Origin of the sequence: Nocardia sp. AB354 (genome assembly GCF_049538315.1) — a bacterium.
In the GTDB taxonomy this organism is placed as follows: domain Bacteria; phylum Actinomycetota; class Actinomycetes; order Mycobacteriales; family Mycobacteriaceae; genus Nocardia; species Nocardia nova.
This window is the reverse complement of the sequence record NZ_JBMVFU010000039.1, coordinates 1-50,071: the sequence shown is the minus strand read 5'-3', so window position 1 is coordinate 50,071 and position 50,071 is coordinate 1. Positions and strand designations below refer to the sequence as shown.

Here is a 50,071-nt window from a genome sequence, read left to right as displayed (position 1 = left end):
GAGCTCCCATTGCTCGAGCTTGCCCGGACCGGCGCCCCAGCAGGTAGGAAGGAGGACCGCGTCCGCGCCCCGGTCGGCCAGTTGCTGGAACAGGAGCGGAAAGCGCACGTCATAACAGATCGCCACACCCAGGACGACATCGTCCACAGTCACGGTGAGCTGTTCGGTTCCCGGCTCCACCGCGACGGATTCGCGATGGCCGAAGGCGTCATAGAGGTGGATCTTGTGATACCCCCGGTGATACCCGAGCCCGGTGACCAGCACGGTGTTGCGGATTCGATCACCCGCCGGTGTGAACATTCCCGCGACGACGAGAAGATTGTGCTCGTCGGCCATCTCAGCGACCGCGTCCGCCCAGGGGCCATCGAGCGGTTCGGCGTGGTCGGCGAGTGGACTACCGAACGAAACCATGGTCGCCTCGGGAAAAACGACCACGCGGGCACCGCGCGCGGCGGCCCGCAGCACCCACTCACGGATCTGTGCGAGGTTGTGTCGTGGATCCGCGGTGGAATTGATCTGACAGAGCGCGATGCGGAGCTTCGAACCACTCATCGCCCGACCTGGTGCTCGGCCCGGGGAATCCATCCGGGACGGCTCAGCAGGTATCGCACCATACGCGGGGGGATCGTCAAAGTGTCGGCGATCTCGGCGGGATCCGCAGGTAGCATGGTGCGAACCTGGTGCGGCACACCGGCTTTGAGTTTATCGACCCATTCCGGGTCGATCAGTGCCGCGCGACCGACCGCGATCAGGTCCGCGCCCGCGCCCATGGCCTCGGCCGCGTCGTCGGCCGTGCGAATACCGCCACTGGCGACCACGGCGCAGCGGCTGGCCACCACATCGGCTATCGCTCGGATCGGACTGCGCGATTCGACCCGTGTTCGTGTTCTGGTCCAGTCCCGATCCTCGGGCTGGGGCGAATTCGCGCGGAAGTTGTCCATCGAAATGTGCACGTAGTCGACCCGTGCCCGGGCCAGCCGGTCGACGAGGCGAACGGAATCATCCAGTGTGTAACCGCCGGGCTCGGATTCGAACGGCGTCACCCGAAAGCCCAGTGTCACATGGGGTCCTACCGCATCACGCACAGCGTCGGCGACGGCGAGGGGGAAGCGCATCCGGTCGATATCATCGCCGCCCCACCGATCTCGCCGCTGATTTGCCCGGGGTGAGAAGAACTGGTGAATGAGATAATGGTTCGCGCCATGGATTTCGATTCCGTCGAATCCCGCGCGCACCCCGAGCTCGGCGGCACGCGCGAAGCACGCCAGAAGATCGATGATCTCGTTTTCCGTCAGCTCCCGGGGGACACGAGCGTTCGGGCGGGCGGAGGCAATGGCCGATGGTCCGCGAATGCCTCTCGGTCCCGCGAGCTCCGGCAGCGCGATTCGTCCACCGTCATAGATCTGCAGAATCGCGAGTCCATCTCTTCCGCGAGCTGCCTGGGCGACTGCGCGAAGACTGTCCAGCTGATCGGGACCAGCGGCTCCGATGCCCTGCCACGAGCGGCCGTCGGCGTGGACGTAGGCACACGAGGTGATCGCGGCGCCGAATTCGGTGGCACCGCGGCGGGCAAGGTAGTTCAGTTCGGCCTCTGTCGCGGATCCTTCCGGTGTCGAGGCATCGGTGGTCATCGGCGCGAGGAGGAAGCGATTTCTCAATCTGGCACCGGATTCGAGAATAAACGGTGCCCAAGGGTCGGTAGCGTGCACGGTGGCTCCTGGTGCGGGGATCGGCGGTCAGTCGATGGGTGCAGGGGTCCGGCGCACGCCGTAGGCGAGCGCGATCGAACGCCCGATCCGGTGGTCGGTGAGTTCGACACTCCACCCGGTCCCGAACTGATCGATTCCCGCGAGCATCGGAATCGTGCCGGACAACAGGACGGTGCCCGGACGCAGCAGTTCGCGGCTTCGCAGCTCTTCGACCCAGTACATCGGCGTCAGTAACTCCGCCAGGGTGCCCTGTTGAATCACCTGTCGTCCGGATTCGGTGTGCACCGCACCCGTCAGTGCGATGTCATCGATGTGATCGGCGATATCGGTCAATCGCCATGCGCGTCGCGCCAATACGTCGGGGGCGGCCTGTTTACTCCAGGCGACCCCGTGCTGTTCGAGCCGTCGATCGGTGTGATCGCAGGCGGCGGTCAGCAGGAGGTCCTCGGGGGCCTCACCGCTCACGACAAGGGCCCATTCAGCTTCCCCGGACGTGCGTTCGTGTTGCACGCACACTTCGTCGACCTGCATGGCCAGATAGGGCGAGACGGGATAGACGCACGGAATGCGTGTCGGTGCCGGCACGCCCAGTTCAGCCAACTCGGCGACGTGTGCTGCGACGTCGGCGCTGCTGCGGCCGGCGAATCCGGCGTTGAGCAGCGTGTCTACCGTTACCGGGATCTGCGTGTCGTCGGGCAGTTCGAAGGTCAAGCGGGGCATGGTGTCCTCTGCGGTGCGAAAAATAGGGTGAATTGAAAAAGTTGTGCGGCAACAACTTCGGTTGTTCAGCTGCTGAGTTGCTGCTGCCAGCTTGCTTGCTGCGCGAGCTGGGCGATGCCTGCGGCGGCTGCGCGGACCGCGGGGGCGGCCGCGGTGGGGCGGAAGCGCTGGACCGGGCCCGAGATCGATACCGCCGCAACGACGGCACCGGTCCAGGCGCGGATCGGGGCGGCGACGCAGGTCAGGCCAGGGCGGGCTTCCTGACGGTCGTAGGCGAGGCCGGAGACCCGGATTGTGTCCAATTCCTTGGCCAGCCGGGTGGCCGAGGAGATACTCGATGACGTGGCCGGGCGGAGGTTGTCCGCGACACGCGTGAGCACATCGGTATCGGTGAACGCCAGAAGTGCTTTGCCGACAGCGGTATTCGTCGCGGGCAGGCGGGTGCCGACCTGTGCGGGGGAGTGGCCGCCCTGGTGTCCGTGGATCTTCTCGATGTAGAGGGTGTCGGTGCCGGCGAGGACGCAGAGATTGACAGTTTCGTGTGTCATTTCGTAGAGGTCCAGCAGATGCGGGAGAGCCACTTGGCGAAGGTGCCGGGTTTCGGGATGCGTGGCGAGTGCGGCCAGCTCGGCCAGCCGGTTGCCTGGTGAGTACTCCGTTCCGCGTTTGGTGACCATCTCCCAGTCGACCAGAACCGACAGCAGTCGATGTGCTGTCGACTTCGGCAGCTGCGCGCGCCGCGCTATCTCGGACACACCCATGGTGAGGTTCTGTGGTCCGAAGCTGCTCAACAATGCGAGCGCCTTCGCAACCGAACTCGGCGACTCCTGATCGGGCCGATTCCATGGTGCGATGCCGCGGGCGGCATGAGGGGCGGTTGTGCCCCGAGTGGAGGGAAAGGAGGAGATGGACATGATTGCCTCTCGGTCGCCAGTGCCGACATGGTGGCGGCGGGCTGGGGCTGTCGACAAAAAGTGCGAGGTGCCGCCGCCCCGAACTCCGGATCGGTGTGCTGACGGTTTGTTCGCACATCGAAGCGGGTGTGGCCGGGATGTCGTCTCGTGATGGCCGGCGGGTGCGCCTCGTGACCGAGGTTAGGGCGATGGTGTCCGGCGTCACATCGGGAGAACGCCCGAGGGGGCTACCTATTTGTCGGTCTCGTGGTGGCCCGGTGACCGGAAGCAGCTGTTCAACAGTGCAACCCGAGCGACCCCAAGTGTGTGAATCGAGCGGTCACGGTGGTTCCGGGTGGTACCGCGACCGCATCGGTCAAGGCGCCGGTCATGACGATCCAGCCTGCCTCGAGTGCGTGTCCGCGACGCCCGAGCGAGTTGGCGGCCAGCGCGAGTGCCTGCGCCGGGTGTCCTTGGACCGCTGCGCCGAGCCCGCTGGCGGCGGTTTCACCGTTGATGTCGAGCAGGCAACCCTCCAGCGCGAGATTCAGCGTCGTGGGATCGATTCCGATCGGTCCTGTGGAGAAATACGCCGCCGACGCGTTGTCTGCGATCACATCCGGAAGAGTGAAGCGGAAGTCCACATAACGACTGTCGATTATCTCCAGGCCGGCGTACACCCGCTCGACCGCTGCCAGGGCGGTGGCCGCGGTGACTCCGGGGCCTGCCAGGCGGCGTCCCAGCACGAAGGTGATTTCGGGTTCGATCCTGGGGTGGATGAGCCGATCGTGAGGCAGGGGCGCACCTGGAGGTAACGTCATCGCGTCGGTCAGCCAGGCAGTGAGGGGGGCGGACACCCCCATCTGGCGCTGCTTGGCCGATGACGTCAGCCCCAGCTTCACCCCGACCACCGTTTCGCCGCGTTCGATTCGCTGGCTCAGTGCCTCGTCCTGGACCAGGTAAGCCAGGTCGATATCCAATTCCGGGTGATCAGCGGTGAGCGGTGCACGCGCCGCGCGTCCCGCAGCGGCCGAGAGTAGGTCGGCCGCCATGGATTCGACCGATCTCGGCTGTTCCGTTTTGCGTACCGGTCCGCAGGGTTTCACATCCATCTTGGTGCTCCTCGCGTCGTCGAAACTCGATGCGGGGCTAACCCTGGCCGGAGACGAGAGACCGCGGAACCACTGCGGTCCGCCCCCCGGAACAGGAGGTCCGGGCGGGAGTGGCAGTGCTTGCCGCCCAGCGGAACATCGCCGTTGCCCTGCGGATGCGTGGCCGCCACGCTGCTGTCTCGACAAACAGCTCTGCAGTGGAAAGGAATTGCCGATGGCGACCATGACAATCGACGGGGTCGAGCTGTACTACGAGGATCACGGTGCGGGTGAGCCGCTGTTGCTGATTCACGGAGCCGCCGCCTCTGGCCGATGGTTCGGCGATGTGGTGGCTCAGCTGGCGCGGGTGTGCCGGGTGATCGTGCCGGATCTGCGGGGGCTCGGCCGCAGTCAACGCGTCGAGCCGTTGGCCCAGCCCCGGACCTGGGTGGCTGATCTGTGGCACTTGCTCGATGAGCTCGATCTCGACGACGTCCATCTCGCTGGAGTATCGCTGGGATCGCGCATCGCCGGTCGCCTGGTTCTCGAACAGCCGGACCGCATTCGGACCCTCACCGTCGATGCGCCGATCATCGGACTGAGCAACAGCGGAAACACGTCATTGAATACCGTGTTCACCGAGATCGATCCCGAGAGCGCGCAAGCTCGCGAGTGGCAAATGCTGCACGGCGACGACTGGCGCGACGCCGTAGATTTCTATGCCCGCACACGCGCCACCCCGCAGTTTCAGCAATACTTCACGCTGCGGCCTCACCTCGGCGAGCTCAGTGTGCCCACGCTGGTTTGCCGCGGTGACCACGACGATGCGATACATCCGGTCGACGATGCGTTCGTCTGGCATAAGCAGGCACCGGACACGCGGCTGTTCATCGCACCCGGCCTCACTCAATCGTCGGTGATGCTCGAACGCCCCGAACAGTTCGTCACGGAATTCGCCACGTTCCTGGCCCGGTTCACGTCCGCACGGCCGGCATGATCACAGCACTCGTCACGGGGTTCGGCAGTTACGCACAGGAAACCGACAATCCGAGTGGTGCGCTTGCACAGCGCGTCGACGGACAGACCTTCGATGGGATCGAGGTCGTGGGCCGAGTTCTTCCGGTCGACACCATCGCGGTCCGGGAGGTGCTGACCGCGACGATCGACGCGATCGAGCCGAAAGTCATCGTCGCCACCGGCGTGGCCCCAGGGCGCGCCGCACCGGCGCTCGAGCGCGTCGCGATCAACGTGCGCGACTTTCCGATCCCGGACAACCAAGGGCAGGAACCGATCGATGAACCCGTCGAATTGAACGGGGCCGCAGCCTATCTGAGTACATTGCCGAACAAGGCGATCCTCCGCGCCTGGCGCGAAGCGGGTATTCCGGGTTACCTGTCCAACACTGCGGGCACCTATCTGTGCAATCAAACGTTCTATCTCGCTCGCATGCTGTCCGAACACACCGATGCTCGCACCGGCTTCGTGCATATTCCCGTGACACCGAATCGCGCAGCGCAGTCCGCGATGCCGCCGACACCGTCGATGACGCTTGCTCAACTCGAACGGGCGGTGCGATTGGTCGTATCGGTCGCTGCCCGACACCGCGGTCCGGACCTACGCGTCGGTGGCGGTGCGATCAGCTGACCTACCAGTCTGAGGAACCTCGAGATGTCTTTGCTCTCAGAACAATCCAGCGAGCGAATGCTCGAAGTGGACGGCAGCGCTGTCCACTTTCACGACGTCGGATCCGGGCCGCCCGTGGTCATCCAGCAGGCGTTCGGCCCATTGCCGGGCACTACCGCTTGGCTGACGTACCATCGCATTCTCGCGGACTTGACGACAAATTACCGCTGTATTCTGCTGGACTACCCGAACTTCGGGCGCAGCGCACCGCGCGAATTTCACGAACCCGTGCACGACTTGTATGTACGCAATACGATCGCCGTCCTCGATGAACTCGGATTGGACTCCGTAACTGTGCTGGGGGTTTCCACCGGCGGCACGGTCGCACTCGATATGGCGATAACCGTGCCGGATCGTGTGGATCGTCTCGTCATCGGAGGATGCAGCGCCTCCACGGGCGGCGACCCGTACCTGCTGTCGCCGGCGCCGACCGAAGTCGGGCGTCTGTTCGAGGAATGCCAGTCCGGCGCACCGGATCAGCGGGCGATCGCACGATTGTTGCGTGCCATCGTCTATGACGGTGAATTGATCGGCGACGAACTCGTCGCCGACTACTACCGCTGGCGACTGCGCGAACCGGAACATGCGGACGCTTGGGCGCGGTCGACGATCGTCGCTCGCGACAATTTGGAGAAGCTGTCATCGATTGCGGCTCCCACCCTCATCGTGCACGGCCGCTTCGACCGCATGGTGCCGTTGGAGGGTGCGCTGCTGTTGCTCGGCCGCATTCCCGCGGCCGATCTGGTCGTTTTGAACAACTGCGGACATTGGCCCCCGTTCGAGCGACCGCGTGAATTCCTCGCAGCCGTGCAGACATTTCTGGCCTCGTGAGTAACGCCGTGTTCCAGCAGGTGGATCGCACCCGTTGTGGGGGGACCGAGCATCACCGAAGCTGCGTTCACGCCAGGGCGAAGTATCCCTCGGCGTACTAATCAGGAAGGTATCGCGATCATGACTGAAGTTGTCGGGCTGGGCTACGTCGGCCTCTACGCGACGAATCTGCAGGCCTGGCGCACCTACGGTACCGAGGTCCTCGGGCTGCAGGATGTGTCGGCAACGGAAGGCTGTGACGAAACGGTCCTGCTGCGGGCAGACGAACAAGGGTGGCGGTTCGCGATCCATCGCGGTCCCGCGGGCGGCGCGGCCTACATCGGGTGGGAGGTGACCGACCGGAACTCACTCGACACCCTCGCCGAGCGTCTCAGCGCAGCCGGTGTGGCGGTCGCCGAGGACGCCGAATGCGCCGCTGCGCGCGGGGTGGAGGGACTACTGCACTGCACCGATCCCGACGGCCACCGCCTGGAGTTCTTCTACGGTGCCCGCATCCCCAAGCAGCCGTTCCTGTCGCCGCGTGGAAATCATTTCGTCACAGGCGATCTCGGTCTCGGGCACGTGTTCTTCTTCGTCACCGACCTGGCTGCGGCGAAGCAGTTCTACCTCGAGACCTTGGGCTTCCGGCTCAGCGACACCATCGAATTCCATGGACGTCAGGTGCATTTCCTGCACGTGAATCCGCGGCACCACAGCCTGGCGTTCGTTCAGAACAACGAATTGGCGCCTGCACTGGGCCATTTCATGCTCGAAGTGACCGACATCGACGCGGTGGGCCGGACGTTGGACGAGGTCGAAAGCCGTGGCGTGCCGTTGACCGAGACTCTCGGCCGGCACACCAACGATCTGGCGATCTCCTTCTTTATGGCGAATCCCTCTGGCTCCGAAGTCGAATTCGGCTACGACGGAAGACTCGTCGACGACGCGACCTGGCGGGTATCGAGCTACGACGCGACGAGTGTGTGGGGCCATCACCGTGAAAGGACCGCCTCCACGCATATGGGAACTAGCGCTGCCGATGCGACCGAAGGTGCGAAATGACCGAAACCTATGCGGTAATCGGCGCGAGCCTGGCGGGCGCCCGAGCCGTCGAGACGCTGCGTGCAGAGGGTTTCGACGGTCGCATCGTCCTGATCGGCGCGGAACACCATCTGCCCTACGACCGCCCGCCGCTGTCCAAAGAGGTGATCACCGGCCGGAAACAGCCACACGAGACGCTGATCCATCCGGCCCGGTTCTATTCCGACAACGACATCGAACTACTTCTGGGAACCCGAGCCACGCGCATCGATACCGCCACCCGCACCGTCGAACTCGACAGCGGCGCAGCCCTCACAGTCGACAAACTCCTACTGTGCACGGGTACCGCACCGCGCCGGCCCGACATCGCGGGCCTGCAGCTGGACGGAGTGTATTTCCTTCGCACGATGGAGGATTCGATCGCGATCCGCGACCGGCTGGGTCACGGTGGGTCCCTTGTCGTAGTGGGCGGCGGGTTGATCGGTATGGAGCTGGCCGCCGCCGCGGTGACGCTGGGTACGGCGGTCACTGTGCTCGAGCGCGACAGCGGGTTGCTGCGGCGCGTGCTCGGTGCACAGGTAGGCGACCGCCTCGCCCGCTGGCACGCCGACCGCGGAGTGTGTATCCGCACCGGTGCCGAGGTCGAGCGGATCGAGGGCGATCATCGGGTGCGCCGGGTATGCACCACAGACGGATTCACCGCTGAGGCCGATGTGGTGGTGATCGGCATCGGCGTCGCACCCGCCACCGGACTTGCCGATGACTGCGGAATCGCAATCGGCAACGGAGTGATCGTGGACGAATACTGCCGAAGCTCGGTCCCCGGGATCTATGCCGCCGGCGATATCGCTGAACACCCGGATCATCTCCTGCGCGAGAGCATTCGGCTCGAACACTGGCAGAACGCACAGAACCAGGCCATCGCAGCGGCCCGATCCATGGCGGGAAACGCACGACCCTACCGCGAGGTCCCGTGGTTCTGGTCCGATCAAGGCGACACCAATATCCAAGTCGCCGGGCACCCGCGCAGTGGTGATCGAACGGTGTGGCGGGGTGACCCGGAATCCCTGGAGTTCAGCGCATTCCATCTGCGTGATGGCCAACTTGTGGGTGCCGTTTCGGTCAACCGGCGCCGCGACGTTCGTCTCGCGATGCACTTGATCAGTCAGCGGACGCGGCCCGAACCGGCACTGCTGGCAGATCCATCCGTCGACCTTCGCAGTGTCGTCGACGGCACTGCCCCGGCGCCGACCCCGTAGCGGTCAGGAGGAAAACAGATATGACAACGACAAAGAAGTCGGAAAACCTTGTTCGGGTCTGCGCGGTCGCAGAACTGAGCCCCGGCAACGTGACTCGGGTCGATACCCAGCCGCCCATCGCCGTATACAACATCGACGGCGAATTCTATGCGACGGCCGACTGGTGTTCCCACGACAAATCTTCACTGGCCGACGAGGGCTTCATCGAGGACGGCCAGATCGAATGTGGCTGGCATTTCGCGAAATTCTGTATCAAGACCGGGGCAGTGACGGCGCCACCCGCGTCGACGCCCCTGAGCACATACGCGGTCGAAGTCCACGACGATGCCATCTATGTCGCTGTACCGGACTGAAATTGTGTTCCGAGGCTCAGAACAGCACGTGGACCGCGGATCCGCTCACTGCTTAGCTTGACCGCAGACTTCCGAACCGAAATATCGTTCTCGAAATGAAGGGAGATAGTCATGTCCGTCGACGCTGATTATCTGCGTTCGCTGGTGAATTGGGAAGAGGGCAGTATCGGCCCGGACATCTTCATCAGCGATGAAATCTACAAGCTGGAACAGGAACGTATATTCGGGCGTTCCTGGCTGTTTCTGGCTCACGACAGCATGATCCCCAACCCTCACGACTTCTTCGCAACCTACATGGGCGGAGATCCGGTGCTGGTGGTGCGCCAACCCGACGGGAGTGTCAAGGCGTTCCTCAACGTCTGCCGTCATCGCGGAATGCGGGTGTGTCGAGCGGAGGAGGGAAATACGCGCTCGTTCATGTGCACCTACCATGGCTGGACCTACGACAGCGCCGGCAAGTTGGTCGGTGTCCCCAATCTCGAAGACGCCTACTTCAACAAGCTCACGCTCGACGACAACGGGCTCGTGCAGGTGGCGCAAGTTGACAGCTACAAGGGGTTGATCTTCGGGAACTTCGACCCCGCGGCCCCGCCTCTGCACGAGTATCTCGGTGATCTGAAGTACTACATCGACGGGTGGGTCGACCACGCCGAGGGCGGCATCGAAGTCCTGCCGGGGGCGATCAAATGGACGATCAACGCCAACTGGAAGCTGGCCGCCGAGCAGTTCGCCGGTGATACGTATCATGCCACGACGAGCCACCTTTCGTCGTTGCTGTCCTTCGGCCCAGGGTTCGAGGCGAAGGACGGTGCGCACGTATCACTGCGCGAAGGGCACGGCGAGAGCTTCCTGTTCGAGCGACACACACGTTTCGCCGACGACCCGCTCGGGCAATACAACGAGCGCAAACGCAGGATTGCCCGCGAACGGGTAGGCGACCGGGCCGACATGGTCGCCAATTTCAATGCCTTTCCGAACTTCGCCGGCCTGCCCGGATCGGCCAACCTACGAGTATGGCACCCCAAGGGGCCGGGCAAGTTCGAAATCTGGTCGTTCACCGTCGTAGAGAAGGACGCGCCCGAGGAAGCCAGACGCGCACAACAGATTTCGGCGTCCTTCACCGAGGGCGCAGCCGGTGTCGTGGAGACCGACGACGGCGAGAACTGGGGCATGATCGGCGGAATTCTCGAACAGGGCTACCAGGCGCGGAAGATGGCCTGGAACTACGAAATGGGTTTGGGCACCGCCACAGTCCATCCCGAGTTTCCCGGTGAGTACTTCGACTCCTTCTTCGGTGAGGCGGGACAGCGCGGTTTCTACCGGCGGTGGCTGGAGTTCATGACAACCGAGGCATGGCCGGCCATTCCGGCCGCCGAACGCGCGCGCACGTCGGCCTCGCCGGTCACCACTGCGAGCGAAGCGGGTGGTCGGTGATGACAATCGGACAGCCTGTCGCCTCGCCGGACGCACAGCTACTGGATCGGATGGTGCTGCAGTACCGGATCGAACAGTTCCTTTATCGGGAATCCCGGCTCCTGGACCGATGGCAGTGGGGGAGTTGGCTGGAACTGTGCGCCGAGGACATCCTCTACTGGATGCCGATCCGCAAGAACCGGCTGCGCCGCCAGCGAGATCAGGACGAACTGCCACACGGCATCGAAATGGCCCACTTCTACGACAATTTCGATTCGTTGCGGATGCGGGTCGATCAGATGCACTCCGGCACCCACTGGGCCGAGGATCCGCCGTCGCGTTGCCGCCATCTGATCTCGAACGTGTCGGTGACACCGCGCGACGACATTACCTCGGCTGCGGGTGGATTCGCCGAGTTCGACGTCGTATCCAACTTCGTGCTCTATCGCAACCGGTTGGAAGCCGAGACCGACATCTGGGCCGGCGAGCGACGCGACGTACTGCGCCTGGTCGATGACGATTTCAAGATCGCGAAACGCACGATCCTGCTCGACCAGAACGTGGTGCAGTCCAAGAACCTCAGCGTGCTGTTCTAGCCCGCGTCGATCACGAAGGAGACGAATTTCCATGGTAGTCACCGATATCGACAGTGCCGCCGAGGTGACGCTGCACCGGCAACTGATCGAGCGCGCTCGAGCGCTCACACCGCGCGTGCGTGAGCTGGCCCCCGTGACCGAGGAATTGCGCACGGTACCGCGAGAACTGATCGACGACATCGTCGCGGCCGGACTGGGCGGCCGCATACTGGCACCGCGCCGATTCGGCGGAGACGAACTGTCGCTCGACACCATGTACGCGGTGTCGGTGGAACTCGGCCGGGGGTGCGCCTCGACAGCCTGGTGTGCCGCCTTGCTGCCTCATGACGCGCACATGGTCGGCTTCTTCCCGCAGGAGGCACAGGAGGCCGTGTGGGCGCAGGGACCGGATGCCTGCGTTGCCGCTTCTCTGGCGCCGGCGGCCACGATCGAGAAGGTCAATGGTGGATATCGTTTGACGGGCCGACACGGCTTCGCCAGCGGGGTGGACCATGCCTCATGGGTGGTCGTGAGCGGATTGATCAAGGACGGCGGCCCCCCGGCCAATCACCACTTCCTCGTACCCCGCGGAGACTACGTCATCGACGACGACTGGTATGCCGCCGGCATGCGCGGCACCGGAAGCAAAACCATCGTGGTCGACGACATCTTCGTGCCTGACGGGTTCGTCCTGCCGGCATCGGCGCTGGTGGCCGGAGACGGCCCCGGCTCGGAGATGAACACCGGACCGCTGTATCGACAGCCGCTCGCTGTGCACGCCGGTCTCACGTTTCTCGGACCGATGATGGGCACAGCAGCCGACGCCTACGACCACTTCGTCGACTGGGCGCGCGGGCGAGCACAGACCGCGAACTCCGAGATCGTGCAGGAGGCAGTCGCGAATACAGCCGCCGACCTCGACGCAGCGGAGCTGCTCGTGCAGCGCGCCCTCACATCCGTTCGTTCCGACCAGCGCCTCGAACTGGCCGATCGCGCATCCATTCTGCGCGACTACAACCGAGCCGCGGAACTGCTAGTCAACGCCGTCGACCGGCTGTTCGCCCTCAGCGGGACATCAGGGTTCAAGGAGAGCAGCCCCATGCAGCAAAAATGGCGCGACATCCACATGATGGCCAGCCACGTCTCCTTCACGCGGGCCAATTTCCAGCACTACGGCCGCATGGTGCTCGGACTCGACCGCGATTCGAAACTGGTCGTGTACTGAACTCGCGGCACACCTCACCTCGATCCACCGGACTCGGAAAGAAGCAGATCAATGGCCGCAGTCAGCCAACTCAGTTATGTCGTGGGGACGTCCAGCGATGTCCCGGGATGGAAACAGTACGCGACCGACGTTCTCGGCCTCGAGATCTCGCGCGACAGCGATGACAACCTGCTCTACGTTCGCGCCGACGACCGCCACCATCGGATCGGGGTTCGGGCCGGGCACGACGAAGACGTGGCATATGTGGGGTGGGACGTCACCTCGAAGGACGCGCTGGAGGCGGCAGCAGCTCGGCTGGAGGCGGCCGGTATCGCGGTGATCGCGGGCACGCCGGAAGAGGCCGCAGACCGTCACGTGATGGAATTCGTGCACTTCACCTGCCCGTACTCCGAAGTCCGAATGGAGCTCGCGCTAGGACACGAGAAGGTGTTCATGCCGCGGTTTCGGCCCTCCCGTGACCTGGCCGGCTTCAACATGGGAGAAACAGGAATGGGGCACGTCGTGCTCTATGCCGCCGATATCCTCGGAGCTGCCGAATTCTACTCACGCGTATTGGGTTTCGGCGTCAGCGACTTCGCGCATATCCCCAAAGTCGGACCGTTCGCAGTCTTCCTGCACTGCAACACGCGCCACCATTCGTTGGCATTCATGAACATCCCGGGAGCCCCACGTCGAATCCAGCACGTCATGTTCGAGACGATCAGCATCGATGACGTCGGCCACAGCTACGACCTGTGCCTCGAGCGCGGCATCACCAGCACCTCGACCGGCCGGCATCAGAACGACCATGTCTTCTCGTTCTACTTCCGCAATCCCTCGGGCTGGCATTTCGAATACGGCTGGGGGCCGCGCTCCGTCGAGCCGGAAACGTGGACCGCCGAAAACTATTCTCTCGGTTCGGGTTTCGCCTGGGGCCACGACGGCCTGATGAAGATGGTGTAATCGCCATGTCCCGAAACCACCAGCTATCGATCGTCGGCCTCGGCGGCACCCTGCGCGCCGCGTCATCGACGGAATCGGCACTCCGGCATGCGCTGGACGCGGCGGCCACACACGGCGCGCACACCGAACTGTTCGACGGTTCCGTCCTTGCGCGGCTGCCGATGTACGACCCGGACGCTCCGCGAGGCGCAGACGCTCGCCGACTGGTCGCCGCACTACGCACTGCCGATGGCGTCATCATCGCCTCCCCGGGGTATCACGGCTCGGTGTCGGGTCTGGTGAAAAACGCACTCGACTACGTGGAAGACCTTCGCGAGGACAGCAACCCGTACCTGACCGGCCGGGCCGTCGGCTGCGTTACCACCGCCTACGGCTGGCAGGCGGCGGTAACGACGCTGCAGACCCTGCGCAGCATTGTGCACGCACTGCGGGGATGGCCCACGCCACTCGGCGCCGCGATCAACTCGGCAACGAGCCGAATTGCCTACGGGGACAGACTCGACGACCACATCGAGTTCCAGCTGCAAACCGTCGGCCGTGAGGTGTGCATGCTCAGCGGAATGATGGACGAAAACCGGGCGGCACTGGTGACGAACAGGCCCAGCTGACCACTCGCCTGCCGGCACTCCCGGATCGGCCCCACGCGGGGCCGATCCGGGACTTTTGCCGTTGGCGTGGCAGTTGGCGTACCTCGGCCGCAATCTCCGGCGCGTTCAGAATCCCGGTGGCCGGCGGAACCCGCCGACCACGTCGGCGAGGCATCGTACGAACCGGACCGCTGTGCGGTCGTGCAAATAGGGCGCGATCACCTGGATGCCGACCGGTAGTCCGTTCCGGGTCGCGCCGATCGGCGCCACCGCTGCGGGCAGATGGTTGAGAGCGGAAGGCGCCATCCACGTGAGCATCTCGCGATACGGCCGATCAGAGCCGTCGATGTGCAGTGTCCGGACCGACCAGCCCGGGTCGGGCCGTTGGTCGTGGGGGAAAGCCGCCGTGGGACTCACCGGGCACAGCAGGACGTCGATGTCGTGGAAGAACTCGGCCCACCGGCGCCGGGAGCGTTGCCGCCGTTCGTCGAGGGTGTGCCAGTCGCGGAAGCGGATGGTCAGATCCGAGGCGAAGCCCGCGGCGGCATCGGAGGCGGCGAGATCCACCAGCGCGGCATACGACTCATCCGGCTCGATCAGGCCGCTCTGCGCCATCAGTAACGGTTCGTAGAGGGCCATCGTCTCCTCGAGCCCGACCGGGCCGCCACTCTCGACAACCAGGGCACCCGCCGCACGCACCGCGCCTACGGCCTCCTGCATGATCGCGACGAGCTCGCTGTCGACCGGACAAAACGGATCGTCGAGCCATGCCGCAACGCGAAAACCGCGCAGAGTACTCGATCTGGGCGCAGGCAAGTCGAGCCGCCATGCCGGGGCGCGCTCGTGGTCCGGTGCTGCGAGGACGTCGAGGCCGAGATCGAGATCGTCGGTGTGCCGGCCGAGCGGGCCCAGTACCGCCATGTCGAACTCCGCCAGCGTCCCGGGCGCATGCCCGGAAACGCTGCCGTATCTCGGAATAATGCCGTACGACGGGCGGAGCCCGTAAACGCCACAGAAATGCGCCGGCACCCGAATCGAGCCCGCAGTATCGCCGCCGAGTTCGAGGCCGGTCAATCCCGCGGCGAGGGCAGCCGCCGATCCGCCGGAGGAACCACCGGGACCCCGGCTCCTGTCCCACGGATTGATGGTGGTTCCGTACACGTCGTTGTAGGTTTGCCAGTCCCGAGCGTCTTCGGGCAGATTGGACTTGCCGAAGACGATCGCGCCGGCGTTCTTGAGTCGTGTGACAGCCTCGGCGTCACTGGTCGAGACATGATGGCCCCAGCGGGCCGAACCTCCGGTCGTCCGCATGCCCGCCGCTTCGAGGCTGTCTTTCACCGTCACCGGCACGCCATGCAGAGGTCCGAGCGGTTCGCCGCGGGACACAGCGCGGTCGGCCGCACGTGCCGCAGCTGTGGCTCCTTCCTTGTCGAGCGCGACGATAGCGTTTACCTCGGGATTGAACCGCTGCACGCGTTCGAGAAAATAGTCGAGCAGCTCGACACTCGATATTTCTTTCGCTGCGACAGCGGCAGCAAGCTCGCGTGCCGAGCGAAACGCCAAGTCGGACATGAGGCCTCCAGATACTGAACTGAACGACGGTGATGCCACCGCCGGGGGAGCGGTTCAGAATTGCCGAAGCACCAGCCCACACACCATCGCGTTGTTCCGCCTGACGAGACGCTCGTAACGGCCACGTCCGTACCGTGCCGAACAGCCCGACGGCCTCTTCACGCACGGCTGTCGTCTTCCTAACCACAATCGGTTCCGGCCAACCGACGGGGAAGTTGCACGCGGATCGGAAGGTTTGGCCGACGCCGTGGGCGACGACCCACACCACGTCCATCCTGCCGGGATGGCTGATCGGCGGAGCTGGTGGGGTTTCGCGTTGCCGGCCATCCTGTCCTCGGCGACAGCCGACCTGCCGCCTGCGCAATCCGCGACGGGCAGCGCGTTCGCCAACATGAGCCGCCAAATCGGCACCGCACTCGGAGTCAGCATCCTCGGTACACTGAGCGGCTACGACATGGCTCACAACGGATTCCAACCCGCCTGGTGGTTCCTCGCCTGCGCCGCGGCGGTTGGCGTCGCCACTGCACTGGGCGTGTCCCGGGCTGCTGAACACGATGCCGCGCACCCCGGGGTGAGGATGCGCTCCGACTCCGGGTACTGATGCAGTGATTAACAGTTTCGAAGCGTTCTGGCTTGTCAGCCGCGTGAACCACATGCAGACCGAGTCCGCGAGGACCCGGCGAACACTGATACCGGAAGCAGCGCGCCGCGCCGCCGCCGCGACCAAAGATCTACTCCGGCTTCATCATTCCCTCCTGCGCAGACGTCGAATCGAATCCGGCGATCGGGAATGGCCAGTCGTACTCCGTCATCTCGAACAGGCACACGCACTGACGACGAACGCGGCATCTGCGGCCGACCCGGAGCCTGTCAGGCAACAACAAAACACTTGTGGATACCGCTGGAAGTGGGTTTCCTGGTCGAGAAGTCGGCAGATACCACGTTCTCGAGCCACAGTGGCTGTCGGTATCAGACGGGGCGGAAGTCGTCACCATGACAGCGAGGGGTGGACCGGATGCCGCAGGGAAGTCGGGCTGCCCGCTACGCAGCCGGAACCTCCACCGCCTCACCGACGACAGGCGTCGGCTTCGCGAACCCCGGCAGGAATCGGTTCACCGCGGGGATCATCACATGGATCAGCGGACCGATTCCGAAGGCGTACACCAGTGTTCCGATACCGGCGCTGCCGCCGAGAAGGAACCCCGTCAGCAACACCGTCATCTCTATCGCCGTACGCACCACCCACACCGGTCGACCGGTGCGTCGAACCAGTCCAGTCATCAGGCCATCCCGCGGGCCCGGACCCATCCCTGCGCCGATGTACAACACACTCGCCACCGCGTTCAGCACGACCGCGGCACCCATGGCGCCGACCCGCACCGCCGGCGCGTCCCACGACGGCAGCCACGCCAGCCCGGCATCGACGGACACGGCTATCACCACGACATTGCTTACCGTGCCGAGGCCGGGCAGCTGCCGCAGGGGAATCCACGCCAACAGAACCGCGATGCCCGTCAACGCCGTAACGGCGCCGAAACTGATCGGCACATGCCGCGCCACACCCTGATGGAACACATCCCACGGATCCAGCCCGAGGTCGGCCCGTACCATCACCGCCATCGAGAATCCGTACAACCACAATCCGGCATACAACGCGATCAACCGACGAACCAGCACCGTCCCAGCGTGCCCGCGACCGGACACCGCAGCCAGAGCCAATGGTCGATCACTGGACCGCATTACGGCGTCCACCGCACAGGCCACTGCCGCACCGGCACACGATCTGTCAGGCCGTTCTCGTTTTGGCCGCTGGCATAGGTCGAGTGAGCGAACCTCGATATATCGTTGCCGAGCGCGGAATCTGAGCTATAAAACGCGGTCAGGATCGTCTCGTTGGTGGGTGCCAGGCATGCCGCGCTCACCCCAGCGCAGGGCAGCAGGTCGCTGACCTTGCCAGCCGGCACATCCGCTCCCGACTTGAAACTGCACACGGACCATGCCCACGCTGCCCGGTAACCGAATCCCCATTCGAACAACGCTCACGAGTGCCTCGCAAACGAACTTCACACCATCGCTGCCGACGTCGTCGAAACCGGCCGCAGCACCCTCGTCATCGGGACGACCTGACCGCGCTCACCGGGCCGACAGGGACTATCTCGTAATTGGTGTTTCCGGCGGTTTCTCTCAGTAGGTTCGGGCGTCGAGCCAGCGGTCGGCGAAGGTGATCGCGAACGCGTTGACCGCGGGCTTCCAGCGCATGGTCCATCGTGCCCGACCGTCACCGGTCGGGTCGAGCGATCGAGTCACCAGATACAGGCATTTCAAAGCGGCTTGCTCGGTCGGGAAGTGCCCTCTGGCTTTGATCGCACGCCGGTAGCGGGCGTTCAAGGACTCGATCGCGTTCGTCGAGCAGATCACCCGCCGTATCTCGATGTCGTAGAGGCTGTTGCGGAATTGCAGCAGAGTAGATGTGGACGCGGCGACCACGTTCGGCGACATGATGTCTGGATCGGCGGAGGGCCGAGGGCGTCACGCTGCGATGGTCGCTCGATGGATCTTCATGAGGTTGAATGCGGTTGCTGCCAAGTGCAATTCACTGGTGGCGTTGTCCAGGCCGCGGCGTGAGAATCGGTCGAGGATCTTCTTGAGGTTGCCGATGCCGGGCTCGACGGTTGCGCCGCGTCGCTTGTAGAGGGCTCGGCCCTGCGTGGTTCGCAGTCGGTGCCTGTTGACCTCTCGTGGAGTCGCGTCCCGTGGCGGCGGTCCCGCGGCGGGCTCGGTGGCGGCGGCGAGGGCCTGGTCGCGGTCCTTGCCGAGGGCTATGAGCCGGTCAGGTCCTGCCGCGTTCAGGTTCGCGTCGCTGCTGTAACCGGCATCAGCCAGCACGGTGCCGATCACATGGTCGACGTTCGCGGTGACGGCGAACATTCGGGCCGCGACGTCCTGCGCAGCCTGCATCATCGGGAGGAAGCAGGCTTGATCGTTGGTCGACTGCCCGACTTGAGCGGCGATGATGAATTGGTCACCGGTAACGGCGACTTGGGCGTTGTAACCCTGCAGGAATCCTTTGCGGGTCGGCATGACCCGCGACTGTGGATCGGTGGTGTTGGCGACCACTTTCGGCAGCGTTTTGCCTTCGGCAACCCGTTGACCGGCGGCCGCCGCAGCGGCTCGTTCTGCGTTGGCCACCACTTTTCGTGCTCGCTGAACGCGTGTGCTGTCTTCCATCGGTACTGGTGGGCGGCCCATCGGCTTCTTCCCGGCTGCGATCAATGCGGCATGGCGGTCCAGTTTCTCCTGGTGCGCGGCGATCTCGCGGGCCAAGTGGGCCCGCGCTTCGGGCAGTCGGTGCGGTCCCTCGGGAATCCGTCCGACAACCGGCATGCCCTGTTCCGATCGCCGGCGACGAGCGATCGCCGCTGCCTCACGCTGCTCGGCGGCCTTGTCGAGCCGCTGATGCCGCTCGTGCAACTCCTGGGCAGCTTGGCGGATTCGTTGGATTCGGCGAGTCCGATCACCCAGAGCTGCCGGAACACGGTCCACTCCGCTGCCGGAATCCTGTTTGTCGGCGTCCTCGGCTTGGTCGGTGGTCTCCGACTCGGCGACGATAGCGCCGACTTGGCGGTCGAACCATTCCCGGCCTCGGTTGGCGTCGATCGACGCATTCGCCGCGATCTTCGTCCCGTCGATCGCCACCGTCCCGAACCGACACAATCCTGCGTGGGCGGCGACCATCAACACCTGAGAGAACAAGTCGCTGAACACCTCTCGTGCCTCGGCACGGAATCTGGCGATCGTGGTGTGGTCCGGGCCATCTTGAGCGCACAACACCCGGAATGCGACATCGGTCGTGCACATCCGCTCGATCCGCCGAGACGAACGCACTCCTTGGCAATACGCATACACCATCAGCGCCAACAACATTCGCGGGTCATAACCCGCCGCGCCAGCCCCACCGCGCCGACGGGTGGCCCGCTCCAACCCGGTGGTGTCGAGAGCCTCCACAGTGTCGAGCACGAACCACGCCAGATGATCCTGTGGCAACCACTCGTGCATATCAGCCGGCAGCAACATCGGCTGATCACGCAGCACGGGACGATAGGACTTGGCCACGCCACATACTCCCAGCCAAACCCCCTCCGCAGCAATCGATTCTGCAACAGCCTCCGTAGTCGAGGAACGGGATGAATTCCTCCCATGCGTTGTTCCAAAGACGAATGATCGCACCGTATTTCGAGCCCCACTGCTCGGTCAGCTCGTCCAGCGCGGACCTGGCGGCCTCTGCGTTGACCGCGGTATAGATCGGCTTCACATCCCGTTTCAACGCGTCCCAGTGCTGCCGGGCGGCCAGCCGGAACGTGTTGCGTATCAAATGAATGATGCAGACTCCCGCTGTCAACCTGGTCCGATTGGGTTGCAGGTTCGGGAGAGCCGTAGTGATCGCATGATTGTGGCCCGCGTGCCGATGGCGACGCGCGGGTGTGTGATGTCCAGGTCAGGCGGTGGTGTTGGTCGTGTGCCTGTCTGGGTCGTAGGTGGTGCGATCTTGCCAGCAGCGCCAGAGCACTCGAGTCCAGCGGGCGCCGACGCCTCGCAGAGCTCGGTATTTGCCCTGTCCGCGGGCGCGGCCTTGTTCGTAAGCGGCAGCTGCCCAGTGGGTTTCGCGGGTCGAGACGAATGCCCACCAGTCGATGGCGTGACGCATGCGGTGGTTGCAGGCGTAACGGAATCGGACTTGGTGCATTCGGCCCGACGCTCGGGTGACCGGCGACAGGCCGGCCTCGGCCAGCAGGACTCGAGCGTCGGGATAATGGGCGCGGTCGTCGCCCATCTCGGCGATCAGCGTCGCTGCCACGATCGGTCCGATGCCAGGAAAGCTGAGGAATGTCGGTGCGTCCGGATGGGAGCTGAGCAGTTCGTCGATGTGCTTGTTGCAGGCCCGGACATGCTGGTTCAGCATGCGAAGTTGCTCGGCGAACAGTTGCGCGGTGAACTGTTTGCCCGTCGTGGTTCCTTCGGACGCGGCGAGCAGATGCGGCTGAATCCGCTCGACCAGCTGGTCAGCGGGAACGCGCCCGGTATAGCTGTGTCGCCGACAGAACGCGTCCATCCGCTTGACTCCGATGCGGGCGGCCTGCGCAGGTGTCGGGTAGTCGGCGAGGAAGTCGAGCGTGATGTCGCGATCGAGCGTGGAGAACAGGTGCAGTGGCGCGGGGTGGTATGTCTCGAGAATCGCGCGGAGCTGCGATTCGACGCTGCGCTGAGACAAGATGATCCGTTCCCTGTCCCGGATAACGGCTTTGAGCTCGGCTGTTTTCAGCGACAGGACCGGCAGCGGCCGCCAGTGTTGGTGTTCGTGACGCAGAGTGTCGGCCAGGACGAACGCGTCGAAGGAGTCGGATTTGGTCGCCGAGAGCCGGTAGCGTTCGCGGGCGCGGGCCGAGATCTTCGGCGACACACAGTAAACCGGCAGGCCGCGCAGTTGCAGGTGTTCGACCAGTAGGCCCTCTCCCCGTTCGATCGAGATTCGGACTCCGGGGACGTCGAGCAGTTCGTCCAGGTCGGCGAATCCGCCGACGTCGTGCCCGAGTCGCTTCTGAATGATCACCTTGCCGAACTGGTCGACAAGGCATATCTGATGATGCGTTCCGCCCCAATCGATTCCGGCGAACACGGACGGCTCGGCCGGATCGGGGCCAGTGATGTGAACCAACGATGCTCCTGCATGGGAAATCGGCCATCGCTCGGCCGGCTTCCCCGGAACCTCATCTCGGCGCTCGAAGCGCAACTCCCGCTGGCCGATGTGAAGCCCGCCACCACCCGGCCCGACGGGTCTGCGTCTGGACCTCGAAGGTTGCACGTCTGCATAGGTCGTGACCGGGTGGCGCGAGTGACCGCCGGGGCCATCCCGGCGCAGTCATTGTGGACGGATGAGGTCTGGACCGTGGCCAGCGGCCACACGTTCCCGACGACCTCCGGCAGGCCTTTCAAACCGTCGCAGACCAGGAAGAACACGTCCTTGACCCCGCGGTTGCGGATCTCGGTGAGCACGCTCATCCAAAATTTCGCGCCCTCACCACCGGTGCCGGCCCACAAGCCGAGGATGTCATTCTCACCGGTGACCGTCACTCCGATCGCGGCATAGATCGGCCGGTTGGCGACCTGACCATCTCGAACCTTCACCACCAGCGCGTCGATGAAGATCGCGACATAGACCTCGTCCAGGGGCCGGCTCGACCATTCCTGCATCTCCTCGATCACTTTGTCGGTGATCCGGGAGACGGTCTCCTTGGACACCGACGCGCCATAGATCTCGGCGAAATGCGCCGAGATCTCCCCAGTGGTCAGGCCTTTCGCATACAACGACAGCACGATCTCATCGACCCCGGTCAACCGACGTTGCCGTTTTTTCACGATCTGCGGTTCGAAGCTGCCATCCCGGTCGCGGGGCACTTCGATCGGCACGGGCCCGGTCGTCTCGGTCAGCACCGTCTTCGGTCTGGTCCCGTTGCGCACATTGAGCGAGTCCCGTTCGGCGGGAGCCTGATTCGGCTCATAGCCCAGATGCTCGGTCATCTCCTCGTTCAACGCCGTCTCCAGGACGGTCTTGGTGAACTGTTTGAGCAGCCCGTCCGGCCCGGTCAGGGACAAGCCCTGCTCCTTGGTCATCCGGACCAGCTCCACCGCCGCCAGCTGTTCGGCCGAAGCCTCAGCCTTCTTCCTCGCCACGGCATCAAGTGTCGTCATCACGGCACCTTCCCGCTGACCATCCGATCAGCGAATCAGGCCGGAAACACCGAAGAATCCACAGTCCCGGCCGACAACTCGGCGGCGCGCGTGGTCGCCGAGTCGGTCGATGTCGTAGTCGGGCACCGAGCTATGATGCCCCAATTACCCTCCGCCGTATCAGCTTTGATCTGGTGTCGAGCCGTCGCCCCCCGGTTTCGCCGTCGCCGCGGTGGTCGCTTTTGACGGCGCGATATAGCGAACTTCTGGTCATCGGTCCTGTTCCAACGCTCGTCGACTCCGGACGTTCGGCGACAGCACTATCATCGCGCGTCCGGGTTATCGTCTGCTCGTCGCCTGAACTTCCTAGCCCATCGAAGAATTGGCGCCAATCAGTCGTCGTCTGGTTCGTGGTCTAGGTGTGCGGTGTTGCGATAGAAGGCGTCGGCGGGGGTGGTGACGATGGTGGTGTCGTCGTGGTGAGTGGTGGCCGCGAGGTCGAGGTGCCCGTCGCGCCACCAGTAGATCGACTGGTTGAGCGGCCAGGGATCCTCGGCGTGCAGGGCGGCGAGCCGCGCTAAGACGGTGATGGCCTTCACGACGTCGATGCCGGTGACTGGGTAGGCGTAGATCGATTCTTTCGACGGCATGGTCAGTACGGCCCCGCAGGGCCCGGTGACCGGGTGGTACCCGAGCCAGAGGGCGTGGGCGGTCAGGTACTCCGGGCCGGTCAACAGGGCTATGGGCGAGAGCTTTCCGGCCATCGGCACTCCATCGAACGAGTCGTATTCGATGTGGACTGCGCCGTCGTTGCGAACGTTGGACTCGGCAAGGTCGAAGAGTTCCCATTCGCCGATCGGCCACTCTGCGAGCATGTCGTAGGTGACGGGGGTGGCTATGTGGATTCGGTCGATGACTACCCGCTGGATCAGTCCTGGCGCAACGATGCGCCGGACTCCGTTGGCCCCGATCGACATGGTGCCGTAGAGGCGGGTGCGTACCAGATGGCGCATCATGGCGAAATCGGTGTAGTCGAGAGGGTCGTCGCGGTCTGCCTCGATCGTGACCGCGATGGTGTCGAGATGGTCGGCTACCACCGCCGGCCACTGGTGTGGCGGATAGGTGGCCACCAGGCGTCGAAGATGGCTGGGCGCTACCGTAAAGGACAACTGCCCGTCGACCTCGACTGTGTCGGGGCCGGTCAGCTGGCAGGAGTAGCCGCGTGAGCGTGCGACGGTCCACAGCAGCTGCAGTATTTGATCCGACTCGACTGTCATCCGACCTCCCTTGGTCTCAGCTTTCACCGGTCCATGGAAAGCGTCCGGCGAGGCGAAGCTCAGTGTGGCGTGGAGGTCTGACACTCAGCGGCGCTCTGTGTCGTGCATGCGCGGGGGAGGCCTGCAGGAAAACGGGAGTGAAATCTGCACCTGTATCGCATGATTTGCGTGTCGACGGGGCTCCATCTGGAGGGCTGTGGTCCAGTGGGTTGACCGGCCTTTCGAGGGGTGCCTCATCGCCAGTGATACTCGCCGAGGCCATCGCGTTCGAAGTGCGCAACCGTGGCGCCGCCGCCCTTGGCGGCGGCCCATAGTTGAAGTGGCGACTCCTGGTGAAAGAACGGCTCAGATGGTCCAGACCGGCGAACCGACCGACACTGCGGGCTGCGAGAGCATTGGGGAGTGGCGCCTGCTGATTCGGTAACGCCGACGCGGTCGGCGGAGACATCAGGTTGTTGGAGCGGGTCGCCCACCGCGGCCGCCACTTTGCACGAGGGGAGTTCCGCTGTCTGGCAACAATGAACGTCATCTCATCGGCAACAGCAATGGCGACCGGGTGTCGCTGTTCTTCGATGGTCGGGTCAAAGTTTGGTCGACGACTCACTTGTGGTCTGTCATGGATCGGCGCCGTCACAGCGCCCTTGGAGAGATTGTCCTGCTCGGGGTCGGGCAAGAGCTCGCGGTGCCGGGGCCGACTGAACGGCAACAGCGTCCTCAGATTGAAGTGACGCTTGATCCGGGTGCTGGCCATGTCGTCGCGTCGACGATTGCCGGGGATAACGGCACCTTTGTTCAGCTCTTCCATGATGGCGGCATAGCCGTCGGTAACGATGGGCGCGACATCGGGCAGATTCTGAACGCTGGGAGAGAAGCCAACTCGGCCCGTAGACGCAATGGGGTCGGCGGCTCGGTGATGATCGCGTTCGACGGGAGCTACCGTCCTCGAAATCTCCGAGAAGCCGACCGGTACTTGGCCATTCCGGAAGTGACGCCTCCGGTGGCATTTCGGCTGTATCCGGACGAGTTCGAGATTGTGTGAGCGATCGGTCCGTGCACTATCTGCTGCAGAACCCCCGCCGCCGGCATAACCGGGTGGACTGAGGAGCCGGGCCAGTGTGGTGGGGGCCGTCACCGTCTTCCGAGTGTCGGCTGGCCGCCGGTGACGATACGTACCCACAGTCTCGGCGGGCGCGGAGCGGCGGCGCGGTTTGCGTTGATCACCTTCTCGAGTCTGTGGCGCGTGGCATCGGGGGGCCTGAGTTCCCGTTCCTTGGTGGCTTTTTCGAGTCGGTTGACTGTGGCGCGTGCTTGTTCGTGCAACGGTTTCCATCGAGACCCGAACTGCATGGCCAGTTGCTGGACCTCGGCGATGAAGTCGGTGAGTTGACCGGCCATGACCTTCGCGGCCGCTACATCCGGGATATCGAGGTCGATCATGACGTGGGCGTCGTTGCGGAGCTGTCGGTACCGCGCTGCAGACTTGCTGTAACGCGGAGCGGCGGTCGGCTGCTGTCGGCGGTCGGGCGGCTTCTCCCGCTGGCGTCGTCGGTTGCCGCCGTTCGTGATTCGCGTGTAGGTTCCTGCTTTCAAGCGGCGAATCTTGCGTTGGTTGCACAGGTCGCGCAGTATCTCACTGGCGTCATACGCACTGATGTCCATAGCAGCAGCTAGTTCGATAAAACTCGTCTCCTCGGGCCTGGCTTCTACGAATGCGAGCGCGGCTGGGTGTATTGGCGATTCGGTCAATGATCTTCCCGCGAACGCGACGCTGTTGGCCGCGGACTCCCAGCGGGAACGTGGCGGGCAAGCATCGATGGGGAAGTGGTGCGCGCGTGGCCGACCATGACTTGGCTGGGAACGCAACGTAGGCCTGGTTGTGGCCTTTCGCTTGTCGTGGCAGTCGCTGTCGGCGCAAAGCTGATGGGGCAAAGTAGCCGGTCCGAGGTTGCCATGTCCGATTAGTCGGATTGGCGGCATCGGTTGTTACGGGGTGGAAACAGTCGTCTGGGCGAGTTCAGGCCAGATCCTGGTCCTCGACAGTCGTGGGCCTGCTGAGTGGGCTCACCTTCGGTGCCCGCTTCCCGTTTGGTTGTGCAGGCCCTCTACCCGGTCAACGCCAACGCAACACCGACACGTCGATAGCCCTACGAGACCGTGTATTGCGGAAGCCATCGGATTCGCCCGCTCTCAACTTCGCATCAGAGTGAGGGGCCAATCGTTCCGTGTGGCAGAAGTTGGTCCACCTCAGTCCTGGAACCCCGCGGTGCCGGACTCGCGCTGATGTACCGCCGGGCCGCTTCGCGCCGATAACCCCCGACTCGAAGGAAGGGAACAGCATGAAGCGAGACACACGCATACTGCTCGGCCTCGGAATCGTCTGCGCCCTGCTCATAGTGGTGGCCGGACTGACGTATTCGGCGATCAAGCCACATCGAAGCGCGGACGCTGTCATGCCGGACCTGCGCGGTGTCTCACTGACCGACGCGCGTAAACGACTCGCCGACCTCGAGTTGAAGGCGCAGACGGTGGACGACACCGGCAACGGCCGACACGTGATGTTCGACAGCAACTGGACAGTCACCAGCCAAACCCCCTCTGCCGGAGCCACGCTCGCTGACCTGAAGAAGATCACCCTCGGTGTAGTCAAGAAGGGCGAAGCCCCGCGCGCGGCCACCTCTGGTACCCCCTCGCCTACGACCAACTCCTCGGTGAAGACCTCCACCACCGGGGGCAGTCCCGGGTGTATGTACGTGGTCTTCGGGGAGCTGAGGACGCCGAGCGCACCGCGTGGCGGACAATTGGTGGTGGAGCGCGTTCGGCAAATGGGGGCGCGGCAAGAACGGCAAACCCTGGCCACCCGTCCACGATGACGTGGCGCAGCGAAACTTCACCGCTGACGAACCGAATCGTTTGCGGCTCAGCGATATCACCGACCATCGCCCTGATGAAGGAAAGCTGTCTTTTGTGTGCGGTTGAAGATATCTTCTCCAACCGGATCATCGGTTACTACATCGATTCGCGGATGAAGTCTCGACTGGCGGTGACCGCGCGGTGAACAATGCCGTCACCCGGCGCGGTGATGTGGCGCGTGACGTTTTGCATACCGACTCCGGATCTCAATTCTGCTCAGAGAGATTCGTGTGCGCGCTCAATCGTCACCTGGATCGAAGCACCTACCACCGTCGGCACCGACAAGCACGGTTCGGCCGATCGACCCTGATCGAATTCGACACCATCATGACCTCAGCAGCACGACAGCCTGCCTAACCGCTGCCACTCGATCCTGCAGCAGCCCCTCTTGGCGGTTCCGCCACTGGATCGCGAAATAGTTGCTCACATGGCAACGGAGGTAGGCGGCTCACGTCGCAGAGTGGACTGATCACCAACTCAATCGCTTCCCGGCGCTTCTGTCCCCATTCCGAGCAGAACGTACTGGCCGCTTCATGTGAGGCGCGGAAGTCGAGAACCATGCCACCGAGCCAGATCCGAAGTTGCACATCGCCTTCGCCGCGAGCGCACACTGCTGAGCACATCAAGAATTACCTCATCGGCGCCGAGTTGGCGATGGTCGTTTTCCATAGTGGCCGCTGCGGCCGTCACCGCGGCCCGTTCGTCTCGGGTGCCGAGCCGAGCGTCGGACGGCGGAGTCGTGGCGCCGGCCCGCAGTGGCCAGCCGGTGCACCGTGGCGCCACCGAAGCCCCGGGCGGCACCGGTGACGGTGGTGAGCGGGGAAGCGCATGGACCGTCTGACGCTGCTCCCGTTCACGACATCAGGCGGATCATGCCCTCTTGAACTACGGTGGCCAGATGCCTGTGGTCGCGGGTGAAGAATCGACCCGAGGCGAGACCGCGACCGGATTCGACCGAGACCGCCTCCTGGATGTAGAGCAGCCAGTCGTCGACCGGCCCTGGACGGTGAAACCACATCGCGTGGTCGAGGCTGGCGGTGACCAGCTTCGGGTCTGCCCAGGACAAACCGAGCACGCGCAGCACCGACTCGAGGATCGTGTAGTCGCAGACGTACGCGAGCGCAGTCTGGTCCCGCTGTTGGTCGGACAGGCCTTCGACCGGTCGAAGTGGGTCGAACGGCTTCACCCACACCGCCTGATGCGGCACCCGCTCGCCCTCGACGGTGAGATATACCGGGCCGGGGACGTGGCGCATATCGAAGCTGCGGCCGCGCGACCAGTAAGCCTTCGACTCCGGCGTCATCGAGCCGCCGGCGCGGTCGGCCAAATAGGCCGCGGAACTGGGCAGGTCCTCCGGATCGAGGAGTCCGGTGGGAAATTCGGCCTGATGCGTGCCGCTGGTCTCGCCCGCGGCGAAGTTGGCAAGGCAGACGTAGATCGGCTTGCCGTTCTGGTATCCGCGCACCTGCCTTGTGCTGTAACCCCGGCCATCACGTAGCACCTCAACCTCGTACCGCACGTGCGCGCCGATATCCGCAGGTCGCAGAAAGTAGCTGTGCATCGAGTGCACCGACTTGCCGTCGGTGACCGATTGCATCGCAGCGGTTGCGGCTTGGGCAACCAGATCCCCGCCGTATGCCTTGGGCCATGGGCAGCGCTGGGTCGTCGCGGTGAATGCGAGGTCGAAGTGCAGCGGCTCCACCGGAGTCAGAGTGACGGCGTCGGTGAAGATCGCGGACGTTTCCAGGGCAGCAGTCTCCATATACTCCATTCTTCACGATCGCAAAATAATGTCAATACAGAGAGGTTGGTCCGGCCTGCTGACGTACCGGACTCGATGGGGCACGCCGCTTTTCATCGAACGGCACGTATATGACATATTCTGCAATCATGACGGCGGAGCTGGAATCACCCCGCGGCTCGAGCGGCAGCCGGGATACTCGCCTTGCCCAATTGATCCTCACCATTTTCGGGCTCTGCGCCCGCGCCGAAGGCAACTGGCTGTCGGTCGCCTCGGTGGTCGCGCTGATGGCGGATCTCGGTGCCGATGGGCAGGCGGTGCGGTCCTCGATCTCCCGGTTGAAACGCCGCGGTGTGCTCAATAGCGAGCGTCATGCCGGGGTGGCTGGGTACTCGTTGTCGGGCCCGACGCTGGAGGTTCTGGCCGAAGGTGATGTTCGCATCTATCACCACACTCGAGCTACCGAGAATGACGGCTGGGTCGTCGTCGTATTCTCGGTCCCCGAATCCGAGCGCGACAAGCGTCATGCACTGCGCTCGATCCTGACCCGCCTGGGCTTCGGCACCGCCGCGCCGGGAGTCTGGATCGCGCCGGGGACCTTGGCGGAACACACACGCCGGACGCTGGACCGCCGCGGACTGTCCACGTACGTCGACATGTTCACCGGCGGTCATTTCGCGTTCGGGGATCTGCGCGCGAAGATCCGAAGCTGGTGGGATCTGGACGAACTCACCGCGCAATATGCGAATTTCCTGCAGACTTATCGCCCGATCCTGTATCGGGCGACAGCCGAGGAGATGACCGCGTCGGAAGGCTTCCAGACCTACGTACCGATGCTCACCGAGTGGCGGCGGCTGCCGTACCGGGACCCTGGGATCCCCTTGTCGCTGTTGCCGCCCGCGTGGAACGGAGAGACCGCCGGCGCACTGTTCGACGAATTGAACGGCCTGCTCAATCCGCTCGCTAACAAGCACGCGCTTGCCGTGATCCACGGCAGGCGCGTATAGCTCCGCAAACTATCCGGGAACGACCCATTGCTCCTTCCACGTCGGGGTCGGTTCGTATTCGACGAGCTCGAGCTGCATTTTCCAAGGGCGGCCCAAATACTGCACTCGAGTCCGCGGAGTTCCGTCGCCGGAGATCGTGATCGGTGCCTGCATGATCTCCCGCCCCAAGTCCCGCCTCGGCTCCGCGGCCGAACTGATGTTGACCTCAGATGCGAGGTGGTGGCCGCCGACATCGCTGTTGTGTGGCGGAACGCGTTGGGTGTCGGCGGGTTTGTCGTATTGGAACAGTTCGAACAGTCGTCCGCCCGGCATTTGCAGCATCACCAGCTTCAACACCGCGCCCGGCCCAGGCGTGTGTGCAGACTTCCAGTCGAAGCCGTCCTCGGTAGCGGGCTGTTCGGCTGCGTCGAACGGACCCAGCCTATACAGCTCGCGGGCCTGGAACCGCTCGGTGAAGAAGGCGACCCAGGCCTCGAGATCCGGGTCGGTGTTGCCGAAATGACCAAGCGCTGGACGCCAGCGGTCCGGTCGGGTTTCATCAGCCGTGCTCATTGGATCGGTTTTCCTTCGCTGGTGGCCCAGTTGGCCATCAACTCGTTCGACGGCTGAGTTTTGTCGAGCAGTTTCCTCGCTGTTTCGATACCCGCGACTGGTAGGCCGGCAGGGTCGAGCAACCCGATCTGCACGAGCACGCTGGCTTGGTCCCAGTAGATGTGCTCGTTGTAGAGCTTGTCACCACGGAATGTCACGATCGCGACCAGCGGCACTTCGACATAGCGGCCCGTCGGCGCGATTCCCGGTAGCATCCAGTCGATCTCGCGATCATGTGTGAAGCAGAACAGTTCCTCCTCGACGATGCGGTCGGCGCCGATCGTCCGGGAGATTGGAATGGACCTGGTGTCCGCGGGATTGCTGTGCACGAAGTGATGTGCGTAGAAGCGGGAAAGGTCTTGTTGACCTACCCCTCCGGTCATCGTGGGTATGTGGTTGACGTACGGTTCGTCGACCATCGTCGCCATCGTCGAGGGAACGTCACGTGCCTCGAATTCGTAGTAGATGTGACTGTCCCACAGCGCCGACAGGTCGTACCGCGGGCCGATCGTCTGCCGGATCACCTCCAGCGTGCGCGAATACGCCATACCGGCACTGAGGGGTTCGTAGGTGTCGCGACCGTGGGTCCCGAAGGCGTGATCGACCCCTGGGTACTCGTAGATTCGCACCTTGTCGTTGCCGGCGAACGCTGCGCGAATGGTTCGACGGGCGGGCGCCGGGCACCAGTGGTCCAGCTCGGCCAGGTGGAACACCATCGGAATCGACAGCTCGCCGGCCTGTTCCAGGTGCTCATGCACACCGACACCGTAATAGCTGACCGCACACTGGATGGGCAGACGCAGCGCGGCGAGGTAGGCGAGCAGCCCGCCGAGGCAGTATCCGGTCGCACCGACGCCCCCGGCGTGGTTGTCCAGCCCGCGCAGCCTCTCGACCGTGTCGCCGATGTCCTCGATAGCGGAATCGAGGTCGAGTTCATCGCGCAACTGCAGGCCGCGGGTGAATCCCGTTTCGTCGTAGCCGAGTTCGAGCCGGTGCTCGGAACGCCAGAACAGATCCGGAACCAGGACGACGTAACCTTCCTCGGCGTACCGCTCGGCCATATCCCGCATGTAGTCGTTGATCCCGAAGATCTCCTGCAACAGGACCAGACCGGGACCGGAACCGTGCTCGGGTTCGGCCAGGTACGCGGAAAACTTCTCGCCGGATTTCTTCTCTATGTCTATGTATCTACCCACGCTTCATTTCCTTCTGCGCATATCTCCGTTGTGTCACCGGCTACTGGGGCCGGCGAAGTCCGGATGTTCGGACGCGATGCGGTAACCGCCGGAATGGAATACCAGCGGAGCCCCCTCGGAGGTGTCGAAATGCTCGACCTCACCGATGAAGATGATGTGGTCACCGGCCTCCACCCGTTTCACAGTCCGGCATTGGAAGTACGCAATGCTGCGATCCAGCAACGGGACTCCGGCGATGCCGTCGTGGTAGGCCACGCCTGCGAATTTGTCGGCGGCGGGTGTCGCGAACTGGCGTGACAACTCGTGCTGATCGGAGGCCAGGACGTTCACCGCGAAATGACTGGCGGCCATGAGATCCGGCATACTCGGCGCCTTTTTCGCCGGGCACCAGGCCACCAGCGGCGGATCCAGCGACACGGAGGTGAACGAGTTTGCGGTGACGCCGACCTTTCGCCCATCGGGCGCGCGCGTCGTCACCACGGTGACGCCGGTGGCGTACTGGCCGAACGCATCGCGCAGGGCACGCGGATCGACCCCATGGTCGGTAGTCCGGACGGCGTCGAGCACGCGCTCGGCGTCCGTGGGGTCGAACCACCAGTCATGCGCGGTGCTGGGGTCGTCGAATGCGGTCCCGAACAGAGCCGCGACCGATGGTTCGTCCGCAGCCGCGCCCAGCAATTCGAGCACATGCTCTGGAAGCCCGTCCACAACACGATTGGTCCAGGCCACTGACCATCGGCCCCAGCTGCGCCAGTAGGTTTCGAAGGTAGCGCGCATCCACTCGGTGTCGAATGGTTCGGTGCCGCGCTGGAGAACGGCATCCAGGTAGATGCCTGCCGCGTGGACGGCGTTGTTCGCGCCCTGCGCGGTGATCGGATCGTTGAGCACCACCGCGTCCCCCAGCCCGAGGACCGGATGACCCGATTGAGTGAACGCTACCGGGCGACGGACGACGGGGGTGACACGCCCGCGTAGTACGCCGCCGTCATCGGTCAGCTCGATGTGGCGGGCGCGAGCCGCAACCTTCGGAAATACGTCATCGAGGATCTTCCGGCACCGCTGTAGGTGCTCCTGCGGTGAGTACACGTCGTCGAAGCAGTCCATGGGGCCTTCGGGGACGCCTTCGAAGACCAGAATCGAACATGGACCGGTCGTGGTGAGCGCGGGCAGAGTGATCACCTCACCCACTCCGGGTGCGATCGATATCGTCAGCTCGGCACCGGTGTCGTCCGGCTCCAGCCCGCGCACGTACGCGACGGCCAGCGCCCGCTTCGGCCGGTCGAACGGGGAGCGAACCCGGTCACGGACGAACATCCGCCCCAAGTCGCCGGTCCCGGTGGCGACGATCGTCAGATCCTGCTCTGCGGCGATGCCGTCCAGTCCTTCCGGTGTCACATCTTCCACGGCGAACGAACCGCCCTCGGCGACGAAGGCATCGATCAACGCGGCACAGCTCACCCGATAATCGACCGACTGCGCCGGATTCTCGAGCGCCGAAACCACCGTCCCTGTCCCCTCGACAGTCAACGCGAGCCGTGCGATGTCGGGTGCGTCGGCCGGCTCGAGGTCACTGATCCGTTCGAGGACGCGACGGGCCGATCCGAACAGGCATTGGCTCGACAACACCGCGCCGGCGCGGATTTCCGCGGCGGTGCGGTCGCTTATCAGCGTCACCGCACACCCCTGTCGCCTCAGGCCCAGGGCCAGTAACGCGCCGGCTTGTCCCGCGCCGACGATCGCGACCCGGCGCGGTTGCGGCCGTTGCCCGATCCCTCCTGTGCTCATCGTTCGCTCGCTCACGCGACCGGAGCAAGATTGTCGAGGTACAACCGCGCCGAGTCCGGGTCCATGAACCAGTGGAAGAAGTCACGAGGGTCGTCGAATCCGTTTGCGAAACGGCGAGCGATCCGCGCGCTTGCGCCGGCTGCGCCGAGCAGCTGCAGCACGTGTTCCGGTGGCGGCACGAGCAGCGCGTTGGTCCATGTCGCGACGTATTGGGCGTAGTCCCAATACCGTTCGAACGTGTCTTGCATGAACTGCTGGTCGAACGGCCGGTCGCCGTGTTCGAGAATGCTGGATAGATACGAGGCGGCGCATTTGCTGGCGTTGTTCGAGCCCTGGCCGGTGATGGGGTCGTTGAGCACCACCACGTCTGCCAGGCCCAAGACGGTCGCACCGGACGGGAGCACACCGATCGGCCGGCGGACCGTCGGGGGGAACCGGCCGGCCAGCACACCCAGATCGTCGGTGAGTTCGATGTCGCGGCAGCGCTGCGCTTCCCACGGCAGATAGGTGTCGACGATTCGCTTGGCGGTTTCGAGGTGCTGCTGCGGATCGGTGACGCCCGCGAAACAATCCATCGGACCGCCGGGCACCCCTTCCATAACCATGATCTCGCACGGGCCGGTGACGGTCAGCGCCGGGAAAGCGAAGTATTCACCGATTCCGGGAATCATGTTGAACGACACCGCCGAATACGGCTCGCGCGGGACCATCCCGGTCACGTAGGTCAGCGCGAGCGCGCGCTGGGGAGCGCTGAAGGTGGACCGGACCGCGTCGCGCTCGAACATCTTCGCGATGTCCCCCTTACCCGCCGCGATCAAGACCAGATCGGACGAGCGGGCGTACTGCTCCAGGTCTTCGATGGTGGCGTCGTGAATGTCGAGCCGGCCACCGCGCTCGGCGAATTCCGCCATCCATCGGGGCATCTTCACGCGCTGATCCACCGACTGCGCCGGTAGGTCCAGCCGCGAGGCCCAGGAGATCGCCTTGCCGCCCTCACCGTCGGGCACAGTGAAGCCGATGCCTTCGACATCGGGGCATTCGGCGGACCAGAAGTCCAGCCCGACCGCACGTTCACGGGCGAGGGCGCTGCCGAACATGCACTGACTCGACGTAACCCGGCCGCTGTAGATCTGCTCGGGTGTGCGATTGGAGACGATCCGGACGTCGTAGCCGGCATCCAGCAATCCGATGCCGAGCTGGAGTCCGGCCTGGCCGGCGCCCACGATGGTGATGCTGCGCATGGGAATTCCCTTCGAATTCGACGTGGTCTAGTGGGCTGCAGCGGCGTCTGCCGCGGCGAGCTGGGGTATCGCGGGTGTGGCCTGCTCCGGGCCGAGTGCGGAGTAGCCGCCGTCCACGGCCCAGTCGGCTCCGGTGACGAACGAGGCGGCATCGGAGGCGAGGAAGGCGATGACCCGGCCGACCTCGTTCGGCTCGCCGACACGGCCGAGCAGATGGAAGGGTGCGGCGACCGCGTCTGTGTGGCTGCGGTCGCCGCCGGAGAGCTGGTCCATGATCTTCGACCAGGTCCAGCCCGGGCTGACCGAGTTCACCCGAATGCCGTCCGGCGCGTAGTCCAGGGCCATATTGCGGGTGACCTGGGCAATGGCGGCTTTGCTGGCCGGGTACACCCAGCGTCCGGTCTGCGCCACCTTGGCGGAGATCGAGCTCAGATTGACGATCGAACCACCGGAGCGCGCCAGGTACGGGCGCGCAGTGGCGGCGAACACGACCGCGCTGACCAGATTGACATCCAGTGTGCGCAGCCAGGTCACCCGATCGGTGTGCGCACCCTCGTCGCCGTACGAGCAGGCCAGGTTCACCAGGACATCCAGCGAGCTGTAGCGCTCAACCGTAGCGTTGACGCAGCGCAGGATGGAATCGTCGTTGGTGATATCGGTGTGGACGAAGCTAACACCACCGTCGAAACCCGCCGCCAATTCGGCGCCACCAGCCTCGTCGATATCGGCGATCACGACACGGGCGCCGGCGGCAACGAGCTCACCGACGACACCGGCGCCGAAAAGGGTGGCGCCACCGGTAACGATCGCCGTTCTGCCGGCAAGCGAGGTGTTAACTGGCATCGGTGCCTCCGAACTACACTGAGTGATGTGACGCCAGTCACGGTAGGCAGCAGCTACGGTGTCAGCTATCCCGCAAGCGCGGGCGCTATCCGCGGTGTGCCGATGCGAAGATTTTTGACATGTCCGACGCGGCCATGGAACAAAGTGTTAACGCGAAATCGTGACGATAGTTAGGATGACGCTATCTGTCGTTAGCTCAACTCGGAGGCCAGGGTTGGAGAAGTCGAACCGACCGCTGGGTGGTCATCGCCTTGCTGAATCCGGCGATCCCGACGTTGTCCGCGCGACCGTCGGCACCGAGTTCTGCGACCACCGCCTGTCACCCTTGGACAGAGAGTTGCCGCTCAATGCGCATTTCCACGGACTCCGGTGGTCCGGGGCGGGCTTGTACTACCTCGAGTACGGCACCGACGTACGCATCGAGCCACGCGACCTCGAAGACTTCTATCTCGTGCAGGTTCCTCTAGAGGGGCACGCCAGGATCACGGTGGGAGCCAACACGTTCGACTCCACGCCCGATATCGCCTCGGTACTCGAGCCGGGCGGCCGAGTGTCGATGGCGTGGCAAGGCGCCAACCGTCAACTGCTGCTCCGGCTGGACCGGACAGCGGTACATGACGTCCTGCGCAAGAAACTCGGCCGTGAGCCAACTGCGCCGATTGTGTTCGAACCGCGCATGGACCTCTCGGCCCCGGCGAACCGCACCTGGCGGGGGCTGCTGTCATTGTTCGTCGACGCCATCGACATCGCTGTCGACCCGTCGTCCATCCCCGTCCGTGAGTTTCAAGGGTTGCTGATCAGTCAGCTCATCCTCGGCCAAGCGAACAACTACCGGGGCGAACTCGACCGAAGCCCGGAACCGGTTGTCACCCGGCCTATCGCGCGGGCAGCCGAACTTATCGAGGCACACGCCCACGAGCCGCTGACAGTCGACGATATCGCCGAGGCCGTCGGGATCGGCACCCGCACACTGCAAGAGGGATTTCGGCGACACTACGACACCACGCCGATGGCCTATTTGCGTGATGTACGCCTGCGGCGGGTACGAACCGATCTGCTCCAGGCCGACCCGACCGCCACCACCGTCACCGATGTCGCGATCCGGTGGGGATTCCTGCACGCGGGTCGATTCTCAGTGCTGTATCGCCGTGTGTTCGGCGAATCCCCGTCTCAGACCCTGCGATTGGCAAGCGACGAGTCGACCCGTAAACACTCAACCGGCGTGCAAGCACAGCACAGCTATCGCTGACCGTCGACCGCGACGAAGCTCGGGGGACAACTAGAAAGCGCTTAACACAAGGAAACCCGGTCACCCGAGGACTTCGTCTTCGGGTGACCGGGTGTGACGTGCCGGTACGCTGATAGCGCGTCAGCTGGCCTGCGCAGGTTGCCAGCGGTTTCGCAGCAGCGCCGGGCGATCCGCGTCACGAACCAACTGCAAGCGCGGCGGCGGACCATCCTTACGGCTCGTCGGCGGTTTCCGGTTGCCGGCCCGGAACTGTGCCGGCCATTCGGCACCCTCTCCCCGGTAGTCCTGCTCCACGGCCGCATGCAGCGTCCACTGCGGATCCCAGAGATGTGCGCGCCCGATCGCGACCATATCCGCACGGCCGGCCAGCAGAATCGAGTTCACATCGTCGTAGGATGAGATCGCTCCGACGGCCACGACCGCGACACCATGCTCGACGCCGACCTCGTGCCGAATCCGGTCGGCGAAAGGTGTCTGGTAGCTGCGTCCGTACGCCGGCTTCTCGTGCTTGACCACCTGGCCGGACGATACGTGCAGCACATCCACACCATGTTCGGCGAACGCCCGTGCGATCTCGACCGCATCGTCCAGCGTATTGCCGCCCTCGGCCCAATCGGTCGCCGAGATGCGGACCGACAGTGGGCGATCAACGGGCCACACCGCACGGACGGCATCGAACACCCGCAGCGGGAAGCGCAGCCGGTTTTCCAATGAACCACCGAACTCGTCAGTCCGGGTATTGGCCAGCGGAGACAGGAATGAAGACAACAGATAACCATGCGCACAGTGCAATTCGAGCAGATCGAATCCGGCCCGGTCCGCCCCACGCGCAGCCTCGACGAACTGGGCAGTGATGTCGTCCAGGTCGGTGGGGGTCAGCTCCCGCGGTGTCTGGCTTCCCTCGCCGTAGGGCACCGGCGAGGGGCCCACAGTCTGCCATCCACCGACCGGCAGCGGGTCGTCGATACCTTCCCACATCACCTTTGTCGAGCCCTTGCGGCCCGAGTGCCCCAGCTGAACCCCGATCTTCGACCGGGAGTTGGTGTGCACGAAGTCGACCACGCGAGCCCACGCCCGTTCCTGCTCCTCGGTGTACAGCCCGGCGCAACCGGGCGTGATCCGCCCTTCTGACGAGACGCACACCATCTCGGTCATCACCAGGCCCGCGCCGCCGAGCGCTTTACCACCCAGGTGGACCAGATGGAAATCGGTGGGCACTCCGTCGACCGCGGAGTACATGTCCATCGGCGACACCAGCACTCGGTTGGGCAGCTCGACACCTTTGAGGCGCAGCGGGTAGAACATAGGCGGCCGGGCGGATTCGGCCTCAGTGATCTGGTCCTGCACAGACAGATACCAGCCGTCGATGGTGTCGACGAAGCCGTCGTCGCGCAACCGCAGGTTGTCATAGGTGATCCGACGGCTGCGGGTCAGCAGGTTGAACGCGAACTGATCGGGATGCTGCCCGGCGTACTGGCCGATGGTTTCGAACCACTCCAGGCTGGCCTGCGCGGCACGCTGGATGGACTCGACGACAGGTTTCCGCTCGCTCTCATAGGCATCGAGTCCCGCTGCGATGGAATCGTTTTCGTGCAGGCACGCCGCGAGGGCGAGGGCATCCTCCATCGCGAGCTTGGTGCCCGAACCGATAGAGAAATGAGCGGTGTGCGCCGCATCGCCCATGAGGACTATATTGCGGTGCCGCCAGGTCCGGTTGCGGACGGTCCGGAAGTTGATCCACCGAGAGTTGTTGGCCTCCAGGCCGTGACCGCCCAGCTCGTCTCCGAAGATCTCCGCCAGCAACGCGATCGACTTCTCGTCGCTCTCCCCGGACGCGAAATCGCGGTCGGCGAATTCACTGAAACCCGCTTTGCGCCACACTGATTCGTGCATCTCGACGATGAACGTGCTCTGCGTCGCGCTGAACGGGTAGGCGTGCACCTGCATGATGCCGTATGGCGTGTGCTCGACGAAGAATTCGAATGCCTCGAAGACCCGGTCGGTGCCCAGCCACATGTACTTGTTGTGCCGCGTATCCAGGCTCGGTCCGAACACGTCGCTGAATCTCTCGCGAGTCGCGGAGTTGATGCCGTCGGCGGCCAGGACCAGATCGTGGGTGGCCGAAAGTTGCTCGACGTCCGGCGCCATCGTTCGGAAGTGAATGGTGACACCGAGCTCGACACACCGCTCCTGCAGAATGTGCAGCAACTCTTTGCGGCTCATCGCCGCGAAGCCCTGGCCGCCCGAGGTCCGGACTTCGCCACGGTAGTGAATGTCGATATCGCTCCAGCGCGCGAACTGCTCGCTCATCGTCCGATAGACCTGCTCATCGGCATGCTCGATGCCGCCGAGCGTCTCGTCGGAGAACACGACGCCGAAACCGAAGGTGTCGTCCGGGGCATTGCGCTCCCAGATCGTGATTTCGTGGGCGGGGTCCAGTTGTTTCATCAGCGCGGAGAAGTACAGGCCTGCGGGTCCTCCGCCGATAACAGCGATACGCATCTCTGCTTCACACCTCTCGGGTTGTCATGGAATTGGTCTCGGTGCCGCGCAATGCCGCGACGACATCTGCGGGCCATGGTTGAGCCCCCCCGGCATCCGGGGCGTGGACCGTAGTCAATGCGCCGCGCGCCGCGATGGCCCGCGCGCCTGCTGCGGTGGATGGCGAAGCCGGAATGCGGATGATGGTGAAGTCGTAGCGCAGGGAGGTCGTGCCGATGCGCTTGATTGACAACTCGATCGAAGCGGTGTCGCCGAACCACAGTCGGTCGATGTAGTCGACCTCGTATCGCACCCGCGGGATCCGGCCGAACAGCCAGCCCAGCCCGACGCTGTCCAGCAGCACCGCCTCGGCGGCCTCGACCCAGCGCACGACCGTGCTGTGGTGGTAGTGCCCCGACGCGTCGGTGTCCTGCCAATCGACCGGACGCTGGACAACGGTCTGGATCATCTGCTCGCCTCCCAGCGTTCGCGGATCCTGAATCGCTGCAGCTTCCCACTCGGGTTGCGCGGCAGGCTCTCGAGGAATTCGATACTGCGCGGATACTTGTACGGGGCGGCGGTCTGCTTGACGAAATCCTGTAGCTCACGCGCCTTCTCGGCACCGCCGCTCACCCCGTCGCGCAGCACGACTGCGGCGTGCACGATCATGCCGCGATCGTCGTCGGGGACACCGATCACCGCGCTCTCCACCACATCCGGATGCAGATCCAGCACCGTTTCGACCTCGGGGGCCCCGATGTTGTAGCCGGAGGACACAATCATGTCGTCGCTGCGCGCGTGATACCAGAAGTAGCCGTCGGCATCACGGGTGTAGGTGTCGCCGGTGATATTCCAGCCGTTGCGGACATAGGTCCGCTGGCGAGGATCGGCGAGGTAGCGACACCCGACCGGGCCCTTCACTGCGAGCAAACCCGGCGTGCCGTCGGGAACCGGATCACCGTTGTCGTCCTGGATTTCGGCGCGGAAGCCGGGAACCGCCCGGCCTGTCGCTCCAGGCCGGATGTCGTCGTCGGCCGCCGAGATGAAGATGTGCAGCAGTTCGGTCCCGCCGATCCCGTTGATGATCTCGAGACCCGTCCGTTCACGGAACTGCGTGAAGACCGCCTCCGGCAGGTGTTCGCCGGCAGATACGCAGCGCCGCAGCGATTTCAGGCGCCCGAGGTCCTCGCGCTTGAGCAGTGCCTTGTACGCGGTCGGAGCGGTGAAGAGCACTGTCGCCCCGAAGGTCTCGATGACCTCGACCAGGGTCGACGGATCGGGCCGTTCGAGCAGCACCACCGAGGCGCCCACGCGCAGCGGGAAAGCGACCAGCGCGCCGAGACCAAAGGTGAATGCCATCGGCGGTGTACCGATGAACACATCGTCCGCGGTCGGTGTCAGCACACCAGCGGAGAAAGTATCGGTGATGGCGAGCAGGTCGCGATGGAAATGCATCGTCGCCTTGGGTGCGCCGGTGGTGCCCGAGGTCGGCGCCAGCAGCACGACGTCATCCGCCGCGGTAGCGACGTCGTCGAACACGGTGGACTTCGTTTCGCTGCGAGCGGCCAGATCATCCGCGGCCTGTCCACCGAATGGAACGATCGTCAGATCGGGGGCAGACGCCAAAAGTTCGTCTACCAAGCGGCTGTCACACAGCGCCACCGCCGGGCTCGTCAACTCGATCAGTTTCGACAGCTCGGGCGCCCGCAACAACGGCATCGTCGTGACCACTACGCCGCCGGCCTTGACCACTCCGAACCAGCAGGCGACCAGCCACGGGGTGTTCGGGGCGCGCAACAACACCCGGTTCCCCGGCAGCAGCCCGAGGTCCGCTGTCAGAACGTGGGCGATCTGGTTTGCCCGATCGAGTAGATCGCCGTAGGTCCATACGGAATCGCCGGTCAGCAGGCAGGGCTTGACGCGCCCGTGGGTCGCTACTGCCGCGTCGAGCAGAGCGGTCGCACAGTTGAGGCGCTCGGGATAGGTCAACGCGGGCAGATCGAAAACGAGCTCGGGCCATTCGTCTCGCGGCGGGAGATTGTCCCGGCAGAAGGTGTCGATGTGCGCTGAGGGCGAAAACATCGTTTCTGGACCTTTCATGATGCAGGGAGCGAATCCCGTCAGACCGGCTCTACGTCCAGCGCAGCGACTCCCTGGATCTCGATCAGCGCTTCGGGCTGCCACAGCCGGGTGACACCGATACCGGCCATCGCCGGGTACTCGGTTCCGGCCAGTTCCCGCCAGATCCGCCCGATCTGTTTGCCGTGGGCCTGGTAGTCGGGAATGTCGAGCAGATAGACCGTGACGCTCAACAGGTTCTCCGGCCGTCCGCCGGCTGCCTTAAGCGCGGTCAGCAGGTTGGTGAACGCCTGCCGGAACTGCTCGACGATCCCGCCCTCGACGATCGTGCCCTCAGGCGTCAACGCTGTCTGTCCCGCGAGGTGAACGATGTCGCGGCAGCGCGAAGCGTGCGCGAACCCGGACGGCTTCACCAGTTCGGGCGGGTTGATGTGTTCGACAGACATGGACGTCTCCCTGTGTGGTGAGCCCCGCCGGAAGGCGAGTTCGGCAACTTGTGGCGCACCCGACGATATGCTGTTATCGTTACGGTCGTCAAGAGCGCTACATACGATTCCTATTCGACAAGCTCTCCGCCGCCGCCAACAACAACCCGGCCGATCCTTGGAGTTTTCCCAATGCGTGCGCGAACAGTTTTTTCCGATGCCGGCAGCCGCGCCGAAGTCCTCCTCGACGGGCTGTGGTGCGCGACCAGCGCGCCCGACGTCGGCGCCCTGGTCGCCACTGCTGACTGGCGCACCGCGCCGCAACTTGCCGCGCGGCAGCCGGATCTGCGGGGAGACCCCGCTCCGCTGGTCACGGCGCCCAGCAAGATCATCTGCTGCGGCCATAACTATCGCGCCCACATTGCCGAGATGGGCCGGCCGGAACCCGAATTCCCCACTCTCTTCGCTAAGTTCGCCGACACTCTCACCGCCTGGGACACGGACATCGCCTTACCGGGCCCGGCGGAAGGGGTCGGCCTGGACTGGGAGGCGGAGCTGGCCATCGTGGTCGGTGCCACGCTCCGGCACGCCGATGCCGCCGCCGCCCGCGCCGGTATCGCCGGATACACAGTCGCCAACGACTTCTCGGCCCGCGCCTGGCAGCGCCGCACGGCGCAATGGCTGCAGGGTAAGGCCTTCGACGCAACCACCCCGCTGGGCCCGGACCTAGTCACCCCGGACGAGGCAGATCCGCGCGACGGACTGCGCATCGTCTGCCGGATCAACGGGGTCACCGAGCAAACCGGCTCGACCGACGATCTCGTCTTCGACGCGGTGACCCTGCTTTGCTACATCTCCGAATTCACCACGCTGCGACCGGGGGATGTCGTCCTGACCGGAACGCCCGGCGGTGTCGGTGTGGCGGCGGACCCGCCGCGGTTCCTGCGTGCCGGCGACGTCGTGGAGACCGAGATCGAAGGAATCGGCCTGCTACGCAATCTGATCACTGCCTGCCGACCACAAGTGTGCCCGCCTGACGGGACGGAAAGGAAATCGCGATGACCAACGAGATCACCGGGGAAAAAGTTGCCCCGTTCGTCACACGCGCCGGCCAGCTGTACACCGACACCGCCCAGTCCGGCGACTGCAAGCGCGCATCAGGCGTCAGCCCGCAGCACACACCGGCCACCAAAATCTGGTACGGCCGCGTGTACAACGCACCCGGGTACCGGTCTCTTCCGCATCACCACGGCGAGGCCGAGACCGGCGGATACATCCTCAAGGGCGTCGGGCGAATCTATTTCGGCGAGAACTACCAGGAATACGTCGACATGAATGAAGGCGACTTCGTATTCGTCCCGCCGTTCATGCCGCACGTAGAGGTCAACATGAGCACCACCGAGGAATTGGTGTGGCTCACCGCCCGCACGCCCGACAACATCGTGGTCAACCTGCCCGACGTGGACGACTCGATCCTCGTGGGCTACCGCCGCGCCTGAGATACGCCGTGCCGCCGGAGTTCGGTCCTCGAGCGGAAGCCGAACTCCGGCAACGTTTTCTCCATCGCCGCGCTTTCCGCATAGACGCCGCGTACGACGGATAGCCACTGCTTCGCGACATCTTTATTTTCCACGGTATGACCGACATCACATCAGGCTGCCGCACGCCAGGAGGTTCTCCGGCATGACTGCCGACACAGACGCGATCGTCGTTGGATCGGGAATCAACGGCCTGGTCGCGACCGCCGAACTGGCCCGAGCCGGATGGTCCGTGCTGCTGCTCGAGCGCAACGCCGACATGGGGGGCTTCATCGCCAGCGAAGAGCGCACCCTTCCCGGCTATCTGCACGACACCTACGCCTCGTGGCATCCACTATTCGTGACAGGTGCTGCCTACGCGAGCCTGGGCGAGCTCCTGCATCAGCACGGACTCCAGTACCGCAACACCGACACCTGGGTGATCGCCAGCGTCGCCGACGACGGCCGCACCACCCTTGCCCACCGCGACCCCCAGGTCACCACCGGCGAATTCGCCGATCCGGGGGACGCGAGCACCTACCTGCAGATGTTGGACAAGCTCGGCGAGAGCATGGGCCCGATCGGCGGGCTGATGGGTAGCGAACTGCGTTCACGCGCAATACTGCGCCCGCTCGCCGGGCTCGCCCGGAAGGCCGGTCGCCACGGTAGCGAATACTGGATGCGGACAATGCTGACCAGCGGTCGTAGCTATGCCAGAAGCACATTCCAGGGCTCCGAGGTCGACCACCTCTACGCGCCATGGCTACTGCACGCGGGACTGTCTCCTGATCACGCCTCGGGCGGATTCATGATCCCGCTGCTCGCCGCTACGGTCCACGGGGCCGGGCTTCCCGTCGTCGCCGGCGGCGCGGGGCAATTCGTCACCGCGTTCCGCTCGCTCCTGGAGTCGCTGCATGTCACCGTGCGGACCGACACCCACGTCGAGCGAATTCTCGTCGAGAACGGACGGGCAGTCGGTGTCGTCGCCGCCGGGCAGACTTTCCGGGCCCGCCGCGCAGTTCTCGCCTCGGTGACACCGACCACGTTGTACGGCGAGCTGCTCCCGCGCGCCGCAGTACCGCCCGCCATCCACACCGAAGCCGGGCGATTCCGGTACGGCCGCGCGGAAATGCAGATCCATGTCGCGTTGTCCGCGCCGCTCGAGTGGAACGATTCGAGGCTCGCCGAAATCCCGCTCATCCACGTGTCCAATGGTGCCGACAGCACCGGAATCGCCTGCGCCGAAGCCGAAGCCGGACTGCTTCCCTGTCGTCCCACCATTGTCGTGGGCCAGCAGTACGTGCTGGACCCAAGCCGAGTACCCCGAGACGGCGCCGCTCTCTGGCTGCAATTGCAGGAGGTGCCCTTCGCTCCCCGCGGTGACGCGGCCGGTGAACTGGACACCAGTGCCGGATGGACGCCCGCACTGGCGAAGGGCTACGCAGACCGCGTGCTGCGCCGGATCGCGGCTCACGCACCGGATCTGTTCGCGAAGGTTCTGGCCGTGGATGTCATCACCCCGCCCGACCTTTCGGCATACAACGTCAACGCAGTCGCCGGCGACCCATACGGCGGCTCCGGCGAGATGGACCAAAGCTACCTATGGCGGCCGCTGCCGTCCGCAGGCCGCCACGCGACGCCGGTTCACCATCTGTGGCACATCGGCGCCTCCACCCACCCCGGCCCAGGACTCGGTGGTGGTTCCGGGCATCTCGTCGCGAGCACACTCACCCGCCGCAGCCCAGGTTTGCGCCGGCGCAAACAATGACCAACCCGTAGCGCAACCCGGACAACCGGCGCGTCGCACGGATAGCGCCCAGATGTGCCGTGGAACACACTCGACAACACCCAGTCACCGCAGGAGTTCCAAATGCCCCTACTCACCACACTCATCGATGCGACCCGTTCAGGGGCGGTCGAGATCGTCGACCTGACCACGCCGCTGCAGGAGTCCACCCCCATCTTGCAGCTGCCGCCGCCGTTCGCGAACACAATTCCGTTCCGGCTGGAGGAAATCAGCAACTACGACGACCGAGGACCGGCATGGTATTGGAACAACATCCACACCGGTGAGCACACCGGCACCCACCTCGACGCCCCGGTGCACTGGGTGAGCGGGAAGGACTGCCACGACGTCTCGCAGGCGCCCCTGCACACCCTGGTCGCTCCCGCCGCGGTCATCGACCTGACCGCCGAAGTTGCCCAAGATCCCGATTTCCTGCTCGAGGTCGACCACGTGCTCGCGTGGGAGAAAGAACACGGCCCGCTCCCCAGCGGCGGCTGGCTGCTCTATCGAACCGGCTGGGAGGCGCGCGGCAACGACGCCGCAGCGTTCGCCAACGACGGCCACACTCCCGGCGTCTCAGTCGACTGTGCCAAGTGGCTGGCAGTGGAATCGCCGCTGGTCGGATTCGGCGTGGAAACAGTCGGCACCGACGCGGGCGCAGCCGCCGGATTCGAGATGCCCTTCCCCTGCCACAACACACTGCTGGGTGCCAACAAATGGGGACTGACCAGCCTGCGCAATCTCGGGCAGCTGCCCGAGACCGGGGCCGTGATCGTCGTATCGCCGCTGCCGATCATCGGCGGATCCGGCAGCCCGGCCCGAGTGCTCGCGCTGGTCGAACGCTGAACGTACGGAGGACAATCGATGGCTGAACGGTCATTCGCGAACGAGGTCGGCAAGCTACGCCAGGGGGCCGGCACTACCCTGCACGTCGAGGGCATCCTCGCGGTCACCAAGGCACTGCTGCAGTCCGGCGTCGCCTACGTTGGCGGCTATCAGGGTGCGCCGATCTCGCATCTGATGGACGTCCTGAGCGACGCCAAGGAGGTCCTGGACGAACTCGGTGTCTACTTCGAGAACTCGGCCTCGGAAGCCACCGCGGCCGCCATGCTCTCTGCATCGGTGCACTATCCGCTGCGCGGCGCCGTTACCTGGAAGTCGACGGTCGGAACCAACGTTGCCGCAGACGCCCTTGCCAATCTGGCCAGCGGCGGCGTCACCGGAGGCGCCCTGGTCATCCTCGGTGAGGACTATGGCGAGGGCTCGAGCATCATGCAGGAGCGCTCGCATGCCTTCGCGATGAAATCGCAGATGTGGCTGTTGGATCCGCGACCGAACATCACCGCCATCGTCAACGCTGTCCAATCCGGCTTCGAGCTGTCCGAGGCCAGCAACACCCCGGTGTTCCTGTTGCTGCGGTTGCGGTCGTGTCACCTGCATGGCGCGTTCGAGGCCAAGGACAACCAGCGCCCGCAGATGACGGTCACCGAGGCGACCCAGCAGCCGAAGCGGGATCTGAGCCGAATCGTGTTGCCGCCGGCCAGCTTCCAGCACGAGAAGGAGAAGGTCGAGAATCGGTGGCCTGCCGCGGTGCAGTACATCCGCGAGCATGGACTCAACGAGGTGTTCGCCAACGATCGCGCCGACATCGGCATCATCGCGCAGGGAGGGCTGTACAACACCCTGAACCGCTCGATGGAGATGCTGGGCTGCTCGGACGCGTTCGGCGACACCAAGATACCGCTGTATGTGATGAACGTGGCGTATCCGGTCATCGACTCCGAAGTCATCGACTTCTGCGCGAACAAGCGGGCGGTGTTGTTACTCGAAGAAGGCCAGCCGGATTTCGTGGAGCAGAACATCAACACGATCCTCCGCCGCGCCGCCGTGCCGACCACCCTGCACGGCAAGGACATGTTCACCATGGCAGGCGAGTACACCTCGCTGGTGGTCACGCGTGGTCTGCAGACGTTTCTGAGCCAGTACCTGCCCGAAGTGATCACCGGCGCGCCTGCGTTACTGCGCCCGGCGGACGACCCGGCCAGCCCCTTCGCTCTTCGGGTCGATCCGCAGCTCGTGCAGCCACGCCCGCCGGGTCTGTGTACCGGCTGCCCCGAACGGCCCATCTTCTCCGGGCTCAAACTCGCCGAACGCGAAACCGGACAGCATCACATCAGCGCCGACATAGGCTGCCATCTGTTCTCCATCAATGCGCCGTTCAACCTCGGTGCGACCACGATGGGCTACGGCCTCGGCTCCGCGGCGGCGTCGGCGTTGAATTCCAAGGATTCCGACCGCCGCACCATCGCGGTGATGGGAGACGGCGGATTCTGGCACAACGGGCTCTCGAGCGGCGTCGGCAACGCCGTGTTCAACAAAAACGACCAACTTCTGGTCGTAGTCGACAACGACTATGCCGCCGCGACCGGTGGCCAGGACGTGCTCTCCTCGCACGCCGATCTGCCTGCCCGCTCCACGCAACACCCGATCGAACGCGCGGTACGCGGCATAGGCGTCGAGTGGGCCAAGACGATCGACAACACCTACGACGTCACCCATGTTCGCGACACCTTCGTCGAGGCGCTCACCACCGAAGCACAAGGCCCGAAAGTCCTTGTCATGCAGAGCGAATGCCAGCTCAACCGGCAGCGGCGGGTGAAAGCTCAACGAGGGCAGGCGTTGAAGAATGGCGATCGAGTTGTTCGCGAGCGCTTCGGAGTCGATCCGGAGACGTGCACCGGCGATCACGCCTGCATACGGATTTCCGGCTGCCCGTCGTTGACCATCACCGATAATCCGGACCCGATGCGCACTGATCCCATCGCGACCGTGCTGGACAGCTGTGTCGGATGCGGCGTCTGCGGGGCAAACGCCCATGCTGCCGTGTTGTGCCCGTCGTTCTACCGCACCGACGTGGTGTACAACCCGACTCGTCGAGATCGCGTGCTCGCACGGCTGCGCACATGGTGGATAGGGCTTCTCTCGAGGGGAATCGAACGTCGCATCGCAGGTTTGGAGGTCGCGTGATGTCGAGCTGGAACGACGGGAACCGCCCGATCACACTGGCCATCCTGGCGATGGGCGGCGAAGGCGGCGGTGTTCTCGCGGACTGGACCGTCGCCGTAGCCGAGACGGCCGGCTGGTACGCCCAAACCACCTCGGTACCGGGCGTCGCGCAGCGGACCGGGGCCACGGTGTACTACGTCGAACTGTTTCCCCCCGCAAAGCATCCGGCCGCCGACAGCGGTACCGTCGTCGGCCGCAGCGAGCCCGTCCTCAGCGTCTTTCCCACCCCCGGGGAAGTTGATGTGGTCATCGCTTCCGAGCTGATGGAGGCGGCTCGCGCCGTCCAGCGTGGCTTCAGCACACCCGATCGGACCACCCTCATCACATCGACGCACCGGGTGTATGCGATCGACGAACGGATGGCACTGGGCGACGGGCGCGTTGACAGCGCCGCCCTGCTCGATACCGCACGACGGGGTTCGAAACGATTGATATCCGCTGACTTCATGACGATGGCTGAAGACGCACGAAGCGTGATCAGCGCGTCGCTGTTCGGCGCGCTGGCCGGCTGCGGTGTGCTCCCGTTCGATCACGAACAGTTCGAGCAGCCGATCCGCGACTTCGGCAAGGGCGTGGAGCAATCGCTGCGGGCGTTCGACGGCGGCTTCACTGCGGCGACCGAGCCGGACGCTACCGATGCTCCGCGCAAGCCGAGTCCGGTGGAACTCACCCTCATTCCCAAGCCCCTGTCTGCCGAGGAGAAGAAGGAGCGGGAGGAAAAGCGCCGCAACGACATTGCCGCGAGTGATCCGGGTGCACTCGTCGGCCCGAAGCTGCGGCGGCTTGCCTCGCAAGTTGAAAGTCTCCCCGCCGCGGCACGATCGATGATTCTGCACGGCCTGGTGCGCACGGCGGTGTACCAGAACCTCTCCTACACCCAGCTGTACCTGAACCGCGTGCGCGAATTCGCCGCGCTGGACCCGGACAGCGATGGCGCGGCCCGGCTCACCCTCGAGGCGGCACGCCATCTGTCGCTGTGGATGTGCTACCAGGACACCATTCAGGTTGCGCTGCAGAAGGTCCGCAAACACCGGATGTCCCGCATCCGAACCGAGGCACGGGCCGAGGACAACCAGCTCATTCAGGTTCGTGAGTATCTGCACCCGCAGGTCGACGAGATCACCGACACCATGCCGGCATGGCTCGGCGCCCTGCTGCGGCGCTCCAAGACCTTCGAGCGAATCGTGCACTCCGCGACCAGCCGGGGCATGACGATCAACACCAGCTCGATGGGCGGATACACCGCGTTGTCGATCACCGCACGACTGCGGCCCATCCGGCCACGATCGCTGCGATTCGTCAGAGAACAAGCCGCCATTGACGAGTGGATGAGGATCGCACTTTCGGCTGCGGCCAGCGACGCGGAGCTTGCCCGCGAAATCGTCGAATGCCAACGAGTCCTCAAGGGCTACGGCGCCACATACGAGCACGGCAACGACAGCTTTGCCAAGCTCCTGCGGGCGGCCCAGGAGATCACCGGCATGCCCGACGCCGCGGCCCGGCTGGCCAGACTGCGCACCGCAGCGCTCGCCGACGAGGACGGCACGGCTCTCGACACCGCACTGGGCCGGGCGGTGGGCGCCCGCGCGACCGCTGTATAGACCGGCACACCGGCCGAGACCGCCGTCCACTACGGCGGGTGTGCCCTGGGTTGGTTGCTCAGCACGTCCAACGTGCTGAGCAACCAACCTTTCCATCTCCCGGACGGCGCCTCCAACGACGAGAAATAACGGAATTCATGTTCTCCAAAGTGCTGGTCGCCAATCGCGGGGAAATCGCCATCCGGGCGTTCCGCGCCGCCTACGAGCTCGGTGTGGAAACCGTTGCAGTATTCCCGAATGAGGATCGCAATTCGGTGCATCGCCTCAAGGCCGACGAGTCGTACCAGATCGGTGTCCCCGGGCATCCGGTGCGCGCCTACCTCTCGATTCCCGAGATCATCAGCGCCGCCAAGTCCGCCGGCGCCGATGCGGTCTATCCCGGCTACGGCTTCCTGTCGGAGAATCCGGACCTCGCCGCGGCCTGTGCGGCCGAGGGGATCACGTTCATCGGCCCCTCGGCCGAGGTGCTCGAACTGACCGGTAACAAGGCGCGGGCCATCGCGGCGGCGAAGGCGGCCGGGCTTCCGGTGCTGAACTCCAGCGCGCCCTCGGCCGATGTCGAGGAGCTGCTGCGGGCATCGGAGGAGATGGACTTCCCGGTGTTCGTGAAGGCGGTCGCCGGCGGTGGCGGTCGCGGTATGCGCCGGGTGGCGGATCGGGTGCAGTTGCGCGAGGCG

45 protein-coding genes and 3 pseudogenes are annotated in these 50,071 nt (G+C 64.6%); 24 read left to right on the top strand and 24 right to left on the bottom strand.

Annotated features, from left to right (window positions below; all coding sequences use genetic code 11):
• The 5 genes from ACPCUW_RS33860 to ACPCUW_RS33840 all read right to left on the bottom strand — a co-directional run.
• A partial coding sequence (locus ACPCUW_RS33860; protein ID WP_423429414.1) for a nitrilase-related carbon-nitrogen hydrolase occupies positions 1 to 552 on the bottom strand: 552 nt, incomplete at its 3' end.
• Positions 549 to 1,709: an alpha-hydroxy-acid oxidizing protein gene (locus ACPCUW_RS33855; protein WP_423429412.1), complete on the bottom strand. Its 1,161-nt coding sequence runs from the start codon at positions 1,707 to 1,709 to the stop codon at positions 549 to 551. The genes ACPCUW_RS33855 and ACPCUW_RS33860, both read right to left, overlap by 4 nt.
• 27 nt (positions 1,710 to 1,736) lie before the next feature.
• Positions 1,737 to 2,429 (bottom strand): DUF2848 domain-containing protein, encoded by a 693-nt coding sequence (locus ACPCUW_RS33850; RefSeq protein WP_423429411.1) that lies wholly within the window; start codon positions 2,427 to 2,429, stop codon positions 1,737 to 1,739.
• A 65-nt stretch (positions 2,430 to 2,494) separates the two neighbouring features.
• On the bottom strand, positions 2,495 to 3,343 hold the full coding sequence (locus tag ACPCUW_RS33845; RefSeq protein ID WP_423429409.1) for an IclR family transcriptional regulator: 849 nt from the start codon (positions 3,341 to 3,343) through the stop codon (positions 2,495 to 2,497).
• A gap of 275 nt (positions 3,344 to 3,618) precedes the next feature.
• Complete coding sequence (locus ACPCUW_RS33840; protein ID WP_423429407.1) at positions 3,619 to 4,434, bottom strand: 2-keto-4-pentenoate hydratase; 816 nt, start codon at positions 4,432 to 4,434, stop codon at positions 3,619 to 3,621.
• A gap of 214 nt (positions 4,435 to 4,648) precedes the next feature.
• Here ACPCUW_RS33840 and ACPCUW_RS33835 point away from each other — a divergent pair, with 214 nt between their 5' ends.
• The 11 genes from ACPCUW_RS33835 to ACPCUW_RS33785 all read left to right on the top strand — a co-directional run bounded on the left by ACPCUW_RS33835 (position 4,649) and on the right by ACPCUW_RS33785 (position 14,322).
• Positions 4,649 to 5,410 carry an alpha/beta fold hydrolase gene (locus ACPCUW_RS33835; RefSeq protein ID WP_423429406.1) on the top strand — a complete coding sequence of 254 codons (762 nt, stop codon included), beginning with the start codon at positions 4,649 to 4,651 and terminating at the stop codon, positions 5,408 to 5,410.
• Entirely contained in the window at positions 5,407 to 6,057 is a 651-nt protein-coding gene (locus tag ACPCUW_RS33830; RefSeq protein WP_423429404.1) for a peptidase C15, read from the top strand. Before ACPCUW_RS33835 ends, ACPCUW_RS33830 begins: the two co-directional genes overlap by 4 nt.
• A 24-nt stretch (positions 6,058 to 6,081) precedes the next feature.
• Positions 6,082 to 6,927: an alpha/beta fold hydrolase gene (locus tag ACPCUW_RS33825; RefSeq protein WP_423429402.1), complete on the top strand. Its 846-nt coding sequence runs from the start codon at positions 6,082 to 6,084 to the stop codon at positions 6,925 to 6,927.
• A gap of 120 nt (positions 6,928 to 7,047) precedes the next feature.
• Positions 7,048 to 7,968 carry a VOC family protein gene (locus ACPCUW_RS33820; protein WP_423429400.1) on the top strand — a complete coding sequence of 307 codons (921 nt, stop codon included), beginning with the start codon at positions 7,048 to 7,050 and terminating at the stop codon, positions 7,966 to 7,968.
• Positions 7,965 to 9,206, top strand: coding sequence for an NAD(P)/FAD-dependent oxidoreductase (locus ACPCUW_RS33815; protein ID WP_423429398.1), 1,242 nt, complete (start codon positions 7,965 to 7,967; stop codon positions 9,204 to 9,206). The genes ACPCUW_RS33820 and ACPCUW_RS33815 overlap by 4 nt, the downstream gene beginning before the upstream one ends.
• Positions 9,207 to 9,226: 20 nt before the next feature.
• A complete protein-coding gene (locus ACPCUW_RS33810) occupies positions 9,227 to 9,559 on the top strand; it encodes a bifunctional 3-phenylpropionate/cinnamic acid dioxygenase ferredoxin subunit (RefSeq protein WP_423429396.1) in 333 nt (110 codons plus the stop codon).
• 111 nt (positions 9,560 to 9,670) lie between these two features.
• Positions 9,671 to 10,993: an aromatic ring-hydroxylating oxygenase subunit alpha gene (locus ACPCUW_RS33805; protein ID WP_423429395.1), complete on the top strand. Its 1,323-nt coding sequence runs from the start codon at positions 9,671 to 9,673 to the stop codon at positions 10,991 to 10,993.
• The gene (locus tag ACPCUW_RS33800; RefSeq protein WP_423429394.1) at positions 10,993 to 11,568 is read left to right on the top strand and encodes an aromatic-ring-hydroxylating dioxygenase subunit beta; all 576 of its coding nucleotides are present in this window, start codon (positions 10,993 to 10,995) and stop codon (positions 11,566 to 11,568) included. Before ACPCUW_RS33805 ends, ACPCUW_RS33800 begins: the two co-directional genes overlap by 1 nt.
• Before the next feature lie 31 nt (positions 11,569 to 11,599).
• Positions 11,600 to 12,772 (top strand): acyl-CoA dehydrogenase family protein, encoded by a 1,173-nt coding sequence (locus ACPCUW_RS33795; RefSeq protein ID WP_423429392.1) that lies wholly within the window; start codon positions 11,600 to 11,602, stop codon positions 12,770 to 12,772.
• 51 nt (positions 12,773 to 12,823) lie between these two features.
• Positions 12,824 to 13,714, top strand: a complete 891-nt coding sequence (locus tag ACPCUW_RS33790; RefSeq protein ID WP_423429391.1) for a VOC family protein — start codon at positions 12,824 to 12,826, stop codon at positions 13,712 to 13,714.
• A gap of 5 nt (positions 13,715 to 13,719) precedes the next feature.
• Positions 13,720 to 14,322, top strand: a complete 603-nt coding sequence (locus tag ACPCUW_RS33785; RefSeq protein WP_423429389.1) for an NADPH-dependent FMN reductase — start codon at positions 13,720 to 13,722, stop codon at positions 14,320 to 14,322.
• 105 nt (positions 14,323 to 14,427) lie between these two features.
• On the opposite strand, the gene ACPCUW_RS33780 is transcribed toward ACPCUW_RS33785, so the two are convergent.
• A complete protein-coding gene (locus ACPCUW_RS33780) occupies positions 14,428 to 15,873 on the bottom strand; it encodes an amidase (RefSeq protein ID WP_423429388.1) in 1,446 nt (481 codons plus the stop codon).
• A gap of 260 nt (positions 15,874 to 16,133) precedes the next feature.
• Here ACPCUW_RS33780 and ACPCUW_RS33775 point away from each other — a divergent pair.
• Positions 16,134 to 16,474: pseudogene (locus ACPCUW_RS33775) on the top strand (hypothetical protein); the annotation flags it as partial.
• 440 nt (positions 16,475 to 16,914) lie between these two features.
• Here the strand turns inward: ACPCUW_RS33775 and ACPCUW_RS33770 are convergent.
• The 7 genes and pseudogenes from ACPCUW_RS33770 to ACPCUW_RS33740 form a co-directional block, all read right to left on the bottom strand.
• The gene (locus ACPCUW_RS33770) at positions 16,915 to 17,493 is read right to left on the bottom strand and encodes a YczE/YyaS/YitT family protein (RefSeq protein WP_423429420.1); all 579 of its coding nucleotides are present in this window, start codon (positions 17,491 to 17,493) and stop codon (positions 16,915 to 16,917) included.
• A 564-nt stretch (positions 17,494 to 18,057) separates the two neighbouring features.
• Positions 18,058 to 18,360, bottom strand: a complete 303-nt coding sequence (locus tag ACPCUW_RS33765) for a transposase (RefSeq protein ID WP_423429418.1) — start codon at positions 18,358 to 18,360, stop codon at positions 18,058 to 18,060.
• A 42-nt stretch (positions 18,361 to 18,402) separates the two neighbouring features.
• Positions 18,403 to 19,929 carry a transposase gene (locus tag ACPCUW_RS33760; RefSeq protein WP_423429417.1) on the bottom strand — a complete coding sequence of 509 codons (1,527 nt, stop codon included), beginning with the start codon at positions 19,927 to 19,929 and terminating at the stop codon, positions 18,403 to 18,405.
• Between the two features lie 112 nt (positions 19,930 to 20,041).
• Positions 20,042 to 20,275 (bottom strand): annotated as a pseudogene (locus ACPCUW_RS33755) (transposase); the annotation flags it as partial.
• Between the two features lie 93 nt (positions 20,276 to 20,368).
• Positions 20,369 to 21,586 (bottom strand): IS110 family transposase, encoded by a 1,218-nt coding sequence (locus ACPCUW_RS33750; RefSeq protein ID WP_423429387.1) that lies wholly within the window; start codon positions 21,584 to 21,586, stop codon positions 20,369 to 20,371.
• A 209-nt stretch (positions 21,587 to 21,795) separates the two neighbouring features.
• Positions 21,796 to 22,623, bottom strand: a pseudogene (locus ACPCUW_RS33745) (IS256 family transposase); the annotation flags it as partial.
• A 368-nt stretch (positions 22,624 to 22,991) separates the two neighbouring features.
• Positions 22,992 to 23,876: a hypothetical protein gene (locus ACPCUW_RS33740; RefSeq protein ID WP_423429386.1), complete on the bottom strand. Its 885-nt coding sequence runs from the start codon at positions 23,874 to 23,876 to the stop codon at positions 22,992 to 22,994.
• 556 nt (positions 23,877 to 24,432) lie between these two features.
• Between ACPCUW_RS33740 and ACPCUW_RS33735 the strand changes: the two genes are divergently transcribed.
• The gene (locus ACPCUW_RS33735) at positions 24,433 to 24,915 is read left to right on the top strand and encodes a hypothetical protein (protein ID WP_423429385.1); all 483 of its coding nucleotides are present in this window, start codon (positions 24,433 to 24,435) and stop codon (positions 24,913 to 24,915) included.
• 89 nt (positions 24,916 to 25,004) lie between these two features.
• On the opposite strand, the gene ACPCUW_RS33730 is transcribed toward ACPCUW_RS33735, so the two are convergent.
• On the bottom strand, positions 25,005 to 25,535 hold the full coding sequence (locus tag ACPCUW_RS33730) for a hypothetical protein (RefSeq protein ID WP_423429384.1): 531 nt from the start codon (positions 25,533 to 25,535) through the stop codon (positions 25,005 to 25,007).
• Between the two features lie 677 nt (positions 25,536 to 26,212).
• Between ACPCUW_RS33730 and ACPCUW_RS33725 the strand changes: the two genes are divergently transcribed.
• Positions 26,213 to 26,746: a PASTA domain-containing protein gene (locus ACPCUW_RS33725; protein WP_423429383.1), complete on the top strand. Its 534-nt coding sequence runs from the start codon at positions 26,213 to 26,215 to the stop codon at positions 26,744 to 26,746.
• Entirely contained in the window at positions 26,743 to 26,931 is a 189-nt protein-coding gene (locus ACPCUW_RS33720) for a hypothetical protein (RefSeq protein ID WP_423429381.1), read from the top strand. The genes ACPCUW_RS33725 and ACPCUW_RS33720 overlap by 4 nt, the downstream gene beginning before the upstream one ends.
• Before the next feature lie 708 nt (positions 26,932 to 27,639).
• Here the strand turns inward: ACPCUW_RS33720 and ACPCUW_RS33715 are convergent.
• Entirely contained in the window at positions 27,640 to 28,488 is an 849-nt protein-coding gene (locus ACPCUW_RS33715; RefSeq protein WP_423429379.1) for an acyl-CoA thioesterase, read from the bottom strand.
• Between the two features lie 170 nt (positions 28,489 to 28,658).
• Between ACPCUW_RS33715 and ACPCUW_RS33710 the strand changes: the two genes are divergently transcribed.
• Positions 28,659 to 29,534 (top strand): PaaX family transcriptional regulator C-terminal domain-containing protein, encoded by an 876-nt coding sequence (locus ACPCUW_RS33710; RefSeq protein ID WP_423429377.1) that lies wholly within the window; start codon positions 28,659 to 28,661, stop codon positions 29,532 to 29,534.
• Positions 29,535 to 29,543: 9 nt separating this feature from the next.
• Here the strand turns inward: ACPCUW_RS33710 and ACPCUW_RS33705 are convergent, their stop codons facing one another.
• The 5 genes from ACPCUW_RS33705 to ACPCUW_RS33685 are packed head-to-tail and all read right to left on the bottom strand — an operon-like array spanning position 29,544 to position 35,190.
• Complete coding sequence (locus ACPCUW_RS33705; RefSeq protein WP_423429375.1) at positions 29,544 to 30,086, bottom strand: hypothetical protein; 543 nt, start codon at positions 30,084 to 30,086, stop codon at positions 29,544 to 29,546.
• Positions 30,083 to 31,321, bottom strand: a complete 1,239-nt coding sequence (locus tag ACPCUW_RS33700; protein WP_423429374.1) for a dienelactone hydrolase family protein — start codon at positions 31,319 to 31,321, stop codon at positions 30,083 to 30,085. Before ACPCUW_RS33700 ends, ACPCUW_RS33705 begins: the two co-directional genes overlap by 4 nt.
• Positions 31,322 to 31,354: 33 nt before the next feature.
• The gene (locus tag ACPCUW_RS33695; RefSeq protein ID WP_423429372.1) at positions 31,355 to 33,106 is read right to left on the bottom strand and encodes a flavin reductase; all 1,752 of its coding nucleotides are present in this window, start codon (positions 33,104 to 33,106) and stop codon (positions 31,355 to 31,357) included.
• Between the two features lie 11 nt (positions 33,107 to 33,117).
• The gene (locus tag ACPCUW_RS33690) at positions 33,118 to 34,347 is read right to left on the bottom strand and encodes a styrene monooxygenase/indole monooxygenase family protein (RefSeq protein ID WP_423429370.1); all 1,230 of its coding nucleotides are present in this window, start codon (positions 34,345 to 34,347) and stop codon (positions 33,118 to 33,120) included.
• 27 nt (positions 34,348 to 34,374) lie between these two features.
• Positions 34,375 to 35,190: an SDR family oxidoreductase gene (locus ACPCUW_RS33685; RefSeq protein WP_423429368.1), complete on the bottom strand. Its 816-nt coding sequence runs from the start codon at positions 35,188 to 35,190 to the stop codon at positions 34,375 to 34,377.
• 175 nt (positions 35,191 to 35,365) lie between these two features.
• Between ACPCUW_RS33685 and ACPCUW_RS33680 the strand changes: the two genes are divergently transcribed.
• A complete protein-coding gene (locus ACPCUW_RS33680) occupies positions 35,366 to 36,439 on the top strand; it encodes an AraC family transcriptional regulator (protein WP_423429367.1) in 1,074 nt (357 codons plus the stop codon).
• Between the two features lie 120 nt (positions 36,440 to 36,559).
• On the opposite strand, the gene ACPCUW_RS33675 is transcribed toward ACPCUW_RS33680, so the two are convergent.
• The 4 genes from ACPCUW_RS33675 to ACPCUW_RS33660 are packed head-to-tail and all read right to left on the bottom strand — an operon-like array spanning position 36,560 to position 41,445.
• A complete protein-coding gene (locus ACPCUW_RS33675) occupies positions 36,560 to 38,941 on the bottom strand; it encodes a bifunctional salicylyl-CoA 5-hydroxylase/oxidoreductase (RefSeq protein ID WP_423429366.1) in 2,382 nt (793 codons plus the stop codon).
• Between the two features lie 7 nt (positions 38,942 to 38,948).
• Positions 38,949 to 39,389: an acyl-CoA thioesterase gene (locus tag ACPCUW_RS33670; protein WP_423429364.1), complete on the bottom strand. Its 441-nt coding sequence runs from the start codon at positions 39,387 to 39,389 to the stop codon at positions 38,949 to 38,951.
• Positions 39,386 to 41,002 (bottom strand): AMP-binding protein, encoded by a 1,617-nt coding sequence (locus ACPCUW_RS33665; protein WP_423429362.1) that lies wholly within the window; start codon positions 41,000 to 41,002, stop codon positions 39,386 to 39,388. Before ACPCUW_RS33665 ends, ACPCUW_RS33670 begins: the two co-directional genes overlap by 4 nt.
• A 38-nt stretch (positions 41,003 to 41,040) precedes the next feature.
• Positions 41,041 to 41,445: a RidA family protein gene (locus tag ACPCUW_RS33660; protein ID WP_423429361.1), complete on the bottom strand. Its 405-nt coding sequence runs from the start codon at positions 41,443 to 41,445 to the stop codon at positions 41,041 to 41,043.
• 171 nt (positions 41,446 to 41,616) lie between these two features.
• On the opposite strand from ACPCUW_RS33660, the gene ACPCUW_RS33655 reads away from it, so the two are divergent.
• The 7 genes from ACPCUW_RS33655 to ACPCUW_RS33625 form a co-directional block, all read left to right on the top strand.
• Positions 41,617 to 42,486: a fumarylacetoacetate hydrolase family protein gene (locus ACPCUW_RS33655; protein ID WP_423429359.1), complete on the top strand. Its 870-nt coding sequence runs from the start codon at positions 41,617 to 41,619 to the stop codon at positions 42,484 to 42,486.
• The gene (locus tag ACPCUW_RS33650; RefSeq protein WP_423429357.1) at positions 42,483 to 42,923 is read left to right on the top strand and encodes a cupin domain-containing protein; all 441 of its coding nucleotides are present in this window, start codon (positions 42,483 to 42,485) and stop codon (positions 42,921 to 42,923) included. Before ACPCUW_RS33655 ends, ACPCUW_RS33650 begins: the two co-directional genes overlap by 4 nt.
• A 184-nt stretch (positions 42,924 to 43,107) precedes the next feature.
• Positions 43,108 to 44,709, top strand: coding sequence for a phytoene desaturase family protein (locus tag ACPCUW_RS33645; protein ID WP_423429355.1), 1,602 nt, complete (start codon positions 43,108 to 43,110; stop codon positions 44,707 to 44,709).
• A gap of 102 nt (positions 44,710 to 44,811) precedes the next feature.
• On the top strand, positions 44,812 to 45,573 hold the full coding sequence (locus tag ACPCUW_RS33640) for a cyclase family protein (RefSeq protein WP_423429354.1): 762 nt from the start codon (positions 44,812 to 44,814) through the stop codon (positions 45,571 to 45,573).
• A 276-nt stretch (positions 45,574 to 45,849) separates the two neighbouring features.
• The gene (locus tag ACPCUW_RS33635) at positions 45,850 to 47,754 is read left to right on the top strand and encodes a thiamine pyrophosphate-dependent enzyme (RefSeq protein ID WP_423429352.1); all 1,905 of its coding nucleotides are present in this window, start codon (positions 45,850 to 45,852) and stop codon (positions 47,752 to 47,754) included.
• Positions 47,754 to 49,394: an indolepyruvate oxidoreductase subunit beta family protein gene (locus ACPCUW_RS33630; RefSeq protein ID WP_423429415.1), complete on the top strand. Its 1,641-nt coding sequence runs from the start codon at positions 47,754 to 47,756 to the stop codon at positions 49,392 to 49,394. Before ACPCUW_RS33635 ends, ACPCUW_RS33630 begins: the two co-directional genes overlap by 1 nt.
• A 137-nt stretch (positions 49,395 to 49,531) precedes the next feature.
• Positions 49,532 to 50,071, top strand: a 540-nt coding sequence (locus tag ACPCUW_RS33625) for a biotin carboxylase N-terminal domain-containing protein (RefSeq protein WP_423429350.1), incomplete at its 3' end; no start/stop codon positions are given.

Excerpts from the sequence above, each read along its gene's own strand:
- ACPCUW_RS33850 (WP_423429411.1), bottom strand. The coding sequence starts at position 2,429 with ATGCCCCGCTTGACCTTCGAACTGCCCGACGACACGCAGATCCCGGTA.
- ACPCUW_RS33845 (WP_423429409.1), bottom strand. The coding sequence starts at position 3,343 with ATGTCCATCTCCTCCTTTCCCTCCACTCGGGGCACAACCGCCCCTCAT.
- ACPCUW_RS33840 (WP_423429407.1), bottom strand. The coding sequence starts at position 4,434 with ATGGATGTGAAACCCTGCGGACCGGTACGCAAAACGGAACAGCCGAGA.
- ACPCUW_RS33835 (WP_423429406.1), top strand. The coding sequence starts at position 4,649 with ATGGCGACCATGACAATCGACGGGGTCGAGCTGTACTACGAGGATCAC.
- ACPCUW_RS33830 (WP_423429404.1), top strand. The coding sequence starts at position 5,407 with ATGATCACAGCACTCGTCACGGGGTTCGGCAGTTACGCACAGGAAACC.
- ACPCUW_RS33825 (WP_423429402.1), top strand. The coding sequence starts at position 6,082 with ATGTCTTTGCTCTCAGAACAATCCAGCGAGCGAATGCTCGAAGTGGAC.
- ACPCUW_RS33820 (WP_423429400.1), top strand. The coding sequence starts at position 7,048 with ATGACTGAAGTTGTCGGGCTGGGCTACGTCGGCCTCTACGCGACGAAT.
- ACPCUW_RS33815 (WP_423429398.1), top strand. The coding sequence starts at position 7,965 with ATGACCGAAACCTATGCGGTAATCGGCGCGAGCCTGGCGGGCGCCCGA.
- ACPCUW_RS33810 (WP_423429396.1), top strand. The coding sequence starts at position 9,227 with ATGACAACGACAAAGAAGTCGGAAAACCTTGTTCGGGTCTGCGCGGTC.
- ACPCUW_RS33805 (WP_423429395.1), top strand. The coding sequence starts at position 9,671 with ATGTCCGTCGACGCTGATTATCTGCGTTCGCTGGTGAATTGGGAAGAG.
- ACPCUW_RS33800 (WP_423429394.1), top strand. The coding sequence starts at position 10,993 with ATGACAATCGGACAGCCTGTCGCCTCGCCGGACGCACAGCTACTGGAT.
- ACPCUW_RS33795 (WP_423429392.1), top strand. The coding sequence starts at position 11,600 with ATGGTAGTCACCGATATCGACAGTGCCGCCGAGGTGACGCTGCACCGG.
- ACPCUW_RS33790 (WP_423429391.1), top strand. The coding sequence starts at position 12,824 with ATGGCCGCAGTCAGCCAACTCAGTTATGTCGTGGGGACGTCCAGCGAT.
- ACPCUW_RS33785 (WP_423429389.1), top strand. The coding sequence starts at position 13,720 with ATGTCCCGAAACCACCAGCTATCGATCGTCGGCCTCGGCGGCACCCTG.
- ACPCUW_RS33780 (WP_423429388.1), bottom strand. The coding sequence starts at position 15,873 with ATGTCCGACTTGGCGTTTCGCTCGGCACGCGAGCTTGCTGCCGCTGTC.
- ACPCUW_RS33770 (WP_423429420.1), bottom strand. The coding sequence starts at position 17,493 with ATGGCGGTGATGGTACGGGCCGACCTCGGGCTGGATCCGTGGGATGTG.
- ACPCUW_RS33760 (WP_423429417.1), bottom strand. The coding sequence starts at position 19,929 with ATGCACGAGTGGTTGCCACAGGATCATCTGGCGTGGTTCGTGCTCGAC.
- ACPCUW_RS33740 (WP_423429386.1), bottom strand. The coding sequence starts at position 23,876 with ATGACAGTCGAGTCGGATCAAATACTGCAGCTGCTGTGGACCGTCGCA.
- ACPCUW_RS33730 (WP_423429384.1), bottom strand. The coding sequence starts at position 25,535 with ATGGACATCAGTGCGTATGACGCCAGTGAGATACTGCGCGACCTGTGC.
- ACPCUW_RS33725 (WP_423429383.1), top strand. The coding sequence starts at position 26,213 with ATGAAGCGAGACACACGCATACTGCTCGGCCTCGGAATCGTCTGCGCC.
- ACPCUW_RS33720 (WP_423429381.1), top strand. The coding sequence starts at position 26,743 with ATGACGTGGCGCAGCGAAACTTCACCGCTGACGAACCGAATCGTTTGC.
- ACPCUW_RS33710 (WP_423429377.1), top strand. The coding sequence starts at position 28,659 with ATGACATATTCTGCAATCATGACGGCGGAGCTGGAATCACCCCGCGGC.
- ACPCUW_RS33705 (WP_423429375.1), bottom strand. The coding sequence starts at position 30,086 with ATGAGCACGGCTGATGAAACCCGACCGGACCGCTGGCGTCCAGCGCTT.
- ACPCUW_RS33695 (WP_423429372.1), bottom strand. The coding sequence starts at position 33,106 with ATGAGCACAGGAGGGATCGGGCAACGGCCGCAACCGCGCCGGGTCGCG.
- ACPCUW_RS33690 (WP_423429370.1), bottom strand. The coding sequence starts at position 34,347 with ATGCGCAGCATCACCATCGTGGGCGCCGGCCAGGCCGGACTCCAGCTC.
- ACPCUW_RS33685 (WP_423429368.1), bottom strand. The coding sequence starts at position 35,190 with ATGCCAGTTAACACCTCGCTTGCCGGCAGAACGGCGATCGTTACCGGT.
- ACPCUW_RS33680 (WP_423429367.1), top strand. The coding sequence starts at position 35,366 with ATGACGCTATCTGTCGTTAGCTCAACTCGGAGGCCAGGGTTGGAGAAG.
- ACPCUW_RS33675 (WP_423429366.1), bottom strand. The coding sequence starts at position 38,941 with ATGCGTATCGCTGTTATCGGCGGAGGACCCGCAGGCCTGTACTTCTCC.
- ACPCUW_RS33670 (WP_423429364.1), bottom strand. The coding sequence starts at position 39,389 with ATGATCCAGACCGTTGTCCAGCGTCCGGTCGATTGGCAGGACACCGAC.
- ACPCUW_RS33665 (WP_423429362.1), bottom strand. The coding sequence starts at position 41,002 with ATGTTTTCGCCCTCAGCGCACATCGACACCTTCTGCCGGGACAATCTC.
- ACPCUW_RS33660 (WP_423429361.1), bottom strand. The coding sequence starts at position 41,445 with ATGTCTGTCGAACACATCAACCCGCCCGAACTGGTGAAGCCGTCCGGG.
- ACPCUW_RS33655 (WP_423429359.1), top strand. The coding sequence starts at position 41,617 with ATGCGTGCGCGAACAGTTTTTTCCGATGCCGGCAGCCGCGCCGAAGTC.
- ACPCUW_RS33650 (WP_423429357.1), top strand. The coding sequence starts at position 42,483 with ATGACCAACGAGATCACCGGGGAAAAAGTTGCCCCGTTCGTCACACGC.
- ACPCUW_RS33645 (WP_423429355.1), top strand. The coding sequence starts at position 43,108 with ATGACTGCCGACACAGACGCGATCGTCGTTGGATCGGGAATCAACGGC.
- ACPCUW_RS33640 (WP_423429354.1), top strand. The coding sequence starts at position 44,812 with ATGCCCCTACTCACCACACTCATCGATGCGACCCGTTCAGGGGCGGTC.
- ACPCUW_RS33630 (WP_423429415.1), top strand. The coding sequence starts at position 47,754 with ATGTCGAGCTGGAACGACGGGAACCGCCCGATCACACTGGCCATCCTG.